The sequence below is a fragment of the Luteimonas sp. TWI382 genome (assembly GCF_039674545.1).
Lineage (GTDB): Bacteria > Pseudomonadota > Gammaproteobacteria > Xanthomonadales > Xanthomonadaceae > Luteimonas.
This window is the reverse complement of record NZ_JBDJNS010000012.1, coordinates 57,283-108,353: the sequence shown is the minus strand read 5'-3', so window position 1 is coordinate 108,353 and position 51,071 is coordinate 57,283. Positions and strand designations below refer to the sequence as shown.

General features: G+C 70.4%; 43 protein-coding genes and 1 tRNA gene (1 of these 44 running past the window's edge). 12 read left to right on the top strand and 32 right to left on the bottom strand.

The genetic code is table 11. The annotated features are described in order from the left end of the window. Positions 1-190: 190 nt before the first annotated feature. From ABE505_RS09970 to cydD, 5 genes are read right to left on the bottom strand one after another with little or no spacing between them, the layout of a single operon-like run. Positions 191-553 (bottom strand): hypothetical protein, encoded by a 363-nt coding sequence (locus ABE505_RS09970; RefSeq protein WP_346442085.1) that lies wholly within the window; start codon positions 551-553, stop codon positions 191-193. Next, positions 550-2,466 carry an aromatic amino acid lyase gene (locus ABE505_RS09965; RefSeq protein ID WP_346442086.1) on the bottom strand — a complete coding sequence of 639 codons (1,917 nt, stop codon included), beginning with the start codon at positions 2,464-2,466 and terminating at the stop codon, positions 550-552. Before ABE505_RS09965 ends, ABE505_RS09970 begins: the two co-directional genes overlap by 4 nt. A gap of 40 nt (positions 2,467-2,506) precedes the next feature. Continuing rightward, positions 2,507-3,892: a histidine--tRNA ligase gene (gene hisS / locus ABE505_RS09960; protein WP_346442087.1), complete on the bottom strand. Its 1,386-nt coding sequence runs from the start codon at positions 3,890-3,892 to the stop codon at positions 2,507-2,509. A 39-nt stretch (positions 3,893-3,931) separates the two neighbouring features. Then, positions 3,932-5,614 carry a thiol reductant ABC exporter subunit CydC gene (gene cydC / locus ABE505_RS09955; protein WP_346442088.1) on the bottom strand — a complete coding sequence of 561 codons (1,683 nt, stop codon included), beginning with the start codon at positions 5,612-5,614 and terminating at the stop codon, positions 3,932-3,934. Further along, positions 5,611-7,329 (bottom strand): thiol reductant ABC exporter subunit CydD, encoded by a 1,719-nt coding sequence (gene cydD, locus ABE505_RS09950; RefSeq protein WP_346442089.1) that lies wholly within the window; start codon positions 7,327-7,329, stop codon positions 5,611-5,613. The genes cydC and cydD overlap by 4 nt, the downstream gene beginning before the upstream one ends. A 185-nt stretch (positions 7,330-7,514) precedes the next feature. On the opposite strand from cydD, the gene ABE505_RS09945 reads away from it, so the two are divergent. After that, positions 7,515-7,591: transfer RNA gene (locus ABE505_RS09945), tRNA-Pro, on the top strand. Positions 7,592-7,675: 84 nt separating this feature from the next. Then, on the top strand, positions 7,676-8,920 hold the full coding sequence (locus ABE505_RS09940) for an MFS transporter (protein ID WP_346442090.1): 1,245 nt from the start codon (positions 7,676-7,678) through the stop codon (positions 8,918-8,920). A gap of 54 nt (positions 8,921-8,974) precedes the next feature. On the opposite strand, the gene ABE505_RS09935 is transcribed toward ABE505_RS09940, so the two are convergent. Beyond that, complete coding sequence (locus ABE505_RS09935; RefSeq protein ID WP_346442091.1) at positions 8,975-9,304, bottom strand: hypothetical protein; 330 nt, start codon at positions 9,302-9,304, stop codon at positions 8,975-8,977. A 167-nt stretch (positions 9,305-9,471) separates the two neighbouring features. Here ABE505_RS09935 and ABE505_RS09930 point away from each other — a divergent pair, with 167 nt between their 5' ends. Next, on the top strand, positions 9,472-11,154 hold the full coding sequence (locus tag ABE505_RS09930; RefSeq protein WP_346442092.1) for an AMP-binding protein: 1,683 nt from the start codon (positions 9,472-9,474) through the stop codon (positions 11,152-11,154). Between the two features lie 34 nt (positions 11,155-11,188). Here ABE505_RS09930 and ABE505_RS09925 read toward each other — a convergent pair whose 3' ends face one another. The 12 genes from ABE505_RS09925 to ABE505_RS09870 all read right to left on the bottom strand — a co-directional run bounded on the left by ABE505_RS09925 (position 11,189) and on the right by ABE505_RS09870 (position 24,319). Further along, positions 11,189-12,439, bottom strand: coding sequence for a glutamate-5-semialdehyde dehydrogenase (locus ABE505_RS09925; RefSeq protein ID WP_346442093.1), 1,251 nt, complete (start codon positions 12,437-12,439; stop codon positions 11,189-11,191). A gap of 71 nt (positions 12,440-12,510) precedes the next feature. After that, entirely contained in the window at positions 12,511-13,329 is an 819-nt protein-coding gene (locus ABE505_RS09920; protein WP_346442094.1) for a hypothetical protein, read from the bottom strand. Then, a complete protein-coding gene (locus tag ABE505_RS09915; RefSeq protein WP_346442095.1) occupies positions 13,326-14,801 on the bottom strand; it encodes a PA2928 family protein in 1,476 nt (491 codons plus the stop codon). Before ABE505_RS09915 ends, ABE505_RS09920 begins: the two co-directional genes overlap by 4 nt. A gap of 91 nt (positions 14,802-14,892) precedes the next feature. Further along, positions 14,893-16,041, bottom strand: coding sequence for a glutamate 5-kinase (gene proB / locus ABE505_RS09910; RefSeq protein WP_346442097.1), 1,149 nt, complete (start codon positions 16,039-16,041; stop codon positions 14,893-14,895). Positions 16,042-16,051: 10 nt separating this feature from the next. After that, positions 16,052-16,318, bottom strand: coding sequence for a YciI family protein (locus ABE505_RS09905; protein WP_346442098.1), 267 nt, complete (start codon positions 16,316-16,318; stop codon positions 16,052-16,054). Then, positions 16,315-17,610 (bottom strand): argininosuccinate lyase, encoded by a 1,296-nt coding sequence (locus ABE505_RS09900; RefSeq protein WP_346442099.1) that lies wholly within the window; start codon positions 17,608-17,610, stop codon positions 16,315-16,317. The genes ABE505_RS09905 and ABE505_RS09900 overlap by 4 nt, the downstream gene beginning before the upstream one ends. Before the next feature lie 73 nt (positions 17,611-17,683). Then, entirely contained in the window at positions 17,684-18,631 is a 948-nt protein-coding gene (argC, locus tag ABE505_RS09895) for an N-acetyl-gamma-glutamyl-phosphate reductase (protein WP_346442100.1), read from the bottom strand. Positions 18,632-18,641: 10 nt separating this feature from the next. After that, complete coding sequence (locus ABE505_RS09890) at positions 18,642-19,958, bottom strand: acetylglutamate kinase (protein ID WP_346442101.1); 1,317 nt, start codon at positions 19,956-19,958, stop codon at positions 18,642-18,644. A gap of 114 nt (positions 19,959-20,072) precedes the next feature. Then, on the bottom strand, positions 20,073-21,185 hold the full coding sequence (locus tag ABE505_RS09885; protein ID WP_346442102.1) for an acetylornithine deacetylase: 1,113 nt from the start codon (positions 21,183-21,185) through the stop codon (positions 20,073-20,075). A gap of 118 nt (positions 21,186-21,303) precedes the next feature. Further along, positions 21,304-22,512, bottom strand: coding sequence for an argininosuccinate synthase (locus tag ABE505_RS09880; protein ID WP_346442103.1), 1,209 nt, complete (start codon positions 22,510-22,512; stop codon positions 21,304-21,306). 54 nt (positions 22,513-22,566) lie between these two features. Further along, the gene (locus ABE505_RS09875; protein WP_346442104.1) at positions 22,567-23,577 is read right to left on the bottom strand and encodes an N-acetylornithine carbamoyltransferase; all 1,011 of its coding nucleotides are present in this window, start codon (positions 23,575-23,577) and stop codon (positions 22,567-22,569) included. 271 nt (positions 23,578-23,848) lie between these two features. Continuing rightward, positions 23,849-24,319, bottom strand: a complete 471-nt coding sequence (locus tag ABE505_RS09870; protein WP_346442105.1) for a hypothetical protein — start codon at positions 24,317-24,319, stop codon at positions 23,849-23,851. 184 nt (positions 24,320-24,503) lie between these two features. Between ABE505_RS09870 and cysS the strand changes: the two genes are divergently transcribed. Beyond that, positions 24,504-25,871: a cysteine--tRNA ligase gene (gene cysS, locus ABE505_RS09865; protein ID WP_346442106.1), complete on the top strand. Its 1,368-nt coding sequence runs from the start codon at positions 24,504-24,506 to the stop codon at positions 25,869-25,871. Positions 25,872-26,232: 361 nt separating this feature from the next. Here cysS and fabF read toward each other — a convergent pair whose 3' ends face one another. The 8 genes from fabF to ABE505_RS09825 all read right to left on the bottom strand — a co-directional run bounded on the left by fabF (position 26,233) and on the right by ABE505_RS09825 (position 32,716). Beyond that, on the bottom strand, positions 26,233-27,471 hold the full coding sequence (gene fabF, locus ABE505_RS09860; protein ID WP_346442107.1) for a beta-ketoacyl-ACP synthase II: 1,239 nt from the start codon (positions 27,469-27,471) through the stop codon (positions 26,233-26,235). A 154-nt stretch (positions 27,472-27,625) separates the two neighbouring features. Beyond that, positions 27,626-27,865 carry an acyl carrier protein gene (gene acpP, locus ABE505_RS09855; RefSeq protein WP_047137282.1) on the bottom strand — a complete coding sequence of 80 codons (240 nt, stop codon included), beginning with the start codon at positions 27,863-27,865 and terminating at the stop codon, positions 27,626-27,628. A gap of 131 nt (positions 27,866-27,996) precedes the next feature. After that, positions 27,997-28,740, bottom strand: coding sequence for a 3-oxoacyl-ACP reductase FabG (gene fabG, locus ABE505_RS09850; RefSeq protein WP_346442108.1), 744 nt, complete (start codon positions 28,738-28,740; stop codon positions 27,997-27,999). 139 nt (positions 28,741-28,879) lie between these two features. Beyond that, positions 28,880-29,827, bottom strand: a complete 948-nt coding sequence (fabD, locus tag ABE505_RS09845; protein WP_346442109.1) for an ACP S-malonyltransferase — start codon at positions 29,825-29,827, stop codon at positions 28,880-28,882. 139 nt (positions 29,828-29,966) lie between these two features. After that, on the bottom strand, positions 29,967-30,761 hold the full coding sequence (locus tag ABE505_RS09840) for a serine/threonine protein phosphatase (RefSeq protein ID WP_346442110.1): 795 nt from the start codon (positions 30,759-30,761) through the stop codon (positions 29,967-29,969). 73 nt (positions 30,762-30,834) lie between these two features. Then, entirely contained in the window at positions 30,835-31,818 is a 984-nt protein-coding gene (locus tag ABE505_RS09835; protein ID WP_346442111.1) for a beta-ketoacyl-ACP synthase III, read from the bottom strand. A gap of 162 nt (positions 31,819-31,980) precedes the next feature. After that, positions 31,981-32,175, bottom strand: coding sequence for a 50S ribosomal protein L32 (rpmF, locus tag ABE505_RS09830; protein ID WP_183425630.1), 195 nt, complete (start codon positions 32,173-32,175; stop codon positions 31,981-31,983). A 22-nt stretch (positions 32,176-32,197) separates the two neighbouring features. Next, a complete protein-coding gene (locus ABE505_RS09825; RefSeq protein WP_346442112.1) occupies positions 32,198-32,716 on the bottom strand; it encodes a YceD family protein in 519 nt (172 codons plus the stop codon). A gap of 260 nt (positions 32,717-32,976) precedes the next feature. Here ABE505_RS09825 and ABE505_RS09820 point away from each other — a divergent pair, with 260 nt between their 5' ends. Then, positions 32,977-33,555 carry a nucleoside triphosphate pyrophosphatase gene (locus tag ABE505_RS09820; protein WP_346442113.1) on the top strand — a complete coding sequence of 193 codons (579 nt, stop codon included), beginning with the start codon at positions 32,977-32,979 and terminating at the stop codon, positions 33,553-33,555. Positions 33,556-33,825: 270 nt separating this feature from the next. On the opposite strand, the gene ABE505_RS09815 is transcribed toward ABE505_RS09820, so the two are convergent. The 4 genes from ABE505_RS09815 to ABE505_RS09800 form a co-directional block, all read right to left on the bottom strand. Next, positions 33,826-35,160: a DUF763 domain-containing protein gene (locus ABE505_RS09815; protein ID WP_346442115.1), complete on the bottom strand. Its 1,335-nt coding sequence runs from the start codon at positions 35,158-35,160 to the stop codon at positions 33,826-33,828. A 74-nt stretch (positions 35,161-35,234) separates the two neighbouring features. Further along, a complete protein-coding gene (locus tag ABE505_RS09810) occupies positions 35,235-37,031 on the bottom strand; it encodes a DUF885 family protein (RefSeq protein ID WP_346442116.1) in 1,797 nt (598 codons plus the stop codon). 23 nt (positions 37,032-37,054) lie between these two features. Next, on the bottom strand, positions 37,055-39,367 hold the full coding sequence (locus ABE505_RS09805) for a prolyl oligopeptidase family serine peptidase (RefSeq protein WP_346442117.1): 2,313 nt from the start codon (positions 39,365-39,367) through the stop codon (positions 37,055-37,057). Between the two features lie 140 nt (positions 39,368-39,507). Beyond that, on the bottom strand, positions 39,508-42,027 hold the full coding sequence (locus tag ABE505_RS09800) for an excinuclease ABC subunit UvrA (RefSeq protein ID WP_346442118.1): 2,520 nt from the start codon (positions 42,025-42,027) through the stop codon (positions 39,508-39,510). Between the two features lie 147 nt (positions 42,028-42,174). Between ABE505_RS09800 and ABE505_RS09795 the strand changes: the two genes are divergently transcribed. Together ABE505_RS09795 and ABE505_RS09790 are read left to right on the top strand one after the other, a co-directional pair. Beyond that, positions 42,175-42,477 (top strand): DUF1778 domain-containing protein, encoded by a 303-nt coding sequence (locus ABE505_RS09795; RefSeq protein ID WP_346442119.1) that lies wholly within the window; start codon positions 42,175-42,177, stop codon positions 42,475-42,477. Next, positions 42,474-42,965 carry a GNAT family N-acetyltransferase gene (locus tag ABE505_RS09790; protein ID WP_346442121.1) on the top strand — a complete coding sequence of 164 codons (492 nt, stop codon included), beginning with the start codon at positions 42,474-42,476 and terminating at the stop codon, positions 42,963-42,965. The genes ABE505_RS09795 and ABE505_RS09790 overlap by 4 nt, the downstream gene beginning before the upstream one ends. Before the next feature lie 22 nt (positions 42,966-42,987). On the opposite strand, the gene ABE505_RS09785 is transcribed toward ABE505_RS09790, so the two are convergent. Beyond that, positions 42,988-44,124 (bottom strand): acyl-CoA desaturase, encoded by a 1,137-nt coding sequence (locus ABE505_RS09785; protein ID WP_346442123.1) that lies wholly within the window; start codon positions 44,122-44,124, stop codon positions 42,988-42,990. Between the two features lie 18 nt (positions 44,125-44,142). Continuing rightward, entirely contained in the window at positions 44,143-45,249 is a 1,107-nt protein-coding gene (locus tag ABE505_RS09780; RefSeq protein WP_346442124.1) for a ferredoxin reductase, read from the bottom strand. A 134-nt stretch (positions 45,250-45,383) separates the two neighbouring features. Here ABE505_RS09780 and fabR point away from each other — a divergent pair, with 134 nt between their 5' ends. The 5 genes from fabR to paoC all read left to right on the top strand — a co-directional run. Beyond that, positions 45,384-46,055: an HTH-type transcriptional repressor FabR gene (fabR, locus tag ABE505_RS09775; protein WP_346442125.1), complete on the top strand. Its 672-nt coding sequence runs from the start codon at positions 45,384-45,386 to the stop codon at positions 46,053-46,055. 378 nt (positions 46,056-46,433) lie between these two features. Then, entirely contained in the window at positions 46,434-47,444 is a 1,011-nt protein-coding gene (locus ABE505_RS09770) for an XdhC family protein (protein WP_346442126.1), read from the top strand. A 342-nt stretch (positions 47,445-47,786) separates the two neighbouring features. Continuing rightward, positions 47,787-48,440, top strand: a complete 654-nt coding sequence (gene paoA / locus ABE505_RS09765) for an aldehyde dehydrogenase iron-sulfur subunit PaoA (RefSeq protein ID WP_346442127.1) — start codon at positions 47,787-47,789, stop codon at positions 48,438-48,440. Then, positions 48,437-49,396, top strand: coding sequence for a xanthine dehydrogenase family protein subunit M (locus ABE505_RS09760; protein ID WP_346442128.1), 960 nt, complete (start codon positions 48,437-48,439; stop codon positions 49,394-49,396). The genes paoA and ABE505_RS09760 overlap by 4 nt, the downstream gene beginning before the upstream one ends. After that, positions 49,393-51,071: the 5' portion of an aldehyde oxidoreductase molybdenum-binding subunit PaoC gene (paoC, locus tag ABE505_RS09755; protein ID WP_346442129.1), read on the top strand. It continues 520 nt past the right edge of the window; the window shows 1,679 of its 2,199 coding nt (coding positions 1-1,679); it begins with the start codon at positions 49,393-49,395; its stop codon lies off the right edge, out of view. Before ABE505_RS09760 ends, paoC begins: the two co-directional genes overlap by 4 nt.

Sequence of the window (51,071 nt, the reverse complement as noted above, 5' to 3'; positions counted from 1 at the left end):
TCATCGAGCCCCCGCCCCCCCCCCCCCCCCCCCCCCCCCCCCCCCCCCCCCCCCCCCAAACCCCCCCCCCCAAAAAGCGATAGCCCCCCCCCCCCCCACCCCCGCCCCCCCCCCCCCGGGCCACGTGGGGACTCCTCCCCCCAACGCCCCCCGCCCCCCGGTTCTTGGACCCCGGTTCTTGAGAGGTGTGTCAGTCGGCGCGCGTGCGGGCCTGCATCCCCAGCCAAGCCAGTGCGACCCCCGAGAACGCGGCGATCGAGGACAGGAACACCCGGGTGGCGAGGAAATTGGGATCGTGGATCTTCTGCAGCGCGATGCGCGCATAGACCGGCGATTCGAGCTTGACCACGCCCATGTAGAACAGGTGCCAGGCATCGATGCCGACCGCGATCGCGAGCGCGCCCAGGCTGCTCCACGCGATCGAATGCCCGTGCGCCCAGCGGTAGCGCGCGCTCAGCCAGTGGAACAGCAGGTAGCACAGCGCACCGACCGCCATCGCGATCAGCGCAGCCTCCAGCACCCCGAGCCAGCCGAAATGCAGCGGCAGGTTCACGCCGCAGGCCCGGTGGCCGGCACCCGCCAGCGCGGCAGCACCCCCAGCAGCGTGCCGTCGGCGACCAGGCGCACCGCGGCGGCCACCTCGCCATCGAGTGCGCGGTCGCGTTCGAGGAACGGGATCGCCTCGCGGATGCGCGCATGCGCCTCGGCGACGATCGCGCCGGGGTGGAACGGTGCGCACGCGGCGAGCTCGACGCGCAGCGCCTCGACCTCGTCGAGGAAGCCGGCGTGCGTCGCGCGATCCTGCGCCGGGCCGCCCTGCACCTTCGTCGCCAGCACCTGGGCATCGCCCCGGCCCGCGAGGTCGCGCGCGGCGTTGATCATGTCCATCCGCAGGTCCAGCGCCTGGGCTGCGGTGTAGAGCTCCAGCGCGAGCACCTTGCCCAGGTCGTCGGCCATCGCCAGCACATGACGCGCCTCGTTGGTGCCCATCGAGACGTGGTCTTCGGCGTTGGCGCTGGTCGGCACCGAGTACACACTGGCCGGGTGCGCGCGCGTGGCCAGGTCGTTGACCAGCGCCGCCGCGGTGTACTGCACGATCATGAAACCCGACTCGGTGGCGTCCTCGTTGCCGATCAAAAACGCCGGCAGCCCGTCGTTGGTCGCCGGGTCGACGAGCTTGGCCAGCCGGCGCTCGGAGATCGACGCCAGCACCGGGATCGCCGCCTTGACGTAGCTCATCGCCAGCGCCAGTGGCATGCCGTGGAAATGGCCGGCCGAGATCACCTGCTGCTCGACGTGCTCGGCCTCGCGGCCCGGGAACACCAACGGGTTGTCGGTGACCGCGTTGAGCTCGACGTCGAACACGCGCTTGGCCTGCTCGACCGCGTCGCGCACCGCGCCGTGCACCTGCGGGATGCAGCGCAGCGAGTAGGCGTCCTGCGGCTGGTGCTTCTTGCCGCCACGGAACGGCCGGAACCGGGTATAGAACTTCTCGCGACCATGGCGCTGATCGCTCGGCACCCAGTCCCAGCCGATGTCGAAGCGCAGCGCCTGGGCCTGCGCGGTGTCCCAGCTCGACGGCAGCCACGGCCGGAACTTCGGCACCAGGTGGTAGGCGATGTCGGCCAGCGTCGAGCCGTCGAGCAGCTCGCGCAGGTGCGCGGCGACCTCGACCTGGCCCGGATGCGGGCGCAGCGCGTGGACATCGGCGTCGAATGCGCCGAGCCGGCCGGCGAAGGCATCGATGGTCATCGCCGCGGCCAGATCGGCGGTGTCGAGCAATGCGTCGAGCCGATGCAGCGCCAGCACGCCAGTGGCGAGCATCTGCGCAGTGCCGTTGTTGAGCGCCAGGCCCTCCTTGTACGACAGCGTGACCGGTGCCAGGCCGGCGCGCCGCAGTGCGTCCGCGCCGGACATGCGCTCGCCCGCGAAGAACGCCTCTCCGCCCCCCAGCAGCACGATCGCCAGGTGCGACAGCGGCGCCAGGTCGCCCGAGGCACCGACCGAGCCCAGCCCCGGCACCACGGGCACGATGCCGGCGTTGAGCAGGTCGGCCAGCGCCTGCAGCGTCGCCACACGGATGCCCGAATGGCCCTTGAGCAACGTGTTGATGCGGATGCACAGCATCGCGCGCACCACCTCCGGCGCCAGCGGCTCGCCGACGCAGACCGCGTGAGTGACGATGAGGTTGTGCTGCAGTTCCTCGTGCAATGCGCGCCCCGAAGGCGTGGCGCCCGGCAGGTCGTCGCGCAGCGGGCGCGCGCCGAGCAGGCGGTCGGCATTGCTGCCAAAGCCGGTGGACACGCCATAGATCGGTTCTTCGCGGCGCACCTGCTCGGCAAGGAAGTCGGCTGCGTTCGCCACTGCGTGCAGCGCCTGGTCGTCGAGCTCGACCGGCGCGCCGTGGGCGACGATCACCAGTTGCGCGCGGGTCAGCGAGCGGCCGTCGAGACGGATGGCTTTCATCAATGTGCTCCTTTGCAGACGACGGCGACGCGCAGGCCGATCACGGCATCGATCTCGCCTGCTCCCGCTCGACCAGCAATGTCCGCGGCAGGTCGTCGTCGGCCACCTCGAACTGCTCGCCGCGGCGCAGATCCTTGACCGCAACCACGCCGCGCGCCGCTTCCTCGTCGCCGCGAATCACCACGAAGCGGATGCCGGCGCGATCGGCGTACTGCATTTGCTTGGCGAGCTTGCGCGGCTCGAGCTGGGTCTCGACGTTGAGCCCGGCACTGCGCAGGCGCTGCGACAGCGCCAGCGCCGACGGCAGGCCGGCATCGTCGAACAGCGTCACCAGCACGTCGACCGAGCTGTCGGCGGTGTGCACCAGGCCCGCCTCGCGCAGCTGCCAGAACAGCCGGGTCAGACCGATCGAGATGCCCACGCCCGGCAGCTTGGACTTGGTGTAGTGGCTGGCGAGGTTGTCGTAGCGTCCGCCCGAACAGATCGAACCGATCTGCGGGTGCGCATCGAGCACAGTCTCGTAGACCATGCCGGTGTAGTAATCCAGGCCACGCGCGATCGACAGGTTCAGCGCGTAGCGCGACTCGGGCACGCCGAGCGCACGCAGCTGGTTGAGCAGATCGCGCAGCTCCTCGCGCCCTTCCTCGAACAGCGCCGTGCCGGCGCCGAGCGCGTCGAGCTTGGCCAGGGCGTCGTCATGGCCGGTCGAGCGCACGCGCGAGAACGCCAGCAGGCGGTCGGCGACCGCGTCCGACAAACCGAACTCGGCGCCGGTCAGCGTCGCGCGCACCGCATCCTCGCCGCGCTTGTCGAGCTTGTCGATCTCGCGCAGCACGGTCATCTGCTGCGCGTCGTCGATGCCCTGCCCTTCGAAGTAGCCGCGCAGCAGCTTGCGGTGGTTGAGCTGGATCGTGAATTCGCCAATGTCGAGCGCAGCGAACACCGCGCTGATCACCGCCGGCACCTCGGCGTCATAGCGCGGCGACAGCGTGTCCTTGCCGATCACGTCGATGTCGCACTGGTAGAACTCGCGGAAGCGTCCGCGCTGGGCGCGCTCGCCGCGGTAGACGCGCTGCATCTGGTAGCGGCGGAACGGGAATGCCAGGTCGTGCTCGTGCTCGGCGACGTAACGCGCCAACGGCACGGTCAGGTCGAAGCGCAGCGCCAGTTCCGGCAGGCCGTCGGCCTGGCCGCTGTCGGCCGATTTGGCGAGCGCACCGGTCGACTGCACGAAATAGACCTGCCGCTCGGTCTCACCGCCCGACTTGGTCAGCAGGGTCTCCGACAGTTCGAACACCGGCGTCTCGATCGGCAGGAACCCGAAACCTTCGAACGTGCGGCGGATCGTGTCCAGCATGCGCTGGAACGCGATCTGGTCACGCGGCAACAGTTCCATGACGCCGGGCGGGGTCCGGGGCTTGATCATGCGGGCAGCTCGTCGGTGATGCGGAGGAAGACCGCCATTCTAGGGCGTGTCGGCATGCAGGTGCCCGTCGCGCAGCCACAGGTGGCGGTCCGCCAGCCCCGGCGGCACCGCGCCGTGGGTGATCAGCAGCAGGCTGCGGCCATCGAGCAGGTCGGGCAGTTCGCGCAGCAGCGCATCGGCCGTGTCGTGGTCCAGGCCCTCGGTCGGTTCGTCGAGCACCACCAGCGCGGCCTCGCGCAGCAGCGCACGGGCCAGCGCCAGCCGCCGCGCCTGCCCCCCGGACATCGTGATGCCGGCCTCGCCGACCCAGGCATCGAGCCCGCCCAGCGCGCGCGCCCAGTCGGCCAGCCGCACCCGCGCCAGCATCGCCCACAGCTGCGCGTCGTCGGCCTGCGGCGCACCGAACACCAGGTTGTCGCGCACACTGCCGGCGAACACCGGAGCGTTCTGCGGCAACCAGGCGATCCGCGCGAACCAGTCGCGCTGGCGCACGTGACGCAGGTCGACGCCGCCGAACGTCAGCGTGCCCGCATCGGGCTCAGCACTGCGCAGCAGCAACGCCGCCAGCGTGGACTTGCCGCCGCCGCTGTCGCCGCCGATCGTCACGCGCTCGCCGGGCGCGACCGAAAGCGTCAGCCCGCGCAGCACCGGCCGGTCCTGGCCCGGCCAGGCGAAGGTCACCTCGTCGAAATGCAGCGCCCCGGCGGCCGGCAAGGCCACCGGCGCCGCGGGATCGACGACCGTCGGCTCGGTGCCGGCCACCGCGTCCAGACGCGCGATCGATGCACGTGCAGCCAGCAGCGCCTGCCAGGCCAGGCCGGCCCCGGCCCAGGCCTCGAACAGCCCGATCGCGAGGAAGAACAGCGCCGCCGCATGCGCGGCCGGCAGCGCCCCGCCCAGCGCCCAGGCGCCGACGATCCACAAGGTGCCGACCAGGCCAACACCGGTCGCCACCCCATGCCACAGGCCGCCGTCCGCCAGCTGCCGCCGGCGCACGCGCTCGGCATCGCCCACCGCTTGTGCGTCGGCATCGACGCGGGCCAACCAGCCATCGGCCACGCCCAGTGCTGCCAGATCGGCCTGCCCGTCGTAGAGCTCATGCAGGCGGGCGCGCAGCTCGGCCCGGCGCCGCGCCCGCTCGGCCTCGGCCGCCGACCGCCCGCGGGCGACCAGCCAGGGCACGCCGAGCCCGGTGGCCAGCGCGACCAGCGCCAGCCAGGCCGCGGTCGGCGGGTGCAGCCAGGCGGCAACGCCCAGGCCCGCCACGCCGAGCGCGAGCAGTGCCAGCAATGGGCCGGTCGCGCGCAACAGCAGACCGTCCACCGCGTCGATGTCGCCCAGCAGCCGCGCCAGCAGATCGCCGGTGCGCAGGCGCCCCAACTGGCCGGGCGTGAGCCGCAGCGCGCGTGCGAAGAACCAGCTGCGCAGGTCGCGGGCGATGCGCAGCATCGCGTCGTGGCCGGCGAGCTTTTCGACATAGCGCGACGCGATGCGCGCGAAGGTCAGCGCCCGGATGCCGGCCGACGGGGTGAAGAAGTTGAAGCTGCCCAGGGTGCCGAAGGTCAGCGCGCTCGCCGCGATGAAGCCACCCGACAGCCCCAGCAGCGCGACGCCGGACACCAGCGTCAGCGCCAGCAGGCCGATCGCCGCGGCCACGCGCCCGCGATGGCGACGCAGCAGCATGCGGGTGCTGGCGATGGCGCGATCGGAGGCCGCGCTCATCGCACCGACTCCACGGGCGACTCGAGCGGCGCCACCAGCGGACCCGGCAAGCGCCAGACCGCGTCGGCCCAGTCCATGACGGCCTGGCTGTGCGTGGCGACGATCACGGTGCAGTCGCGCAGCGAAGCGTCGAGTGCGGCGAGCAGGTCGGCTTCGGTCGCAGGATCCAGAAACGCCGTCGGCTCATCGAGCAGCAGCAACTGCGGCCGCAGCAGCAACGCGCGCGCCAGCGCCACACGACGCGCCTGCCCACCCGACAGCCCGAAGCCATGCTCGCCGATGGGCGTGTCCAAGCCCTCGGGCAGGCGCGCGGCAAACCGCATGACCTGCGCGATCTGCGCCGCCTCGTGCACCGCAGCCTCATCGGCCTGCGGCGCGCCGATGCGCAGGTTGTCGCGCAGGCTGCCCTGGAACAGCCACGGCCGCTGCCCGGCCAAGGCGATCCGGGTGCCGGCCGGCACGTGGATGCGACCGCACTCGGGCGGCAGCCAGCCGGCGAGCGCGTCGAGCAGCGTGCTCTTGCCGCCGCCGCTGGGCGCGACGATCGCCAGGCGCTGCCCGGCCGGGATATCGCGCGAGGCGCCGGCCAGCGCCGGCATTGCAGCGCCGGGATGGCGCAGCGTGATCGCCTCGATCCGCACCGCCGGCGCACCGGTCGCCACCGGTGCGGGATCGATCGCCGGCGCGGCATCGAGCGCAGGCCGGGTGCCGTCGAACGCGGCCTCGACCTCGGCGACTGCGGCCAGTGCGTTCGCACGATCGTGGTAATGCCCGGCCAGACGACGCATCGGCCCGTGGAACTCCGGCGCCAGCAGCAGGCAGAACAGGCCGATCGCCAGGCTCGGGGCCGGGTCGCGCAACGCGATCAGCCCCAGGTAGCTGAAGCCGAAATACAGCGCCACCAGCGCGACACTGACCGAGGCGAAGAACTCGAGCACCGTCGAGGACAGAAACGCGATGCGCAGCACGCGCATGCTGCGCACGCGGATGGTTTCGGTGGCCTCGCCGACCTGCGCCAGCTCCGCTTCACCGCGGCCGTAGACCCGGATCAGGTCGAGCCCACGCAAGCGATCGGTGAAATGCGCCCCGGCCCTGGCGAGCGCCGACAGCTGCGCGCGGCCGGCGGCCTCGGCGCGCATGCCGATCAGCGCCATGAAGAACGGCGCCAGCGGCGCGGCCGCCAACAGCAGCAGACCGACGATCCAATCGGCGGCGAACACCGCCACCAGCAGCACCGGCGGCACCAGCATCACCTCGGCGCGCGCGAGCAGGTAGCCGCCGAAGTACGGCGCGGCGGCATCGACATGGCCGGTGGACAGCGCGACCAGTTCGCCGCTGCGGCGCCCCCGCAGCCACACCGGACCGCGCGCGATCGCTGCACGTGCCAGCCCCACGCGCATGCGCGTCAGCGTGTCCTCGACCGCATCGGCGGCCGCGCGCTGCCCGATCCATCCCAGCAGCGTGCGCGCCAGCAAGGCGACCGCCAGCAGCGCGAGCGGCGCACGCAGCGCATCGAGTCCGCGTCCGTCGATCAGCGCCGCATCCAGCCCCCAGGCGATCGCCGCGGCCTGGGGCACCAGCAGCCAGCCGGCGAGCACTTGGCTGGCCTGGGCCACGCGATGGCGCGACCGGCTCGGCAGCAGTTGCGCATCGAGCCATTGCAGGCGAAGACGACGAGGACCGGTCGGGTCCTTTCCTTGCGGCGGCGAGGTCATGAATCGGAAACATCCAGCAGCGGATGACGGCGACCCCATTGTCGGTATCGCGTCGTGCCCGCTATTATCGCAGCCCGCCGCGCCGACGACGCCACCGCCCTCCTCCAGAGGCCGATCGCCCCCCGTCGAACACGCCCCCCTTGCCCTGGTGACGGGTGCATCGGTAGAATGCGCGGCTCACCTGTCGGGGTGTAGCTCAGTCTGGTAGAGCGCTACGTTCGGGACGTAGAGGTCGCAGGTTCGAATCCTGTCTCCCCGACCAATCTGGTGATCCGAAACCGGCCGTCGTGCCGGTTTTCGTTTATCTAAGGCCGTGCCCGGTTCGCGGCATGCGATGCCGCCCGCCATGACCCCCACGCCCCACACCGTCCGTCCACCGATCGCCTTGCGCACGGTGCGCCTGGTGGTGCTGCTGGGCATCGCGCTGTCAGCCTTCAACCTGCGCACCGCGGTGACCTCGCTGACCCCGCTGCTCGACCTGCTCGGCACCCAATTCGGCTTCGGCTCGGCCACTGCAGGCGTGCTGGGCATGCTGCCCACCGCGGCCTTCGCCGTCTTCGGCGTGACCACGCCGATGCTCGCGCGCCGCGTCGGCATCGAGCGCACGGCATTGCTGGCGATGCTGCTCGCCACTGCCGGTCTGGTGCTGCGCTCGTGCGCCGGTGGCGTGGGCCTGCTGATGGCCGGGTCGATCGTCGCGCTGGCCGGTATGGGCATCGGCAACGTGGTGCTGCCGCCACTGGTCAAACGCTACTTCCCCGATCGGGTCGGCGCGGTCTCCACGCTCTACATCACCGTGTTGCAGTTGGGCACGATGCTGCCCGCACTGCTGGCCGTGCCGCTGGCCGAGGCCGCCGGCTGGCGGGTGGCGCTCGGCGCCTGGACCTTGACCGCGCTGGCCGCGGCGTTGCCGTGGGTCGGCCTGCTGGCGATGGCGCGGCGACGCGGCAGCGGCGTCCGCGTCGATGGCCCGTCGACCGCCGTGGCCAGCGTCCCGTCCGGCGGCGCGCGCGGCCGGGCGTGGCGCTCGCCGGTCGCCTGGGGCATGGCGATGATGTTCGGCACCACCTCGCTAATCACCTACGCGATGTTCACCTGGTTGCCGACCCTGCTCAGCGAAGCCGGCGCCTCGCCTGCCTTCGGCGGCACGATGGTGGCGCTGTTCTCCGCACTCGGCCTGGTCAGTGCACTGGGTATGCCCGCGCTTGCGGTACGTGTACGCAATCCGTTCGCGATCGTGCTGCTGTGCGCCTGTTGCCATATCGCAGCGTTCTCCGGCTTGCTGCTCGCACCGATGGCCGCGCCGGTGCTGTGGGTCGTGCTGTTGGGCCTGGGCCCGTCGACGTTTCCGCTGGCGCTGACGCTGATCAACCTGCGTACGCGCACGCCCGCCGGCTCGGCCGCGCTGTCGGGCTTCATGCAGGGCGTGGGCTACACGCTCAGCTGCGCCGGCCCGCTGCTGTTCGGCGTGCTGCACGGCGCGACCGGCGGTTGGCACTGGCCGTTCGCGATGCTCTACGGCTTCGTCGGCGTGTTGCTGGTCGGTGGCTGGCTGGCCTGCAAGCCGCGCGCGCTCGAGGACAGCTGGTAACGGCGACGCACGCTGGCGCCGGGGCTGCCGTCAGCGGTTCGATCGGGGATCGCTTTACGCCACCCAACGCAGGAATCGCACGTACAGCCAATAGAACACGCCGAGCAACGGGAGCGGCAGCAACACCAGGGTCGCCACGCGTGCCGGTGGCGACAGGCCCGGCGCCGGCACATCGACGCCGACCGCATCGAGCAACAGGAGCGTCGCCAGCAACGACCACAGGTTGCACATCAGCAGCGCCATACCACGATAGAACAGGCGATGCGGACGCGACGGATGGTCGATTGCCGCCTCTGCCGGACGCAGCGCGAAGCTACCTTGCATCAACGCGACCTGGCCGACGATGCCGCCGAACAGTTGGAAGAGAAAGACGAAGGGGATCAACAGACAGCGGTCCATATCCGGCGAGGCCAATCGCAGGGATCGGTGGTCGCGTTCGGTCACAGACGCCTGAATCTGCGCAGCGCGGCGGCTGCACCGCAGTCGCTGCGCCGTGAACTTCCCGGGCGGGCCTCGTATCCTGCGCACTCACGATAGCGCAGCCGATTCCCATGGACCAAACGCCCAGCCACGTCACCGGCCCCAGCGAGACGCCCCTGCTCGAGGAGACCGTCGGCGCGATGCTCGCGCGCGTGGCGGCCCAGCACTCCGATCGCGAGGCGCTGGTCGTCCCGTCGCAATCGGTGCGGCTCAGTTACCGCGCATTCGATGCCGCGGTCACACGGCTGGCCGCGGGCCTGCTCGCGCTGGGACTCGAACCGGGCGATCGCATCGGCATCTGGTCGCTCAACCGCGCCGAATGGGTGCTGATGCAGTTCGCGTCCGCGCGCGCCGGGCTGGTCCTGGTCAACATCAACCCGGCCTACCGTACGCACGAGCTCGAGTACGCGCTGACGCGTGTCGGTTGCGCAGCGCTGGTGCTGGCGCGTGCGTTCAAGACCTCCGACTACCTTGGCTTGCTGCGCGAACTGGCCCCTGAACTCGACAGCGCGACACCCGGCGCACTGCAGGCCGCCCGCCTGCCCGACTTGCGCCAGGTCCTGGTGCTCGGCGACGGTGACGATGTGCCCGGCACGCTGCGCTTCGACACCGTGGCCGCCTGCGACGCCCCCGACGCACACGCCCGGCTGGCGGCCTTGCAGGACCGCCTGTCCCCGGACGATGCGATCAACATCCAGTTCACCTCCGGCACCACGGGCGCGCCGAAGGGCGCGACGCTGAGCCACCGCAACATCGTCAACAACGGCTGGTTCGTCGGCGAGGCCATGCGCCTGACCGAGGCCGACCGGCTGTGCATCCCGGTGCCGTTCTATCACTGCTTCGGCATGGTGCTGGGCAACCTGGCCTGCGTCACCCACGGGGCGTGCATGGTGATTCCCGGCGAAGGCTTCGACCCGCTGACGACCCTGCAGACGGTCGAGCGCGAGCGCTGCACCGGCCTGCATGGCGTGCCGACGATGTTCATCGCCGAGCTCGACCACCCGCGCTTTGGCGACTTCGACCTGTCGTCGCTGCGCACCGGGATCATGGCCGGCTCGCCCTGCCCGATCGAGGTCATGAAGAAGGTCGTCGAGCGCATGCACATGCGCGAGGTCACCATCGCCTACGGCATGACCGAGACCAGTCCGGTGAGCTTCCAGACCACACCCGACGACCCGCTCGACCGGCGCGTCGACTCGGTCGGCCGGGTGCATCCGCACGTCGAGGTGCGCATCGTCGACAAGGACGGCGTGGTCGTGGCGCGCGGCGAGACCGGCGAACTGCAGACCCGCGGTTACTCGGTCATGCGCGGCTACTGGGGCGAACCGGCACGCACCGCCGAAGTGCTCGACGCCGACGGCTGGATGCACACCGGCGACCTGGCCACGCTCGACGCCGATGGCTACTGCCGGATCGTCGGCCGGCTCAAGGACATGCTCATCCGCGGCGGCGAGAACATCTATCCGCGCGAGATCGAGGAATTCCTGCACACCCACCCTGCCGTCGCCGACGTGCAGGTGTTCGGCGTGCCGGACGCGCGCTTCGGCGAGGAAGTCTGCGCCTGGATCCGCCTGGCCGAGGGTGCGACGTGCACCGCCGATGAGATCCGCGCGTTCTGCCGCGGCCGCATCGCCCACTACAAGATTCCGCGCGACATCGAATTCGTCGATGGCTTCCCGATGACGATCACCGGCAAGGTGCAGAAGTATCTGATGCGCGAGATCGCTTCAGGCCGCAGGTCCGCGCCGAACTGACGGCCGGCGCGTCAGGTGCAGAGCGGGCAGCCCGCTACGGGTGCCGCACCTGACCGGTCCCGCAAACGACGAAGCGCTCGACGGTCAGCGCCTCCAGACCCATCGGCCCGTAGGCATGCAGGCGTGTGGTCGAGATGCCGATCTCCGCGCCCAGGCCCAGCTCGCCGCCGTCACTGAAGCGCGACGAGGCGTTGACCATCACCACCGCTGCGCGAAGCGCCGCGACGAAGCGGGTGGCGTTGTCGTCGTCGCGCGTGGCGATGACCTCGGTGTGGTCGGAACCGAAGCGCTGGATGTGCGCAATCGCGTCGTCGAGCGAGTCGACCACGCGCGCGGCGATGATGAGGTCGAGGAACTCGGCGGCGTAGTCGTCCTCGCTCGCCTCGGCGACGTCGCCGGCCAGGGCACGGACGCGCGCATCGCCGCGGACTTCGACGCCGGCCGCCTGCAACGCCTGCACCGCACGCGGCACGAACGTCGCGGCGATGTCGGCATGCACCAGCAGTGTCTCGAGCGCGTTGCAGGCGCTGGGGCGGCTGGTCTTGCCGTCGATCAGCATCCGCAATGCAACCTCGGGATCGGCGCTGGCATCGACGAACAAATGGCACACGCCCTTGTAGTGCTTGATCACCGGCACCCGGGCGTGCTCGGCGACGAAGCGGATCAGGCCTTCGCCGCCGCGCGGGATCGCCAGGTCGACAATCTCGTTGAGCTGCAACAGGGCGAGCATGGTCTCGCGGCGCAGGTCGGTCACCAGGGTCAACGCGTCGGGGCCGACGCCGTGCGCGGCGATCGCCTCGCGCAGCGCGGCGGCGATCGCGGTGCTGGAGTGGATCGCCTCGCTGCCGCCACGCAGGATCACCCCATTGCCGGCCTTGATGCACAGCGCCGCGGCATCGGCGGTCACGTTCGGGCGCGCCTCGTAGATCATCGCGATCACGCCCAGCGGCACGCGCATCTTGCGCACGTGCAGGCCGTTGGGGCGCACATCGTCGCGGGTCACCTGCCCGACCGGATCGGGCAACCCCGCCACCTCGCGCACCGCCGCCGACACGCCCGCCAGCCGCACCGCGTCCAGGCGCAGGCGATCGAGCAACGCGCCGCCGGTGCCGCGCGCCTGCGCCGCCTCGAGGTCGCGCGCGTTGGCGGCCAGAATCGTCTCGGCATGCGCGTCCAGTGCATCGGCCATCGCGCGCAGCAGCGCGTCGCGTGCCGCGGTCCCCAGGCCGGCCAGCGTACAGGCGGCGTCACGGCACGCCAGGGCCTGATCGCGGATGGTCTGCATGTCGGCTCCTGTGCCCAATGAACAGGGCGTCACCCTAGCATCGCCGAGCCGGCGTCGGCGCGCCGGGGCGGCTAATCCAGCGTCGGCAACGCCACACGCGTGGGGCGTGCAGGCAGGTACAGCACCTCGAGCGTGCGCGCCGCCTCCACGCGCGCCAACCGCAACGGCGCGATCGCGCGCTTGGCGACGACCGTATGGGTGACGCCGGCACGATCGACGAAGCGCAGGCGCAGGGCGATGACGGGTGCTTCGTTGATCACCGTACCGGTGTGCTCGGCCGACAGCACCTCGGCCACCGCCGGCGCGCCGGCGTAGCGCAGCTCGACGGAGACAGGTACGACGTGGCGCCGCAGCAACCGCACGACGAAGGCCAGCGCCGCCGCCAGCAGCAGCATCGCGATCGCCAGTCCGAACTCGGCCTGCCCATGACCGAACATCTCCGACCACTCGCCGCCGGCCTGGTAATGGCGCAGCCGCAGGCGCCAGGCGCACAGCGCGGCGATGCCCAGCGGCAGCAGCGGCAAGGCCCCGGCCCAGATGCCCGGGCGCGAACGCGCGCCCTCGATCAACAGTCGCGGCGCGCGACGCGGGTCCGGCGCCAGCCGCACCATCAGGCGCCCACCGGGCACGAATCGGCGCAGTTGCGGCCGGGTGTCGACCAGCGTCACCGCGTCCTGGATCCGATGTCCGCTCAGGTTGTCGAACGCCAAGGTCACCGTGGTCGCCGGGCCCGGCCCTGCGCTCGCCGCGAGCACCTCGGCCTCGCGGCGAACGCCAGCGGCGGCGATCCGGCGCAAGCGCCACCAGTGCCGCAGCGGCCACGCCGCAGCCCACAGCGCCACCAGCACCAGCAGTGCCATCGCCGCAAGCACCACCATCAGTTCGATCATCGGGTCGCCTCCGACGCCGGCGCGCCCGGCGCCAACGGCTGCGTGTCGCGTGTGCGCGCCAGGTAGCGCCAGCCGGTGCCGCTGCCCGGCTCCACCCGCAACAGCACATCCGAGCGCGCATCGTCGCTACGTCCAACGGCCAGCAGCGCGCCGTCGCGTGCGCGCCAGATCGCATCGAGCCGCTCCACCTCCAGCGCCAGCGTCCAGCGCACTTGCCCGTCCTCGCCGACCGCACTGAGCAGTTGCGGCGCACCGCGCGCCGCATGGGTGGCGTGCAGCACCAGGCGATCGCGCGCCGCGCCGACCGTCCACAGGGCGTTGTCGGCCGCGAGCGGCGCATGCCGCAGCAGGCCGCGCATCGCGTTCACGTACGCATTGCGCGCAGCGCGCGTCTGCCGTGCTTGCGCATTGGCCTGCTGCCGTTGCGCACGGTAGGCGGCCATCGCGCGCGTGTACTCCAACTGCTCGGCGCTGAGCTGGCGCAGCGCGGCCGGCAGCTGCGCACGGTAGCGCGCCCGTGCCTGTCGATAGGCGGCCTCGTTGGGAAAGTCGGACGGCTCGCGCCCGAAATGCGGCATGCGCGGCGACTCGGGCTTCGGCACGTCATGTTCCGGTCCGACCTGCGACAGCGCCGTGTCGACGGCCAGCGGTGCGCGCACCGGATCACGCAGGAACACGCCGCGGATGAACACCGCCTCGCCCACCGGCGCGAAGCGATTGGTCTGGGGCGATCGCCAATCCAGTCGTCCACGCAGCATTTGACGGCGCACATCGAGCATGTCGTCGCCGGCGCGCTCGCGCCCGGCGGCCACCGCCTGCGCCTGCGCCGGTGTCGCCAGCAGCGTCCAGCTACCGTCGGCGTCGACCGCCGCCGAGGCCGACGCCAGCGCAGGCGCGGCCATCCCGGGGTCGGCTTTCTCGAACAGCGTCGCCGGATCGATCTCGTCTGCAGCCGTCGCCGCCAGCGTGTCGCCGTCGATACGCCAAGTGCGGCCCTGTACGTCGACGACGGCCAACTGCCCGGCCTGCGCGTCGTAGCGCGCCCGTTCCACCGGTGCGGCCAGGGGGCCGTCCGGCTTTTCACGGTGGCCATCGGCACGGCCGAAGGCATAGACCGCATTGCGCCAGGCAAACAGATAGCGCTGCGATGCACCCAGCAGTGCGCCGCGGCCCCAGTCGCGGCCTTGCGCATCCTCGGCGTCCAAGCGCCGGCTCCACAGCAACCGGCCGTCGCGCATGTCCACGACTTGCGCGTACTGACGCGAGCGACTGCGCACGATGCCGTTCTCGACCGCGTGCGCGCGCGTGTCCTCGAGCACGAACGCCATCTGCGGCGCGCTTGCATCGTCGAGCAGCAGCGGCCCGGACTGGATCCGGCTATCGGCATAGCGCGAGAGCTGCCAGCTCACCAGCAACGGAAGGCCGGCCACCAGCGCCAGGCCCAGGCCCACAACCGCGACGGTCTTGAACATCGAGCCGCGCATCATCGCTCCCCCGTTGCTTCGACGCCCGTGACGCGCGGCCGCGCCGGTCCGGCGCTCTCACCGGTCGCCAACCGCGGATTCACGTCAGCACCAGATCGTCGCGGTGGACGATATTGCCGCCGTAGCTGTAGCCCAGCACCGACTCGATGTCGCGCGTGTGCCGGCGCAACAGGCGGCGGATGTCATCGGCCGAATACTGGCTGACGCCACGCGCGACCGCATCCTGGCCATCGCCATCGCGCCGCACGATCTCGACCAGGTCGCCGCGACGGAACGCCCCCTCGACCGCGACCACGCCGCCGGGCAGCAGCGACGCGCCCTTCTCCACCAGCGCATGGGCGGCACCGGCATCGACGACCAGCGCCCCCGGCTCGGCCGGCGCGTTGCGCAGCCAGTGCTTGCGCGCCGCCAGCCGGGTGCGCAGCGCATGGATGCGGGTGCCGGTCAGCCGGTCATGGGCCAGCGCCTCGAGCACATCGGCGCGACGGCCGTTGAACAGCACGGTCGCGATGCCGGCCGAGGCCGCGCGCTGAGCGGCTTCGAGCTTGGTGCGCATGCCGCCGGTGCCGACGCTGCTGCCCGCACCGCCCGCCACCGCGAGCAACGCCCCGCTCATCTGCGCGACCACCGGCATCGGCCGTGCGAACGGCTCGACCCGCGGGTCGGCGTCGTAGAGGCCATCGATGTCGGTGGCGATGAACAACACCTCGGCATCGACCAGCGCGGCGACGATCGCAGCGAGGTTGTCGTTGTCGCCCAGCTTGAGTTCGTCCACCGACACCGTGTCGTTCTCGTTGACGACCGGCAAGGCGCGGTGGCGCAGCAACGCCTGCAACGTGGCGCGCGCATTGAGATACCGGCGACGGTTGCGCAGGTCGTCGTGGGTCAGCAGCACCTGCGCCACGGGCCGCTCGAAGAAGCCCTGCCAGAACCCGGTCAGCCGGGCCTGGCCGAGCGCGGCCAGCGCCTGGCGCTCGGCCATCGGCGCGCCCGGCTCGCCGCCGGCCTGCAGGATCGCGCGGCCGGCGGCCACCGCCCCCGACGAGACCAGCACGACCTCGCGCCCGGCCGCCTGCCCGGCGCGCACGAAACCGGCCAGCGCGGCGGCGTACTGCGGCGACAGCCCGCCGCCATCGGCGGCCAGCAGACTGCTGCCGACCTTGAGCACCGCGCGCCGCCACGGTGGTAGCGGTTGCTCGGGGAACGCTTGCGTGTCGGAGGCGGTCATCGGCCGGATTTCAGCGGGTATGCCACTCGTGGACGATGAGATCGCTGGTCTGCCGCAGCGCCAGCGGATCGGCTGCGGCGATCGCGCGCGCCGCCTCCAGCGAGGCGACATTGCGCAACAGATACGCACCGCCGCTGCCATCACCGAAACCGCCGGTCATCTCCAGCACGCCGCGCGCGCGCAGATCATCGAGGAAGGCCTTGTGCGGTGCGATGACCGCGTCGTCGAAATCCGATCGCCGCATGGCCAGCACCAGATATCGGGTGACCGTGCTCATGCCAGCGCCTCCCAGCGCGCGCGCAAGGCATCCAGCCGCAGGTCGGCGGCCCCGCCCGGCGAGGTCCGCGCGGCCAGGCTGCCTTCGGGCGTGCGGCCCTGGCCGGCGGTGTCGGCGCTGGCCGCAGCCGCCTGGTAGGCCTCCCGGAACGGCACGCCGGCGATCGCCGCCTCGACCGCGACGTCGGTCGCGTACATGCCCGAATCGACCGCCGCGCGCAGCAGGTCCTCGCGCCATTCCAGGTTCGCCAGCAGCGCCGGCAACAGCTCCAGCGCCGCCAGCCCGCGACCGAAGCCGTGGACGATCGCGCCCTTGGAGCTCTGCAGGTCGCGGTGGTAGCCCGACGGCAGCGACAGCAGCTGCTCGATCTCGGTGCGCGCCGCCGCGACGCTGGCGTGCGTGGCGCGCATCAGCTCGACGACATCGGGATTGCGCTTGTTGGGCATGATCGAGCTGCCGGTGGTGTACTGCGCCGGCAACGCGACAAAGCCGTACTCGGCGCTGGTGAACTGCGACAGGTCCCAGGCCAGGCGACGCAGGTCGAGCGTCGCGCTGCCCAGCGCCTCGAGCGCGGCGAGTTCGAACTTGCCGCGCGAAAGCTGCGCGTAGACCGGCGAGACCTGCAACCGCGCGAACCCCAGCGCGGCCGTCGTGTGGTCGCGATCGAGCGCCAGGTTCACGCCGTAACCGGCCGCCGTGCCCAGCGGATTGCAGTCGATCAGCGCCAGGGTGTCGGCCGCGCGCACCGCATCGTCGATGAAGGCCTCCGCCCAGCCCGACCACCACATGCCGCCCGAGGACAGCACCGCGCGCTGGATGTGGGTGTAGCCGGGAATCGGCAGGTCGCGCTCGGCCTCGGCACGATCCAGCGCGATCTTGGCGATCTCGCGCGACAGCGCGGCCAGACGCGCCAGCTTCTCCTTCAGCCACAGGCGGGTGGCGACCAGCACCTGGTCGTTGCGGCTGCGGCCGGTGTGGATGCGCCGGCCGGCATCGCCCAGGCGCTCGGTCAGGCGCGCCTCGATCGCCGAATGGCCATCCTCGAAACGGTCGTCGAGCACGAACGCGCCGCTGCGGAAGTCCTCGGCCAGCGTCGCCAGCTCGCGCTCCAGGCCGGCGAGTTCGTCAGACGACAGGATGCCCACACGCTGCAGTCCTTGCGCATGCGCGGCGCTCGCGGCGATGTCGTGCAGGAAGAACGCTCGGTCGAGGATCACGTCGTCGCCGGCCAGGAACGCTTGGATCTGGGTGTCGACAGCGACGCCAGGCTTCTGCCAGAGAAGATTGCTCATCGAAATGCGTCTCGGAATGGGCTTGTGTTGGATGCCCGCACAGGGATGTGCGAGCGCTTGCCAGCGACTCGCGTCACTGGATCGAAGTCAGTTCGGCGAACCCCAGCGCGCGGTTGAGATTCTGCATCGCCTGCGTCGCCGCGCCCTTGAGCAGGTTGTCGAGCGTGGCGACCACGACCACACGGCCGTTGCCCTGGGCCATCGTGAAGCCGCCGACCTGGGCGCCGTGATGGCCGGCGATGCGGCTCACCCAAGGTGCCTCGTCGACTACCTCGATCAACGGCTCGTCAGCGTAGCGGGTCTCGAAGCGCGCCTTGACCGCATCGCGCGACAGCGGTGCGCGCAGCCACAGGTTCACGGTCATCGTGATGCCGCGGAAATGCGGCGCCACGTGCGGCATGAACTCGACCGGCACGCCGAGCCGGGCCGAGACCTCGCGCTCGTGCACATGGCCGGTCAGCGCGTAGGGCATCAGATTGTCGGCCAGCAGCGCGACATTGTTCTTGTCCGACGGCGTGGTGCCCGCGCCCGAGTAACCGGACACGCCGAAGCATTGCGGCGGGCCGGCGAGCTGGTCGAGCAGCGGCGCGATCGCCAGCTGCATCGCGGTGGCGTAGCAGCCCGGATTGCTGATGCGTCGCTGGCCGTTGTAGGTATCGCGGGTCAGTTCCGGCAGGCCGTAGTACCAGGCTGGATCGAACCGGTAGTCGGCCGACAGGTCGACGATCACCGTCTCGGGCCGGGACGCGTCGAGCGCCGCAACGAACGGCGCCGCCTTGCCATTGGGCAGCGCCAGGATGACCGCGTCCGCGCCCTTGGCCGCGACTGCGTCGGCATCGAGAGTCTCGAAGCGCAGTGCGCCCTGCCAGGCGTCGTTGTGGTCGGCCACGCGCTGGCCGTCGAGCTCGCGCGAGGACACGAACAACAGGTCCAGCCCCGGGTGCGCGGCGACGAGGCGGATCAGTTCGCTGCCGGTGTGGCCGCGCGCGCCGACGATGCCGATGGTCTTCTTGTCCCTCATGTCGGTGTCCTCAGCCCGCCAGCGTCGCGGCGCGCGTCGCGCAGTGTGCCACGCAACGCTGGATCTGCTCGAAGCCATCGAGGCCGTACCAGAACACCTTCCACTTCTCCTGCTTGATGCAGCCGTCGGATTCGGCGTAGTAGAAGATGTTGACCGGGTTTTGGTGACGCGAGCGCCAGAACAGCTGCGGCGTCTCCTCGCGCATCACCTGCCAGACTGCTCGGCCCAGGCCTTCGCCCTGAGCGTCGTCGAGCACGGCGAACTTGTCGAGGTAGGTGCTGCCCTCGGCCGCGGTCAGCACGACCGCAGCCCGATAGTTCTCGCTGACGTAGGCGCGCAACAGCGGCGTGCGCTCGAAGTAGTCGTCGGCCAGCGTACGTCCGAAGCTCGACTCGATCAGCGTGCGCAGCCGCGGCAGGTCGAGGGCGTGCCACGCGGTCGCGCGCAGCACGCGCTCGCCGCGCCGCACCAGCGTGCCCGAGCCCTTGTGCGTGAACAGTTCCTTGGCCAGGTCCGCGGGCCGGGTGATCGAGACCGACGAGGCCAGCGGCAGCCCTTCGAGCAGGTCCTTGATCTGCTCGATCTTGACCTTCATGCCGCCGTGCAGCCACGGCTGCCGGATCAGGTGATCGTATTCGGTCGACAGGTTGATCGAGTCGATGACCTTGCCGCTTTCATCGAGCAGCCCGCCGGTGCCGGTCAGGAAGATGATCTTGTAGGGCTGCAGCGTGCGCACCAGCTCGTTGGCGGCGAAGTCGGCGTTGACGTTGAGGATCTGGCCCGAGGCGGTCTCGCCCAGGCTGGTGATCACCGGGATCGAGCCGGCCTGCAGGCTGGCCTCGATCGGCGCCAGGTTGACGCGCTCCACCTCGCCCACCAGCCCGTAGGTCTCGCGATCGAGGTAATGCGCCTCGAACACGCCACCGGTGATCGAGGTCGCGCGCGCCCCGTTCTTCTGCAACGCCTCGACCAGGCGCAGGTTGGCGGCCTGGAACACGCGGCGCACGATCGCCAGGGCTTCGGGCGTGGTCACGCGCAGGCCGTAGACGGTCTTCTTCTCGATCCCGGCCGCCGACAGTTCGGCGTCGAGCTGCGGACCGGCGCCGTGCAGCACGATCGGCGTCAGGCCGACTTCCTGCAGGAACGACAGCGACGACGTCAGATCGTCGAGCTCGTCGCGCAGGACCGCGCCACCGACCTTGACCACGGCGAAACGCTTGGCATCGAGCTGCGAGAAGCGCTTGAGGTATTGGCTGATCTCTTTCGCGCTGGCCATGCTCGAAAGCAGGCGCACGATGGTCTGGCGGGTCTGTTGGTGTGCGTGCATGGGTCTGGGCTTGTGATGTGTCGCGCATGGAGGCGCGGACGGATGAGGAAGGACGGGCATCGCCGCGCGATCAGGCCGCGGCAGCGCGACGACGGCGCGCGACGGGCAGTGCGCTCATGGACGCGAGCCGCCGGCGATGATCCGATGCACCGCGGCGGCGTAGCGCTGCAGTTGGTCGAGGGTCACGAACTCGTCGGCGGTATGCGCCTGGGCGATGTCGCCCGGTCCGTACACCAGCGCGGTATGGCCGGCGGCCGAGAACAGCGAGGCCTCGGTCCAGAAATCGACCGCGTTGCCGATCGGCAGATCGAACGCATCGGCGATGTCGCGTGCGGCGAGCCGCCGCTCTTCCGCCCGCGCAGCACTTCCATCAAAAGCCGCGCCCGACGGCAGGCTCGGCCCACGGAACGTCTCTTGGAAATGCGCGGCGGCAGGCTCGGCGAAGCCGGCGAAGGTCGCCAGCAGCCCATCGACATCCATCGACGGCAGCGGCCGGAAGCCGAAGCGCAGTTCGGCCTCGGGCGCGATCATGTTGGCCTTGATTCCACCGTCGATCCGGCCGATGTTGAAGCGCAGCCCGGTCAGACCGCCGAAGCGCTCGGCGTCAAGCGAGGCGACGTGATCGAGCGCACGGTCGCCCCAGCGCACCGCCTGATGCAACGCACTCGCGGCCGGGTCCTGGCGCCCGGAGGCATGCCCGGCGCGGCCGGCGAAGCGCATCAGCACCGAGCTGATGCCGCGATGCGCGAGTACCGCCTCGCACTGCGTCGGCTCGGCGACCAGCACCGCATCGAACGACAGCCCACGCGCCAGGAACGCGGCGATGCAACGCGGATCGTTGGCTTCTTCGTCGGACGAGAACAGGAAGGCCGCGTCGCCGCCGCAGGCATTGGCCGCGGCGATCAACGCCGCGGCTGCGCCCTTGATGTCGCATACGCCCAGCCCGACCACGCGGTCGTCCAGGCGCCGCATCGTATGCGGATCGGCCGACCACGCCGGCGAGTCGGGCACGGTGTCCAGGTGCACGTTGAACAGCGCCTTCGGCGCGCCGCGCACCGCATACAGGCTGACCGCGCCGGCGCCGTGGTCGATCACCTCGACCGCGAAGCCCGGCAACTGCGCACGGATGTAGTCGAAGATTCCGCCCTCGGCGGCGATCGCCCGCGGCGGATTGCGGGTATCGAAGGCCACCAGGTGTTCGAGATGGTCGAGAGTCTGTCCAAGCATGGATTGGCACGCCTTCAGAACTGCTTCTATCCGGCTGGAGGAGAGCCCCCTTCCAGCTGAAGGGGGCGCGCCAACGGCGCGGGGTTTAAGGTGAAATGCCCAGCCAAGCCAACCGCGGTCAGCCGCGGTTGACCTGCGCGTACAGCGTGGAGCTCATGCCAAAGAGCTTGATGAAGCCTTCCGCTTCCTCCACGCCCCAGTCGGCCGACTGCGCATAGGTCGCGCCCTTGGCGTTGAGGATGTGCGGCGAGCGCACCGCCACCGCATCGACGCGTCCGCCGCGGGTCTCGAGCACCACCTCGCCGGTCACGTTGGCCTGCGACGAGGCCAGGAACGCTTCGATGTCGGTCTTGAGCGGGTCGTGGAAGAAGCCCTCGTACACCAGCTCGGTCCACTTGCGCGCGACCTCGGGCTTGAAGCGGTTCTGCTGTTTGGTGAGCACGGTGTCCTCGAGCGCACGGTGCGCGGCGAGCAGCGAGATCAGACCCGGCGCCTCATAGACGATGCGACCCTTGAGCCCGATCACGGTGTCGCCGGTGTAGACGCCGCGGCCCACGCCGTAGGGCGCGAACAGGGCGTTGAGCTTGGCGAGGATCTGCGCGCCCGGCAGCGTTTCGCCATCGAGGGCGACCGCCGTGCCCTGCTCGAAACGCAGCGTGACCTGCAGCGGCGCTTCCGGCCATTGGGCGCGCGGTGCGCACCAACCCCGAGCGCCCTCGCCCGGCGCTTCCCAGCGGTCGATCTCGCCGCCGGACATGGTCACGCCCAGCAGGTTCTCGTTGATCGTGTAGGCCTGCTGCTTGGCGCGCACGCCGAAACCGCGCGCTTCCAGATACGCCTGCTCGTAGGCGCGGGTCTGGGTGTGTTCCTTCTGGATCTCGCGGATCGGCGCCACGATGCGGTAATCGCCCTGCGCCTTCACGGCCAGGTCGAAACGCACCTGATCGTTGCCCATGCCGGTGCAGCCGTGCGCGATCGCATTCGTGCCGAGCTCGGCGGCGCGCGCGAGCGCGGCGTCGACGATCAGGTAACGGTCCGACACCAGCAGCGGGTACTGGCCCTGATAGGCCTCGCCGGCCCAGACGAACGGCTTGACGAAGCCGTCCCAGATCGCCGGCCCTCCATCGATGGTGACATGGCTGGCGACGCCCAGCTCGGCCGCACGCTGCTCGATGAACGCACGCTCCTCGGCATCCACGCCGCCGGTGTCGGCGAACACGGTGTGCACGGTCCAGCCGTGCTCTTGCAGATAAGGCACACAGAAGCTGGTGTCGAGGCCGCCGGAGAAGGCAAGGACGATGTCGCGGGACGTGGTGGCGCTGGTCATGGGCTGTGGTCCGTGGAGATGCGAAAGAGGAAGTCGATATGGATGCAGTGCGCGTCAGCGCATCAGGGTCGCCATGACCGCCTTCTGTACATGCAGGCGGTTCTCGGCTTCGTCGATGGCGATGCACTGCGGCGAATCCATGACAGCGTCGGTCGCCTTGACGTTGCGCCGCAGCGGCAGACAGTGCGAAAACACGCCGTTGTTGGTCAGCGCCATCTTCGCCTCGTCGACGATGAAGTGCTGGTACTGGTCGCGGATCGGCTTCTCCGGGCCCCAGTTGCCGAAGAACGGCAGCGCGCCCCAACTCTTGGCGTAGACCACATCGGCGCCGGCATAGGCACTGTCGATGTCGTGGCTGACCGCCAGCGAGCCGCCGCTCTCGGCGACGTTCTGCCTGGCCCAGTCCATATAGCGTTCGTCGAGCAAGTAGTCCGGCGTCGGGCACAGCAGGGTCACGTCCATCCCCAAGCGCGTGGCGATGGTCAGCGCGGAATTGGCGACCGCGGTGTTGAGCGGCTTGGGGTGATAGGTCCAGGTCAGCACATACTTTTTGCCGCGCAGATCGGAGGTGCCGAAGTGCTCCTGCAAGGCCAGCGCGTGCGCCAGCTCCTGGCAGGGATGGGTGATGGTCTCCATGTTGATGACCGGCACCGGCGAGTACTTGGCGAAGGACTTGAGCACGATGTCCTGGCGGTCGTACTGCCAGTCCACGAACTTCGGGAACGCGCGCACGCCGATCATGTCGACGTAGCGGCCCAGCACCCGCGCGACTTCGGCGATGTGCTCCTCGGTGTCGCCGTCCATCACCGTGCCCAGGTCGAACTCGATCGGCCAGGCATCCTTGCCGGGCTGCAACACAATGGCGTGGCCGCCGAGCTGGAACGCGCCGAGTTCGAAACTGGTGCGCGTGCGCATCGACGGATTGAAGAACACCAGCGCGATCGACTTGCCCTTGAGCGCGTCGCCGAGCTTCTCGCGCTTCAAGCGCGCGGCATCGGCCAGCACGGCGTCGAGGTCGGCGCGGCTCCAGTCCTGGGTGTTGAGGAAATGGCGGATGGCGGTCATCGGCAATGGGCTCGTGGAAGGCGGGAAAGGAAATGGTCGGCGCGGAAACGAAAAAACCCGGCCTGGGCCGGGTTTGGTCGGATACCGCGCAAACGCGCAGGCAGGTTCCGTCTAGCCCGGGAGGATGTGGGCTTGCGGTCGACGCGCGCGCGAGGTCATGCCCGACGCCATGCGGGCGGAGGTCAGGATGTCGGCGTCGGCGCGGCATGCGGTCATGGGCGCGCATCCTCGCACGCGCCGCGCTGCGCTGCAACAGGCGCCCGCAGCGGACTCAACGCGGTTCGACGACAGGAGTCACCGAGACCCGCACCCGCAGCCGGTTGCCGGGGTCGTAGGGCAGCCGGGAGCGGTACTTGACCCCCTTGTGCACGTAGTCGACGTCATAGGCGATCGGCCGGCGGAACTCGCGCTCGACCGGCACCATGCGGCAGTCGCCGCCGGCCGAGCGGTCGACTTCTTCGACCTTCTCGTCGTCCGAACGCAGCACGTCCTTGACCGCTCCCACCACCCGCGCGAAGCCGCGGCGTTGCGACTCGGCCGTCACCGGCGTGGTCGCCTCACAGCGCTCGACCATGCTGGTGGCGCGCAGCGTCTGATACACCGGCTCGGCGCGCAGCACCTGGGCGTACTCGATCCGCGCGTTCTCGATCTGTTGCGGCGTCGGCGATGCGGCAGGCGAGGATTGTGCAAACGCCGCGACGGGCGCAGCGACGGCGAGCAGGGCCAGGACGGGCACTGGCATGGACGAGCGACGGATTCGACGGGCGAGTGTGGGCACCGAAGCAGTGTAGGCGCCCCCCGACGACCGGGGCTGAATCCTCGCTGTCGTGGCCCGGCCCGATCGGCCGACGTCCGGACGCCATCGCGCGGCCTGTCGCCCGCGGCGTCCCGCCGCTAGAATCGGGCGGTTATCCGGCGAGCGCGCAATGTCCCTGCACCTGTACAACAGCCTGAGCCGTCAGGTGGAGCCCTTCGCCCCACTCGACCCTGCCTGCCCGACGATGTACGTCTGCGGGCCCACCGTTTACAACTACGTGCACATCGGCAATGCCCGCGGCCCCGTCGTGTTCGGCGTGCTGGCCGACCTGCTGCGCCGCCGGTACGGGGCGCTGCGCTATGCGCGCAACATCACCGACGTCGACGACAAGATCAACGCCGCCGCAGCCGCCCAGGGCGTGCCGATCTCGGCGATCACCGACCGCTTCGTCGCTGCCTACCGCGAGGACATGGCCGCGCTCGGCGTCGCCCCGCCCGACATCGAGCCGGCCGCGACCGCGCACATCGACGGCATCATCGTGATGATCGAATCGCTGATCGCCGCCGGTCACGCCTACGCGGCCGAAGGTCACGTGCTGTTCGCGGTCGACACCTTCGACGGCTACGGCAAGCTCTCGCGCCGCGACCCCGACGACATGCTCGCCGGGGCCCGCATCGAGGTCGCGCCCTACAAGCGCGGCCCAGGCGACTTCGTGCTGTGGAAGCCCTCGACCGACGCCCTGCCCGGCTGGGACTCGCCCTGGGGCCGCGGCCGCCCGGGCTGGCACATCGAATGCTCGGCAATGGCCGCCGCGCACCTGGGCACCACGATCGACATCCACGCCGGCGGCGTCGACCTGCAGTTCCCGCACCACGAGAACGAGATCGCGCAGAGCGAATGCGCCCACGGCGGCGCGCCGTTCGCGCGTGTGTGGCTGCACAACGGCATGCTGACCTTCGCCGGCAGCAAGATGTCCAAGTCGCTGGGCAATATCGAGCGCGTGCACGATCTGGTTCGCGCCCACCCGCCCGAGGCGCTGCGCTACGCGCTGCTGTCGGCGCACTACCGTCAGCCGCTGGACTGGTCGGACGCCTTGATCGCGCAGTCGGTGCGCACGCTCGACCGGCTCTACGGCACCCTGCGCGACCTGCGGGACGTCGACGCCGCACCGGCGATCCCCGACAGCATCGAGCGGGCCCTGGACGAGGACCTCAACACGCCGGCCGCCTTGGCCGAACTGGCGCGCATCGCCGGCGAGGCCCGGCGCGCCGAGACGCTCGAGGCCCGTGCCACGCACAAGGCCGCGCTGCTCGGCGCAGGCCTGGCCTTGGGCCTGCTGCAGCAGGCGCCGGCCGACTGGTTCGGCCGCGGCGCCAGCGACGACGACGACGCCCGCATCCAGGCCCTGATCGACGAACGCATCGCCGCCAAGGCCGCTCGCGACTTCGCCCGCGCCGACGCCATCCGCGACCAACTGGCGGCCGAACGCATCGTGCTCGAAGACACGCCCCAGGGCGTGCGCTGGAAGCGCGGCTGACGTCCCCCACCTCTCCCGCACGCGGGGGAGGGCTTGGATCGCTCGCCTCGCCGCACGCGGGAAGCCTTGATCGCGCACTTCTCCGCACGCGGGGAAGGCTCTGTCGTTCACCGCCCTCGCCTGCGGGGGCGGTCGGCGCCGCAGGCGCCGGGTGGGGGCTGCTCCTGCGCGCGATGCGGGTGCCCGCTTCACTGACAGCCCCCACCCAACCCTCCCCCGCACGCGGGGGAGGGCTTGGATCGTTTGCCTCGCCCACACGCTGGGAGGGCTGGATCGTGCGCCGCCCCGGCCTAGGGAGGCGAACTTTGATCGCGCGCACGCGGGGTTCTTGAATGCCATCAACGTCTGGACACCAGAGGCGTCAGACCTTACGCAGCACCAACGAGCCGTTGGTGCCGCCGAAGCCGAACGAGTTCGACATCGCGTACTCGACCTGCACCTGCCGCGCGGTGTGCGGCACGTAGTCGAGGTCGCAGCCCTCGCCTGGGTGATCGAGGTTGATCGTCGGCGGAATGATGCCGGCGTGCAGTGCCATCGCCGAGAACACCGCTTCCACACCGCCGGCCGCGCCGAGCAAGTGGCCGGTCATCGACTTCGTCGAGCTGACCATCACCTTGCCGGCCTGGTCGCCGAGCACGCTCTTGATGCCCATCGTCTCGGCCAGATCGCCGGCCGGTGTCGAGGTGCCGTGCGCGTTGATGTAGCCGATCTGCGAAGCGTCGATGCCGGCATCGGCGATCGCCGCGCGCATGCAGCGGGCACCACCCTCGCCATTCTCGCTGGGCGCGGTCATGTGGTACGCATCGCCGCTCATGCCGAAGCCGGCGACCTCGGCGTAGATGCGTGCGCCGCGCGCCTTGGCGCGCTCGTACTCTTCGAGCACCAGGATGCCGGCACCGTCGCCCATGACGAAGCCGTCGCGGTCGCGGTCCCACGGCCGCGAGGCCGCGGTCGGGTCGTCGTTGCGCGTGGACAGCGCCTTCATCGAGCAGAAGCCACCGACCGAGGTGGGCGTGGTCGCGAACTCGGCGCCGCCGGCGATCATCACATCGGCATCGCCGTATTGGATCATGCGCATCGCCAGGCCGATGTTGTGGGTGGCCGTCGTGCACGCGGTCACTGCGGCGATGTTCGGCCCCTTGGCACCGGTCATGATCGAGACCTGGCCGGAAATCATGTTGATGATCGTGCTGGGCACGTAGAACGGCGAGATCTTGCGCGGGCCGCCCTCGTGGTACTTGATCGCGGTCTCTTCGATGCCCTTCAGGCCACCGATGCCCGCGCCGATCGCCACACCGATGCGCTCGGCGTCCGCCTCGCGAATCTCCAGCCCGGCATCGGCGATCGCCATCAGGCCGCCAGCCACGCCGTAGTGCACGAACGGGTCCATCTTCTTGATGTCCTTGGCCCCGATCCACTGTCCGGCATCGAAGCCCTTGACCTCGCCGGCAATGCGCGTGGCGAAGTTGGAAGCGTCGAAATGCGTGATCGGGCCGATGCCCGAACGCCCGTTGACGATGCCGTCCCAACTCGAGGCCAGGTCGTTGCCCAGCGGCGAGAGGATGCCGATGCCCGTGATGACGACGCGGCGCTTGGCCATGGTGAACTCCTGACGTGGATGCGGCGCAGATCGCGGCCGCCGATACGCACGAGGCCGCAGTGCGGCCTCGTGACAGATTCGGATCGGGCAGCCGACCGGCGGACCGGTCGGCACCTGCGCGCGCCGCCGAGCGGCACGACGCAGGACGCGGGCATCAGCCCTTGGCGTGTGCCTTGATGTAGTCGATCGCCTGCTGCACCGAGGTGATCTTCTCGGCTTCTTCGTCCGGGATCTCGCACTCGAACTCTTCTTCCAGCGCCATCACCAGCTCGACGGTATCCAGCGAGTCGGCGCCCAGGTCGTCGACGAACGAGGCGTTGTTGCTGACCTCGTCTTCCTTGACGCCCAACTGTTCGATCACGATTTTCTTGACGCGCTCTTCGATGTTGCTCATAGGTCTTCTGCTCCGGGGAGGCGATTTGCGGTGGATAGTGTAAGGGAAAGCCGGGCAGTGGGCGCACCACCATCAAAGCCCTTGCCATTCAACGACTTGCCCTCGAAATCGGGAGAACGGTGACCGCCGTCTCAGGGCATGTACATGCCGCCGTTGACGTGCAGGGTTTCACCGGTGATATAGGCGGCGGCCGGGCCGGCCAGGAACGCCACCGCCTGTGCGATGTCGTTCGGCTCGCCCAGGCGGCCGAGTGCGATCTGCTCGGTCAGCGCGGCCTTGGAGGCTTCGGGCAGGTCGCGGGTCATGTCGGTGGCGATGAAACCGGGCGCGACCACGTTGACCGTGACCCCGCGTGAGCCGATCTCCTTGGCCAGCGACTTGCTGAAAGCGATGATCCCCGCCTTGGCGGCGGCGTAGTTGGCCTGGCCGGCATTGCCGGTCACGCCGATCACCGAGGCGATGTTGACGATGCGGCCGCGGCGCGCCTTCATCATGCCGCGCATCACGGCCTTGGAGCTGCGGTAGACGCTGGTCAGGTTGGTGTCGAGGATGGCCTGCCAGTCCTCGTCCTTCATCCGCATCAGCAGGTTGTCGCGGGTGATGCCGGCGTTGTTGACGAGGATCGAGATCGCGCCGAACTCGGCGGCGATCGACTCGACCAGCGCCTCGATCGCACCGGCCTGCACCACGTCCAGCACGCGGCCGTGGCCGCCGTGCGCGGCCAGGCGTTCGCCGATCTTCGCAGCGCCGGCCTCGCTGGTCGCGGTGCCGATCACGGTCGCGCCCTGCGCGGCCAGGGTGTCGGCAATGGCGGCGCCGATACCGCGGCTGGCGCCGGTGACGAGGGCGATCTCGCCCGAAAGCGGTGTGCTCATTGAATGCTCCGGAAAAAGGACGTCGGGGTGCGACGGATCGACAGCGGGGTCACGGATCGTTCGGGATCAACGGCGCGCGGTGCGATGGCCGTCCGCCCTGTCCGCGATCGCGCCGGCTGGCCGAGCCGCCACGCGGTGATCAGGCGGCCCAATCGGCCAGCGCGGCGTCGAAATCGGCCGGCAGGCCCAGCGCGCGCGCCTCGATCGACTTGTCGATGCGCTTGACCAGGCCCGCGAGCACCTTGCCCGGCCCGCACTCGGCGATGCGAGTGGTGCCGCGCGCGGCCAACGCCTCGACGCAGCGCGTCCACTGCACCGGCAGGTAAAGCTGGCGCACCAGCGCGTCGCGGATCGCGGCAACGTCCTCGTGCACGGCGGCATCGACGTTCTGGACCACCGGCAGCGCAGGCGCCTGCCAGGCGATCGCGCCCATCGCGTCGGCCAGCCGGTCGGCGGCCTCGCGCATCAGCGGGGTATGCGACGGCACGCTGACCGCCAGCTTCACCACCTTGCGCACGCCACGCTCGCCCAGCAGCGCGATCGCCCGGTCGACGGCCTCGGCATGCCCGCCGATCACGACCTGCCCCGGAGAATTGAAGTTGGCCGGCACCACCACCGCGGTGTCGACCGACGCCTCGCGGCACAGCGTCTCGACCAGCGCGTCCTCGGCGCCGATGACCGCGGCCATCGCACCGGTCCCGGCCGGCGCGGCGTCCTGCATCAGCTGCCCGCGCAGGCGCACCAGACGCGCGCCGTCGGCAAGCGACAGCGCACCGGCCGCGACCAGGGCGGTGTACTCGCCCAGGCTGTGTCCGGCGAGTACCTTGGGACGCGCACCGCCGCGCTGCTCCCATGCACGCCACACCGCGACACCGGCCGCCAGCAACGCCGGCTGGGTGAACTCGGTGCGCCCCAGCTCGGCCTCCGGCCCCTGCTGGGCCAGTGCCCACAGGTCCACGCCGGCGCCATCGGAGGCTTCCGCGAACGTGTCGCCCACGATCGGGTGCTGCGCGGCCAGTTCGCCGAGCATGCCCAGCGACTGCGAGCCCTGCCCGGGAAACACGAATGCGAGTTGCGATGCGGTCACACGATCTTCCAGCGGAAAAAACCGGGGCGATGATAAGGGGCCGGATACGACATTGTCTGTACTGCGGCGTATGCAGGGCGGCACCGCCTGCGCGTCGCCACGCCTTGGGCGGGGCAACACAGCGGTCGGCCCAGCGGGCTCAGAACAGCATCTGCAGCAGATCGATCTCGCCGTCGTCGATCCAGTCCCACAGCACGAACGCAATCACCAACAGCGGCAGCAGCGTCGCGGCATGCACCACGAGGATCGAGTGGGCGATGTGCCGCGCCGAGCGCCCCAGCCATTGCATGCGCCGCGCCAGCCCCTCCAGGCGCCCCACCTGCCCGGCATGGCGTGCGACCTCGCAGCACCCATCGCGCAGCGCCGGCGCGAGCAGATCGGCCAGTGCATCGGTGCGCCCGTCGTAGTACTTGGCGATGCCGAACGCGAACAGCAGCCAGTCGCGCGCCTGCGCCTGCGGCAGCGACATGACCTCGAGCGGATCTTCCTCGAAGTCGATGAAGCCCACCCGGCCGGCATCGTCGATCGTGATGTTGCGCGGGACCATCTGCCCGAAATAGGCGCCACGCGCGTGCGCGTCGGCGATCGCCGCGATCACCTGCCGGGTCAGCGCATCGATCGTGGCTGCATCGCCATCGGCTGCACGCAGGCGCGCGGCGAACGTGGTGCCGATATCGCTGAGCAACAACGTCGACTCCCCCTCTCCGAGCACCCGCGGCACGCGGATGCCCAGCGCCTCGAGTTCGGCCAGGCGGCGCGCCTCGATGGCCTTGGCCTCCTCGCCGCCGGGATGCGGCGGCGGGCGCAGCGCATCGATTTCCAGCTTGCGGACGACGGCGTCGAGCAGACCCAGGGTCAGCTTGCGGCTGTCCCCTGCCTCGTAGGCCTTGAGCCAGGCCTCGCGCCCGGCGATGACGATCGATTGCACGCCCATGGCGGCATCCTCCATGCGATCGCAGACGGTCTGCGCGGGGCCGGACCGGTCACGCGCGCGCCGCGATCGACACTCAGTAGCGCAACAGCGCCGAACCCCATGTGAATCCGCCGCCGAAGGCTTCCAGCAGCAGCAGTTGGCCGCGCTCGACGCGACCCGAACGCACCGCCTCGTCCAGCGCCAGCGGCACCGAGCCCGACGAGGTGTTGCCGTGCCGGTCCACGGTCACGACCACGCGGTCCATCGGCAGGTCCAGCCGCTTGGCGGTGGCCTCGATGATGCGCAGATTGGCCTGGTGCGGAATCAGCCAGTCGATATCGTGACGATCCAGGCCGTTGGCGTGCAGTGTCTCGTCGACCACCGAGTCGAGCGCCTTGACCGCGTACTTGAACACCTCACTGCCGGCCATGCGGATGCGCACACCGGCATTGGGCTCGTCGGGCTTGAAGCCGGCCGATACGCCGACCGGGTTCCACAGCAGTTCCTTCTTCGCGCCGTCGGCGTGCAGATGGGTGCTGAGGATGCCGGTCTCGCGATCAGCCTTGAGCACCACCGCACCGGCACCGTCGCCGAACAGCACGCAGGTCGTGCGCTCGGTCCAGTCGACCATGCGGGTGAGGGTCTCGGCGCCGACCACGAGCACGGTTTTCGCATCACCGGACTTGATGAACTTGTCGGCGACCGACATCGCAAACAGGAAGCCCGAGCAGGCCGCGTTGACGTCGAACGCGCCACACCCGCCCGCGCCCAGCCGCGCCTGCAGCAGGCAGGCGGTGGACGGGAAGATGATGTCGGGCGTGGTGGTGCCGACGATGATCAGGTCGAGTTCGCCGGCCGAAACCCCGGCCGCCTCCATTGCGCGCGTGGCGGCATGGAAGGCCAGATCGCTGGTGGTCTCGCCCTCGGCTGCGATATGACGCTCGCGAATGCCGGTGCGGGACGCGATCCATTCATCGCTGGTGTCGACGATCTTCGACAGGTCGTCGTTGGTCAGCACCTTCTCGGGCAAATAGCTGCCGGTGCCTGCGATGCGGGAATAGATGCGTTCGCTGCTCATCGTGCGGACTGCCCTCGCCTCATGAACGTCTTGGGAAGGACGGCGGCGACCGGCACGTTCGCGAAAACGACCGGCGCTATGCCGCAACGCGGCGCGTCGCCTGGAAAGAAGCGTGATACACGCCGAAAGGTCCGCCGCGACGCGACGGACCCGGGAAAGACCTCAGTCTTCCTCGACGATCCGCGTCTTGGGCTGGATCACCTGCTTGCCGCGGTAGTAGCCATCGGCCGTGACGTGGTGGCGGATATGGGTCTCGCCGGTCGTCGGGTCGGTCGACAGCAGCTTGGCGCTCAGCTTGTCGTGCGCGCGGCGCTGGCCACGGCGGGACGGGGTCACTCGGGATTTCTGCACAGCCATGGGAATTGCTCCAGCAACAGGTTCAGTTGTTTCGTTCTTTCTTGAGATCCGCCAATGCCGCGAACGGATTGACGCGTGTTTCTTCTTCGGTCGACACCGGCCAGTCGCGCTCGACCGTCTCCGACCCCGGGGCCGCTGGAATCAGCGGCACCGCGAGAATCAGCTCGTCCTCGACCAGCGCGGCCGGCGACAGCATGCCGTCCTCGGGGACCAGCAACGCTTCGTACTCCGGCAGCAGCCCGGCCTCGTCCGCCTCGTCGCGGATCAGGCCCAGCCGCTGCACCGTCCCGACCGGCAGCACGAACCGCTGCAGGCTGCGCTGGCACATCAGCGGCAGCATCGCGTCGATCCGCAGCTCCGCGTACGGGATCTGCAGCGCGTCGCGACCGAACTCGATCGAGCAGACGACGTCGTCGGCCTCGGTGTCGGCCAGGACGTCGCGAAGACGCGACATCGACGACAACGGAACCTTGGCTTCCAGACGGCTTGAGGCCGCGACCAGACGCCAAGCATCGACCAACTCGGGCATTTGCGCGGACATAAGCCGCTGAATGTTAAAGACGTGCCGAGAGCCTGTCAAATACGCCATCGCCCCGGAATCGTCTTCGACCGCCCGGCGATGCTGCCGGCATCGTTCGACTCCGCCTGGAGATGCTGCCGACGCCGACCGATGGATTGGTATTGTAACCGCGGGGGCAAGCGTCGCGGCCGTGATGCGACCGCTCATGCATCCGGACAACGCACGATGGACCGCACGCCGCCGGTCCGCTCCCTGATCCTCGCGACGCCACAGGACCCAATATGCCCGCCCCCCTGATCCTCGGCTCCACCTCGCCCTACCGCCGCGAGCTGCTCGCGCGCCTGCGCCTGCCCTTCGAATGCAGGCGCCCGGAGGTGTCCGAGACACCGGCGCCGGGCGAGGATGCGCAGACGCTGGCGATCCGCCTGGCGCTGGCCAAGGCGGTCGACGTAGCGACCCATGCACCCGACAGCTGGGTCATCGGCTCCGACCAGGTCGCCGCGCTCGACGGCGCGCCGCTGGGCAAGCCCGGCGACCGCAACGGCGCCATCGTCCAGCTGTCGGCGATGGCGGGCCGCACCGTGGTGTTCCACACCGCCGTGGCCCTGGTCCGCAACGGCGAGCCGGCACGTCAGGTCCTCGACCGCACGCAGGTGCGCTTTCGCGCCCTCGACCGGGCCACGATCGAGCGCTACGTCGACGCCGAACAGCCCTTCGACTGTGCCGGCAGTTTCAAATGCGAGGGCCTGGGCATCGCCCTGTTCGAGGCGATCACCAGCGACGACCCGACCGCGCTGATCGGCCTGCCGCTGATCGAGACCGCCCGCCTGCTGCGCGAGGCGGGCTACGCGGTGCCTTGAGAATCCTGCCTGGAGCCGCGCCCCACCCGGCGCGCCATGCGCGCCGACCGCCCCCGCGTCGCGGGGGCGGTGACCCTACCGCAAAGCGCCGCCCGCCCCACAAGACAGCGCCCTCCCTACTCGCCGAGTAACGCCCCCTCCCCCACACGCGCGGGGGAGCGTTGGTGTGGGGCGAACGCCCACGACGATGCCTCACCCTGCCCGCGTGCGGCGCATTGCGCCCTTGACGGGTGGAGGGTTGGGGCGGGGGGCAGACGCCTCGCGGATATCTCACCCGGCGCGTGCCGCGCCTGCGTCATCGGCCGGCGGCTCCCAGCCGAACACGCTGCGGCCGCCGTAGGCGTGCGAGGCGGCGCGCTCCTGGGCCAGGAACGCCGCCAGCGACGGGCCGCCCGCGGTCGCTTCCAGCGCGCGCGATTGCGCATCGAGCCGGCGGATCGCCGCCAGCCGGTCGTCGTTGCCGAGCCTGGCGCGCGCCACCGCGGTGCGCATCACGTCGATCGTGCGGTCCAGCACCTGTGTGGGCACCGGATACGGATGCCGGTCCTTGCCACCGTGTGCGAGCGAGAACCGCGCCGGATCGCTGAATCGGCACGGCGTGCCGTGCACGACCTCGGCGACCAGTGCCAGCGCCCGCACCGTGCGGGCCCCGACCCCCGGCACCTGCAGCAGCTCGGTGAAATCGCGCGGCCCGCATTCAGCCGCCGCGGCCAGGGCGCCGTGCAGACGCCGCAGCACGACATCGCCACTGCGGACATCGTGGTGATCGGGCAGGCTCAGATGCGGCTGCAGCGGCGGCGCGCCAACATCGACCGGCGCAAACAGATCGCCGGTCGTGCCCGGCGCCATCGATACCGGTGCCGCGCGCGTGGCGCGTGCGGGTACCGCGCCGACCATCCGTTCCAGTTGCCCGAATTCCCGCACCAACTGCGCAGGCGCCATCTCCTGCAGCAGCGCGACCTGCGATGCGCGCGAGGCGGCCGCGCGCCGATCGGCGAGATTGACGATCCGCCCCTGCCCCGGCCCGTCGATCGCGGCGTGCGGCGCATCGACGAAGCTCTCCAGGCCCTCGGACAGCCAGTGGTAGCGACGCGCCTGCCCTCGCCCGCCGTGCATGCCCTGCTGGATCACGACCCACTGGCCGTCGTCGGCGACGATGAAGCCGTGCAGATAGAGATCGAAGCCGTCCTGCACCGCCGCGCTGTCGACCTTGGCGACCAGCCGACTGGTGCGCGCCAGCGCCGCGCCATCGAGACCGGTGCGCGCGCCGACCGCCAGCAGTTCATCGGGGGTCGCCCGGGAATGCCGCCCGCGCCCGCCGCAGACATGCAGGCCGAGTTCGCCCGACAACGGCGCCAGCCCGCGCTTGAGCGCGCCGACCACGCTGGTGGTGATGCCCGACGAATGCCAGTCCATCCCCATCACCGCGCCGAAGGCCTGGAACCAGAACGGATGCGCCAGCCGGCGCAGCAGCTCGGCGCGCCCGTACTCGAGCACGATGGCCTCGCACAGCACCGCCCCCAGCCGGGTCATGCGCCGCCCCAGCCACGCGGGCACACGCCCGCCATGCAGGGAAAGGTCAGCGCTGCCGGTACGTCGGGACATGCGCACAGGCTGCCGCGGCGACGTCTCAAACCGTGAGATCGCCCGCCAGCGGCACGTCGGCGCCCACGCCGTCGTCAGGTGCGCTCGGCCGGCGTCGCCTTCTGTTCCGCGATGAAGCGCCGCACCTCCGCCTCGAGCACCGGCAACGGCACCGAGCCCAGATTCAGGATCGTGTCGTGGAACGGCCGCTGGTCGAACGCGGGCCCGAGCGCGCGCTCGGCCTCGGCGCGCAGGTCGAGGATGGTCTTGTAGCCGATGTAGTACGACAGCGCCTGGCCCGGCCAGGAGATGTAGCGGTCGACCTCGGTCACGACATCGTGCTTGGCGAGCGCGGTGTGGCTGGCGAGGTAGTCGATCGCCTGCTCGCGGCTCCAGCCATCCTCGTGCAGGCCGGTGTCGATCACCAGCCGCGCCGCGCGCCACATCTCGAACGTCAGCCGGCCAAACTCCTCGTAGGGCGTCTCGTACAGGCCCATGCGCGTGCCCAGCCACTCGGTGTACAGGCCCCAGCCCTCGCCGTAGCCGGAGAAGTAGGTCTGCTGGCGGAAGTCCGGGCGTGCCGGCGCCTCGAGCGCAAGTGCGGCCTGGAAGCTGTGGCCCGGCGCGCACTCGTGCAGCACCAGCGCCGGCAGGTTGTACAACGGCCGCGACGGCAGGTCGTAGGTGTTGAAGAAACACGCCTCCAGCCCGCCGCGGCCGGAGGTGTAGATCGGCGCGATGTCATCGGCCACCGGCAGGATCGTGAAGCGGTAGCGCGGCAGCGTGCCGACCACGTACTGCAACTGGCCGTCGATCTTCTTGGCGATCAACGACGCCTCGGCCAATAGCCCGCGCGGCGTGGTCGCATAGAACTGCGGGTCGGTACGCAGGAACTCGATGAACTGCGCCAAGGCCCCGTTGAAGCCCGCGCGTTGCTTGACCTGCTCCATTTCGGCGGTGATGCGCGCGACCTCGGCCAGGCCCAGGTCGTGGATCTGCCGCGGGTCCATGTCACGGGTCACGTACTCGCGGATCTGCGCGCGATAGAACGCGCGGCCGTCGGGCAGGTCGCTGGCGGCGATCGTGGTGCGCGTGCGCGGCAGGTACTCGCCGCGGATGAAGCCCAGCAGCTTGCTGTACGCCGGGATCGCGCGTTCGAGCACCACACGCCGGCCTTCCTCGCGCAGCTGCGCGCGCACGGGCTCGGGGATGGTGGCGGGAATGCGCTCGAAGGTCGCCAGCAGCGGATTGCCCTCGCCCGTCTGCACGTAGGGGTCGAGCGTGTTGTCGCGACCTGTGAGCGTCGCCCGCGGCACGCTCCAGCCCCGCGCCAGGCCACGTTCCATGTTCGCGATCTGCTCGTCGAAGTACCGAGGCACGTCCGCCAGCCGGCCGATGAACCGGCGCCAGTCGGCCTCGGTCTGGAACGGCTGGCGCGGGTTGATCCCGCCCCAGAAGAAACTGTCGCTGTTGAACGGTGCTTCGTAGGTGCGCCACTGCGCGTTGGCGACATTGGCCTCGAGGGTGGCGCGGAACACCGCGGCATTGATGCGCTCCTCGCCGCCGAGCGCATCGGCGTCGATGGCATCGAGCGCGGCCAGCGTCTGCGTCCAGTAGTCGGCGCGGCGCGCCCAGGCCTCGGGGGTCACCGACGGCAGGCGATCGCCGGATTGCCAGCGCCCGTCGACCTTCTCGCGCACGAACTCGCGCTGCCGCCACGCCCACTCCTGCGTGTAGAGCGCGCGCAGGGCGGCTTCTGCGGCGTTCGCCGGTGCGGCCAGCGGCGCGGGAGGCGCGTCCTGCGCCAACGCAGGCACGACGGCGCCGATCGCGAGCGAGACCGACAGGGCGAGAACGGACAGCGTCGTGCGACGACGCGGTGGCATGGACATCGGGCAACTCCTGGACAACGGTTTCATGGGGCGGCGGCCGCGGCACGGTTCCAGCGCGGCGGCGCGGCGCCGAGCAGATGGCGGACGAAGAAATCGGCCTGGCGACGGTGGGCGTAGTCGATCGGCCCATTGGACCGGCCGACGGCATGGCCGCCGCCGGGGATGGCGAGCAGTTCGAAATCCTTGCCGGCGCGGATCAGCGCATCGGCGACCTGCATCGTCGAGGCCGGGTCGACGTTGTCGTCCTGCTCGCCGAGGATCAGCAGCAGCTCGCCCTGCAGGCGGTGCGCATTGTCCACGCCCGACGCGCGCGCGTAGTGGTCGCCTTCGCCCTCGGGCAGGCCCATCCACTGCTCGTTCCAGCTGATCTTGTCCATGCGGTTGTCGTAGCAGCCGTTCCAGGCCACACCGACCTTGTAGAACGCCGGATGGAACAGCAGCGCACCGAGCGTGCTCTGGCCGCCGGCCGAGGCGCCGTAGATGCCCACGCGCGAGATGTCGTAGGCCGGATCGACCGCGGCCAGCGCACGGTGCCAGGCAATGCGATCCGGGAAGCCCGAGTCGCCCAGGTTGCGCCACGCCACGTCGTGGAAGGCCTTGCCCCGATGCGCCGTGCCCATGCCGTCGATCTGCACGACGATGAAGCCCAGGTCCGCCAGCGCCTGCATGCCGATCGGCTTGTCGCCGCCGCTGTGGTAGCCGAACGGCCAGAACGTCTTGGGCACGAACGCATCGTGCGGGCCGGCGTAGATGTTCTCGATCACCGGGTAGCGCCGCGCCGGATCGTAATCGCGCGGGCGCACCACCAATCCCCAGATGTCGGTGACGCCGTCGCGCCCCTGGGCGACGAACGGCTCGGGTGGCCGCCAGCCAGCCGCACGCAGCGCGGAGACGTCGCCGCGCGCGATCTCCGCGACCAGACGGCCGTCGGCGTGGCGCAGTTCCATCACCGGCGGCAGATCGACGCGCGAGTACACGTCGACGTAGTACGCGCCATCGGGCGAGAGTGCGATGTCGTGGTCGGCATCCACCTCAGTCAAGCGCACCGGATCGCCGCCGTCGAGGCCGACGCGAAACAGCTGCCGGAAATACGGATCGCGCCCCGCATCCATCCCGCTGGCGGTGAACCAGACCTGGCGCGTGGTCTCGTCGACCCGCAGTACCTCGCGCACGACCCAGTCGCCGCGGGTGAGCTGGAGGCCGATCGCGCCACTGCGGCCGTCGAACAGGTACAGGTGACGCCAGCCGTCGCGTTCCGACACCCAGACGATCTCATCACCGAGCCCGCCGACCTCGTGGCGGAACCCGCGCCAGGTATCCACGAAGGTCGCACTGGGTTCGGCGATCGCGACCCGGGCAATCGCCGCGCCATCGCCGGCCGGCACGTCGACCGCGATCACGTCCACACGCTGGTGGCCGCGATGCACGACCTCGAAGGCGAAGCTGCCGCTGTCGCGACGCCACTGGATCGGCGAGAGCCGGTAGGGATCGGCGAACATCGACGCCTCGATCTCCAGTTGCCGGCCCTGCGCGAGATCGAACAGCACCGGCCGCTCGATGTCGACCCGGTCGCCGGGCTTGGGATAGAGCTGGGTGCGCACCCGCGGCTGGCGCTGGTCGTGCGGCGCGGTCTCCACCCGCACGACCTCGCGGCGATCGCCCGGCACGACGCGATAGCCCGCCAGCCAGCGCGAATCGGGCGACCAGGCCAGCGTCTGCGGATCGTCGAACGCCGCTGCACTCCCGCCGCTGCCACGCAGCACCACCTGGCCATCGGCGACCCGGCGCACGACGACGTTGTCGCCTTCGACCTGGGCCTCGTAGCGCCCGTCGGGCGATGGCCGCGGCGTCGTGTCGGCGGCCACCGTGAGGTCGCGCACCACGCCGAATGCGCGCGGACGGCCCGGGCGCGCCGGCTTCGGCGCGCAATGCGCGGGATGCAGCGTGCAGCCCCAGCGCACATCGCCGACCTGGAACGCGATCGCACGACCGCCGGCCTCGTAGTCGAACGCATCGAACGGCAGGTGCAGCGGATCGTGGCGCGTGCCGTCGGCGCGGCCCAATGCGGCCGCGATCGCGCCATGGTCGAACGCGCGGCGCGACCCGCCACCGGCCAGGTCGTAACGCAGGAATGCGAACCCGCCCTCGACCGTCGCGCGATAGTGAAAGCGCCCGTCGTCGGTCCAGCGCGCCGGCCAGGTCACGTTGCGCGTCAACTCACTCCACTGCGCGCGCAGCGCCAGCGAGCGCGCGTAGTCGTCGGCGCTGGGGCCTGCCGCCAGCGCGGCGGCAGGAAGCGCCAGCACTGCCATCGCCCACGCCGCCAGCCGCCTCATGCCCCGCCCGTCCGCTCGTGCCATCGTCCCCGTCGCCGCTGCGGCCCGATCGGCCGACCGAGTCGTATGCCACAGGCACCGGGATCACGGCAACCGCCGTAGGGCACGCCGCCACCGCGGCCACCGCGCGCGCGACGGACTCAGGCCATCGCCTCGCGCAGGAACGGCGCGGTCCGGCTGCTGCGGTGCTTGGCGACGGCCGCCGGCGGCCCGGCCACGACCACATGGCCGCCGGCCGCGCCCGCCCCCGGCCCCATATCGACGACCCAGTCGCTGGCCGCGGCCACGCGCATGTCGTGCTCGACGACGATCACGGTATTGCCCGCGTCCACCAGCCCGTGCAACTGCGTCATCAAGGTGTCGACATCGCTCGGATGCAGACCGGTCGTCGGCTCGTCGAGCACGTAGACCGTGCCGCGCCGCTGCGCCCGCTGCAGTTCGCTGGCCAGCTTGATGCGCTGGGCTTCGCCGCCCGACAGTTCGGTCGCCGGCTGTCCCAGTCGCAGATACCCCAGGCCGACCTCGAGCAGCACCTGCAACGGTCGCGCGATCGCGGTGTCGTCCTCGAAGAACGCCGCCGCCTCGGCGACGGTCATGCCGAGCACGTCGGCGATGGTCTTGCCCCGCAACGTGATCGTCAGCGTCTTCGCGTCGAAACGGCTGCCGTGGCAGGTCGGGCACGGCGCATAGACGCTGGGCATGAACAGCAGTTCCACGCTGACGAAGCCTTCGCCCTCGCAGGTCGCGCAGCGCCCCTTGGCGACGTTGAACGAGAAATGCCCGGCATCGAACCGGCGACGGCGCGCGGCCGGCGTATCGGCGAAGCGCTTGCGCACGTGGTCGAACAGACCGGTATAGGTCGCCAGGTTCGAGCGCGGCGTGCGCCCGATCGGCTTCTGGTCCACCCGCACCAGCCGGCGCACGGCGTCGAGCCCGCCGACGATCCGCCCCTCGACCGGCGTCTCGACGCCGCGCTCGAGCGGGTCGAGCGGCGCCTCGTCGGCATCCCCCACCTGGCCCAGGTGGGCGCCCAGCAATTCCACCAGCGCCTGGCTCACCAGTGACGACTTGCCCGACCCGCTGACGCCGGTGACGGTCGCGAACACGCCCAGCGGCAGGTCGACATCGAGCCCACGTACGTTGTTGCGCACGATGCCACGCAGTTGCAACCAGCCGGTCGGCGCGCGCAGCCAGCTGGCCTCGGGCGCGTGCCCGGCGAACAGATAGCGCCGCGTCGCCGAGGCCTCGATCTGCGCCAAGCCCGCCGGCGGCCCACTGTAGAGCACCCGACCGCCCTGTTCGCCCGCGGCCGGCCCGACATCGACGATCCAGTCCGCGTGCCGGATCACGTCGATCTCGTGCTCGACCACGAACAGCGAATTGCCGGCGCGCTTGAGCTGGTCGAGGGCGCGCAGCAGCGCCTGCGCATCGGCCGGATGCAGGCCGGCCGAGGGCTCGTCCATCACGTAGACCACGCCGAACAGTTGCGAGCGGATCTGGGTACCCAGGCGCAGCCGCTGCAGCTCGCCCGGCGACAGCGTCGGCGTGCTGCGCGCCAGGGTCAGATAGCCCAGACCCAGGTCCTGCAGCACCGCGATGCGCGCCAGCAGGTCCTGCGCGATCCGCTGCGCGGCCAAGGCCTGCTCGGGGTGCGCGCGGGCATGCGTCTTGCCCGCCGCGGCCGGGGCCAGCAGGCCGGCGAGTTCGTCGAGCGGGCGCTGCGAGAACGCGGCGATGTCGAGCCCGGCGAACGTCACCGACAGCGCCTCGCGCCGCAGGCGCTTGCCGTCGCAATCCGGGCAGTCGGCGCCGATCAGGTACTGCGCCGCGCGCTTTTTCTGCTGCGGGCTCTGGGTATGGGCGAAGGTGTGCAGCACGTGGCGCCGCGCACTGGTGAAGGTGCCCATGTAGCTGGGCTCCATTTTCTTTTTCAGCGCACGGCGCACCTCGTCGAGGCTGAAGCCGGCGTAGACCGGCACCACCGGTTGCTCGTCGGTGAACAGAATCCAGTCGCGGGTCTTCTTGGGCAGCTTCGCCCACGGCACGTCGACGTCGATACCGAGCGTGGTCAGGATGTCGCGCTGGTTCTGGCCGTGCCAGGCGCCCGGCCATGCCGCGACCGCGCGCTCGCGGATCGTCAGGCTGCGATCGGGGACCATCGACGCCTCGGTCGCGTCGTAGATGCGGCCCAGCCCGTGACAGGTCGGGCAGGCGCCGGCCGGGGTGTTGGGCGAGAACCCGTCGGCGTAGATGATCGCCTGCCCCGGCGGGTAGTCGCCGGCGCGCGAATACAGCATGCGCAGCGAATTGGAGATCGTCGTCAGGCTGCCCACCGACGAGCGCGCCGTCGGCGTGCCGCGCGCCTGCTGCAGCGCCACTGCCGGTGGCAGGCCCTCGATCGCATCGACCTGCGGCACGCCCGCCTGGTCGATCAACCGACGCGCGTAAGGCGAGATCGAATCGAGATAGCGGCGCTGCGCCTCGGCAAACAGCGTGCCGAAGGCCAGCGAGGACTTGCCCGAGCCCGACACACCGGTGAACACCACCAGCGCATCGCGCGGGATGTCGACATCGACGTCCTTGAGGTTGTGTTCGCGCGCGCCACGCACACGCACGCATTGCGCAGGACCGGAAGGCGTCGACGACGGCGGATTGGGCATGGGGCGGCCTGAAAAGCGGAAGCGGCCGGCATTATCGACCCGCCACCGTATCGGCCGCGTCGGCCGGCGCGCCGCCCCGGCCCGGCGTAACGACATCGTCATTACACCTGTGCGATGATTCCATCAGCCCACGCTAGGCCCGTCGTCATGCCCACCACCAGCCGCCCCCCCATCAAGCGCGAGACCCTGAATCTTCGGATCCGGGTAGAGGACCGGGCGCTGATCGATCGCGCCGCCAAGACCCTCAGCAAAAACCGCACCGACTTCGTGCTGGCAGCCGCCCGCGCCGCTGCCGAGGAAGCACTGCTCGACCAGGCGACCTTCCATGTCGACAGCAAGGCCTACGCTGCCTTCCTCGCGCGGCTGGACCAGCCGCCCGAGCCGAACGTCCAGTTGCGTACGACCATGCAGACCCCGGCCCCCTGGGACACCGCCACGCAGACGCGATGACGATCTCTGCTCCTGAACCGTTGACCGCCCTGCACGATGTCGACGCGTTCGACTCGGGCGAAGACGGGCTGGACCGGTGGTTGCGACGGCGCGCGCTCGCCAACCAGACCAGCGGCGCGTCGCGAACCTTCGTCGCATGCGCCGATGGACGCGTCATGGCGTACTACGCACTGGCCTCGAGCGCAGTCGCCGTCGCCTCGGCGCCGGGCCGCTTCCGACGCAACATGCCCGAGCCGATCCCGGTCGTCGTCCTCGGCCGCCTGGCCGTGGATCGATCGCTGCAGGGGCGCGGCATCGGACGCGCGCTCGTCCGCGATGCCGCGCTGCGCGTCCTGCAGGCGGCCGACACCATCGGCATCCGCGGCCTACTGGTGCACGCGCTGTCGCAAGACGCCGCCCGCTTCTACCGGCAGGTGGGATTCGAGCCTTCGCCGCTCGATCCGATGCTGCTGATGGCGACCCTGACCGACCTGCGCGCGAGTCTTTGACCGCGCGGCGCGTGCCGGCCTGTCAGGCCTGCTGCGGCGCGCCGACCAGCGGCGCCGGCGCGCGGCGCGGCCGGCTCGGGAACGCATGCCGCACGATCCGCCAGGTCACCTGGCCGAACTGCCGCAGCAGCGAACCGGTGTTGTAGGGCTGGCCGTAACGCGCGCAGATCTCGCGCACCTCGACCGCCATCGCGCCGTAGCGATGCGCCGGCACGTCGGGATAGAAGTGATGCTCGATCTGGTGGCTCAGATTGCCGGTCAGCAGATGCATCAGCCGGCCGCCGCCGATGTTCGACGAACCGCGCAGCTGACGCAGGTACCAATGGCCGCGGGTCTCCTGGCGCAGGCAGTCCTTCGGGAACACCTCCGCATCGGCGGTGAAGTGGCCGCAGAAGATCACCACGAACGTCCAGATGTTGCGCAGGCCATTGGCGACCAGGTTGCCCAGCAGCACCGGCAGGAAGAACGGCCCGGCCAGTGCCGGGAACACCACGTAGTCCTTGAGCAGCTGTCGGCCCATCTTGCGCCCGACCGGCGCGAAATCGCGCGCGAGCTTGCCCTTGGGCATCTTGCCGGCGAACCAGCGGCCGACCTTCAGTTCCTGGATCGCCACGCCCCACTGGAAATACAGCGCGAACACCGGCGCGATCAGCGGCTGCAACAGGTAGAACGGCTTCCAGCGCTGCTCGGGGAAGATCCGCAGCAGGCCGTAGCCGATGTCATCGTCCATGCCGCGCACATTCGTATACGTGTGGTGGCGGTAGTTGTGCGAATGCCGCCAGTTGTCGCCGGTCGCGACGATGTCCCACTCGTAGCGCCGGCCCTCGAGTTGCGGATCGCCCATGAAGTCGTACTGGCCGTGCATCACGTTGTGCCCGACCTCCATGTTCTCCAGGATCTTGGCCAGCGCCAGCAACAGCACGCCCGTCGGCCAGGCCGCCCACAGCACCCAGGGCACGAACGCGCCGACGACCGCGCCGAGCATCAGCAGCGCGCGACCGGCCAGGCCCGTCCAGCGCACCGCCGCGACGATCCGACGGATGTAGTCGGCATCGACCTTGCCCACCTGCGCCATCGTGCGCGTGTGCAGCGCGTCGAGTTCGGCGCCGAAGGCTTCGAGTTCCTGCGCGCCCAGGCGGCGGGCGGTGGTCTTGGACATCAGGGAGCTCCGCAATTTCTAAAGATCGAGAACGAGATCGGTGACCGCACTGCTGACGCACAGCTTCAGCGCAGCCGAGGGCTCGCCGTGGACGTGGCCGGTACGCAGGTCGCGCGCGGCGCCGGCGGACTTGCCGCAGGCGCAGGTGTTGCAGATGCCCATGCGGCAGCCCGAGCGTGGCTTGAGTCCTTCGGCTTCGAGCGCTGCCAGCAGGTTGGTGCCACGCGGCAATGTCAGCGCGCGCCCGCTGCGCGCCAGATGCACCGACACCGTGCCGCTGTCGTCGACCGGCGGATTCGGCGGCGGCGTGAACGCCTCGCTGCGCAACAGCGGCACGCGCCCGTCGAGCAGCGCCTGCGCAGTGGCGACGAAGCCGCCGGGCCCGCAGGCATAGACCTGACGCTGCGCAAGATCGGGCACCCATGTGTCCAGCAGCGCGGCATCGAGACGGCCGCCGGCTTCGTCGCCGGCTGCGGGCGCCTCGCCCGTCAGCACGAAGCGCACGTCGAAGCCGGCATGGCGTACGGCCAATGTGCGGAGTTCTTCGACGAAACACGCCTGCGCGCGATGGCGCACCCAGTACAACAGCGTCACCGGCACCGGCATGTCCTGCGCGGCAAGTTGCCGGATCAGCGCCATCATCGGCGTGATCCCGCTGCCAGCGGCCAGCAACAACCAGGCGCCCTGAGGCCTCTCGGGCAGCACCAGCTCGCCAAAGCCCGGACCGATATCGAACACATCGCCGCGACGTGCGTGCTCGAGCAGGTGCCCGCTGACGCGGCCGCCCTCGACCTGCTTGACCGTGATTGTCAGCCGTCCATCGGCGCCGACCGGCGCATCGAGGCTGTAGCTGCGCGTGACGCGCACGCCGTCGATCTCGACACCGAGATTGACGTGCTGGCCCGGTTGCGCCCCCGTCCAGTGACGATTGGGCTGCAAGGTCAGCGTGACCGCACCTTCGGCGGCCGGTACTCGGCCGACGACCCGTGCAAGCGGCCGCTCCCAGGTCCACGTGGGATGCAGCCGGCGGGCCCAGAAGTCGAACACCGGAGGCGCGACGAAAGGCGCGGCAAGCCGACGAAGCGGGCTGCGCGGGCGGGAAGCAAGCGGGGAGACGGCGGACATGGCGCGACTGTACAGGCATCCGCACAGGCGTGTATACAGTTGTGCATTAATTGTTCAGCCGCCCACAGACCGCGGTCAGGCGGGGAGTCCGGAGGCGCTGTTATGCTGGTCGCCCGCTCCATCTGGCTTTCCCTTTGACCGTCACCGCCCCCGCGCCCGCCGGCGATCCCGCCGCTCAGGACGGTCAACCCGGCCGTAAGCCGACCATCGTGCGCGACGACCTGATTGCCGCGACGCTGCGCCTGATCGGTCCGCACCGCAGTGTCTCGACGCTGAGCCTGCGCGAGGTCGCGCGCGAAGCCGGCATCGCCCCCAACAGCTTCTACCGCCAGTTCCACGATATGGACGAGCTGGCCGTCGCGCTGATCGACCAGGCCGGCGAATCGCTGCGCCGCATCGTCGGCGACGCCCGCAAGCGCGCGGTCTCGGGCCGCAGCATCGTGCGCGGGTCGCTGGAGGCGTTCATGGAACGCCTGCGCGCCGACGACAAACTGCTGCATGTGTTGCTGCGCGAAGGCACCGTGGGCTCGGACGCATTCAAGCGCGCGGTGGACCGGCAACTGCATTTCTTCGAGGACGAACTGCGCGCCGATCTGGTGCGCATCGCCGCCGCCCAGGGCGCGGCCTTCCACGAACCCGCGCTGGTGGCCCGCGCGATCACCCGCCTGGTGTTCGCGCTGGGCGGCACTGCACTCGACTCGCCGCCCGAACGCGACGAGGCCCTGGTCGACGACCTCGCGAAGATGATCCGCATGCTGCTGCGCGGCGCCGCCGCGGTCGGCGCCGACCGCGCGCACCGCGGCTGACGGGCGAAGAGCTGCCCCCACCCGTCACGCTGCGCGCGGCGACCTTGGCGCCCTCCCCCGCATCGCGGGGGAGGGTTGGGCTGGGGGCGCTTTCCGGCGACGGCCCCCCCACCCGCCACACTTCGCACGGCGACTTCCCCGCGAGCGGGATAGGTGGATAGCAGCAACGCCTGTGCCCCTTCCCCCGTTTACGGGGGAAGGTTGGGATGGGGGCCCGTGTTCCCCCGGACCTCAAACCTGACGCCCGCGCGCCCTACAACCCACCTTCACACCCACTGATAGAGGCTGGCGCCTCCCTCGCTTGCGTCCGGCATCGCTCCGCTGCCGGCCTTCCCGATCCCGATGGTCGCAGTCGCCCCCCTACTTCGCACGCCGCCGATGCCGACCGCGCCGGCATTGCTGCCGCGTGCGCAGATGCCGCGATCCCGCTTCGCGGACGGCGACCCGGGCACGGTGCTGCAGGCCGCGCGCGATGCGCTGACGGCAGGTCAGCGCCCGGTGCTGGCGGTCGTCGTCGAGACCGAGGGCTCGACCTATGCCGCGCCGGGCACGCTCGCGCTGTTCGGCGAAGCCCGGCCGCACGGCTGGATCAGCGGCGGCTGCCTGGAACCGGAGATCGCGCGGTTGGCGATGGACGCCGCAGCCACCCAACAGGTGGGCTGGCTCGAGATCGACACGAGCGACGATGGTGCCCTGTTCCTCGGCTCGGCCGTCGGCTGTCGGGGCCGCCAACTGATCGCACTGTTGCCGCTCGCCGCGCTACGGGGCATCGACACCGCCTTGCAGGCCTGGCTTGCCGACCACCAGGACCTGACGATCGTGTTCGGTCGCGATGGCGACATCGACTGCCGCATCGGCGCACGCCGATGGCATTGGCGCCTGCCCAGCGAACCGGTGCCGCCCTCCGCCGTGGACCACTGGCCGGTCGTCGTGCGACGCGCGCCCGCCGTGCTCGTGCTCGGCACCGGGCCGGAAACGCCAGTGCTGGCGCCGATGCTGCGCACACTGGGGTGGCGTGTCGTCGTCGCCGATGCGCGCGATGCGTGGCGCGCCCGTGTTGCGCCGGATATCGACGTGATCGAGGCAACCCCCACCGCCGCGATCGCCGCGCATGCCGATGCCGACGTCGCGCTGGTCATGCACCATGGCTTCGAGGCCGATCGCAACGCGCTCGAGGCACTGGCAGATTCGCGCATTCCCTTCATCGGCCTGCTCGGCCCTGAGCGTCGGCGGCGCGACCTGTTCAAGTTGCTGCGCGCTGAAGATCGCGACGCGCTCGCCGACCGCCTGCAATCGCCGGTCGGGATTCCCGGTTGCGGCCGCGGTGCGGCCGCGATTGCGTTGAGCATCGCCACGCAACTGCAGCTGTGGCGCGGCGCGCACGCGTAGGCACGCGCCAGCGCATGTGACGGTCGAGCGCGGCCCCCATTCTCCGAATGAACGCCAACGCGCATGCAGGTCCCTGTGCAGCTGAGATCGGTGGCGGTCGCGACAGGTGGGACCCCACCGCCAGCACGCCGCAAGGCCGCACATCGCATCCGCTTGCGGCGAATGAATAGGCGTACCGCTCACGCCGATCAAAATTCCGCCGTGTTCTTGATCCCCTCGACACGCCACGACCGGCACGCTCGCTGGCATCCCGCTCGCATGCGCTCGCCCCGCGCACGCATTCCGCCCCATCCCGATCCCCGCCAGCCCGTGCCCCCGGTCGCCAGCCAGAAGGATTCCGCCATGTCCCCGCTCTCCCGCCGCGAACTGCTCAAGGCAGGCGCGGCCTCGGCCGGCGCTGTCGCTGCGCCCGGCATCGCCCAGGCCGCCACCGCATCCGTGACTGCTGCGCCGCCCCGCCCACCCGTCATGCAGCGCGTCACGCTCGAGGTCAACGGCCGCCGCATTGAGCGCGAGGTGGACACCCGCACCACGCTGCTGGACCTGCTGCGCGAACACCTGCAGCTCACCGGCACCAAGAAGGGCTGCGACCACGGCCAGTGCGGTGCGTGTACCGCGATCGTCGACGGCCGCCGCATCAATACCTGCCTGACGCTGGCGGTGATGAACACCGGCGCCAAGGTCACCACGATCGAAGGCCTCGGCACGCCAGAGCGCCTGCATCCGATGCAGGCCGCATTCGTCAAGCACGACGGCTATCAGTGCGGCTACTGCACGCCCGGGCAGATCTGCTCGGCGGTGGCGGTGCTCGACGAAGTGCGCGCCGGCATTCCGAGCCATGTCACCGGCGACCTCACCGCGCGTCCTACGCTCAGCCCCGACGAGATCCGAGAGCGCATGAGCGGCAACCTCTGCCGCTGCGGCGCCTACGCCAACATCCTCGACGCGATCGAGGACGTGGCCGGTAGCCGCCGCGCGACGGAGGCTGACGCATGAAGGCCTTCGACTACACGCGTGCCACGTCCCCGGCCGAAGCCGCCGCAGCCGTCGCCCGCGCCCCCAGCGCGAAGTTCATCGCCGGCGGCACCAATCTGCTCGACCTGATGAAGCTCGAGATCGAGACGCCTGCCGAGCTCATCGACGTCAACGGCCTGGCGCTGGATACCATCGACGCGACGCCCGATGGCGGCCTGCGCATCGGCGCCCTGGTGCGCAACACCGATCTTGCCGCCGATGCTCGCGTGCGCCGCGACTATCCGGTGCTGTCGCGCGCCCTGCTCGCCGGCGCCTCCGGCCAGTTGCGCAACCGCGCGACCACTGCCGGCAACCTGCTGCAACGCACGCGCTGCCCCTACTTCTACGACACCGCGCAGCCCTGCAACAAGCGCCTGCCCGGCAGCGGCTGCGGCGCGCTGGACGGCTACAGCCGGCAGCTCGCGGTCATCGGCGGCAGTCGCACCTGCATCGCCACCCATCCCAGCGACATGGCGGTCGCGATGCGCGCACTCGATGCGGTCGTGGAGACCGTCCAGCCCGACGGAAGCGAACGTCACATCGCGCTCGCCGATCTGTATCTCGCGCCGGGCGACACGCCGCAGCGCGAGACCGCGCTCGCTCCCGGCGAGCTGATCACCGCAGTCGCGCTGCCGCCACCGGTGGGCGGTCGCCAGCTCTATCGCAAGATCCGCGACCGGGCCTCGTACGCCTTTGCGCTGGTTTCGGTCGCGGCGATCGTGCACGACGATGGCCGCGGCCGCATCGCCGTGGGCGGCGTCGCGCACACGCCTTGGCGCAGCGAGGCCGCCGATGCCGAACTGCCCAACGGCGCAACCGCCGTCGCGGCGCGCCTGTTCGACGGCGCTACGCCCACCGACGACAACCGCTTCAAGCTCACGCTCGCCCAGCGCACGATCGCGGCCGTGCTCGTCGAGGCACAGGAGACCCGCGCATGAAATTCGACACCCCTGCCGGCCGCAACCCGATCGACCGCCTGCGCGTGGTCGGCCAGCCGCTCGACCGCATCGACGGCCCGCACAAGGTCACCGGCACCGCCCCGTATGCCTACGAATGGCACGACGTCACCGAGCGCGCCGCTTATGGCCAAGTCGTCGGCGCGGGCATCGCCAAGGGCCGCATCGCCGCACTCGACACCTCGGCGGCAGAACGCGCGCCGGGCGTGCTGGCAGTCGTCACCGCGCGCAACGCCGGCGAGCTCGGCAAAGGCAGGATGAACACCGCGACCTTGCTCGGCGGCCCGGCGATCGAGCACTACCACCAGGCCATCGCGCTGGTCGTCGCCGAGACCTTCGAGCAGGCGCGCGCGGCGGCCGCCCTGGTCCGCGTGACCTATGCGCGCGAGCCCGGCCGCTTCTCGCTGCATGCCGAAAAGGACCGCGCCATCAAGCCGGACGGCGACACGCCGGCCGATACCGCGGTCGGCGATTTCGACAGCGCGTTCGCATCGGCCGAAGTCACGCTCGATGCGACCTACACCACGCCCGACCAGTCACACGCGATGATGGAGCCGATGGCCTCGCTCGCCGCCTGGGACGGCGACCATGTAACGATCTGGACCTCCAAGCAGATGATCGCCTGGAGCCGCGGCGACGTCGCCCGCACGCTGGGGCTTGCGCTGGAGAAAGTGCGCCTGGTCTCGCCCTACATCGGCGGCGGCTTCGGCGGCAAGCTGTTCGTGCGCGCCGACGCCATCCTCGCCGCACTCGGCGCACGCGCCGCCAAGCGTCCGGTCAAGGTCGCCCTGCATCGACCGCTGATCGCCAACAACACCACCCACCGCCCCGCCACCGAGCAACGCATTCGCATCGGCGCCGGTCGCGATGGGCGGATCACCGCCATCGGGCACGAAAGCTGGTCGGGCGACTTGCCTGGCGGCGGGCCGGAAGTCGCGGTGCAGCAGACCCGGCTGCTCTACGCCGGCGAACACCGCATGACCAAGATGCGGCTGGCCACGCTCGACCTGCCGGAGGGCAACGCGATGCGTGCGCCGGGCGAGACGCCCGGGCTGATGGCGCTGGAAATCGCCATGGACGAAATGGCTGACAAGCTCGGCATGGACCCGGTGGAGTTCCGCATCCGCAACGACACCCAGGTCGATCCCGAGAAACCCGAGCGGCCGTTCTCGCAGCGCCAACTCGTCGAATGCCTGCGCCAGGGCGCCGAGCGCTTCGGCTGGCATCGCCGTGCCGCGCATGGCAGCGTCCGCGATGGCCGCTGGCTTGTCGGCCTCGGCATGGCCGTCGGCTTCCGCAACGCACCGGTCACCAAGTCCGGCGCCCGTGCGCGGCTGCACCCCGACGGCCGCGTCACGGTCGAAACCGACATGACCGACATCGGCACCGGCAGCTACACGATCATCGCGCAGACCGCGGCCGAGACGCTGGGGCTGCCGATCGACCAGATCGAGGTCAAGCTCGGTGATTCCGACTTCCCGGCGTCCGCAGGCTCCGGCGGCCAGTGGGGCGCCAACAGCGCGACCGCCGGCGTCTATGCCGCCTGCATGAAACTGCGCGAAGTGATCGCAACCCGGCTCGATCTCGACCCTGCAACGGTGGAATTCGTCGACGGCGAAGTGCGCGGCGGCGAACGCGCGGTCAAGCTCGTCGAGGT

Excerpts from the sequence above, each read along its gene's own strand:
- ABE505_RS09905 (WP_346442098.1), bottom strand. The coding sequence starts at position 16,318 with ATGAGCACGGTCACCCGATATCTGGTGCTGGCCATGCGGCGATCGGAT.
- ABE505_RS09780 (WP_346442124.1), bottom strand. The coding sequence starts at position 45,249 with ATGTCCGCCGTCTCCCCGCTTGCTTCCCGCCCGCGCAGCCCGCTTCGT.
- ABE505_RS09790 (WP_346442121.1), top strand. The coding sequence starts at position 42,474 with ATGACGATCTCTGCTCCTGAACCGTTGACCGCCCTGCACGATGTCGAC.
- ABE505_RS09840 (WP_346442110.1), bottom strand. The coding sequence starts at position 30,761 with ATGGGCGTGCAATCGATCGTCATCGCCGGGCGCGAGGCCTGGCTCAAG.
- fabF (WP_346442107.1), bottom strand. The coding sequence starts at position 27,471 with ATGGCCAAGCGCCGCGTCGTCATCACGGGCATCGGCATCCTCTCGCCG.
- ABE505_RS09915 (WP_346442095.1), bottom strand. The coding sequence starts at position 14,801 with ATGTTCAAGACCGTCGCGGTTGTGGGCCTGGGCCTGGCGCTGGTGGCC.
- paoA (WP_346442127.1), top strand. The coding sequence starts at position 47,787 with ATGTCCCCGCTCTCCCGCCGCGAACTGCTCAAGGCAGGCGCGGCCTCG.
- ABE505_RS09815 (WP_346442115.1), bottom strand. The coding sequence starts at position 35,160 with ATGTCCCGACGTACCGGCAGCGCTGACCTTTCCCTGCATGGCGGGCGT.
- fabG (WP_346442108.1), bottom strand. The coding sequence starts at position 28,740 with ATGAGCACACCGCTTTCGGGCGAGATCGCCCTCGTCACCGGCGCCAGC.
- cydC (WP_346442088.1), bottom strand. The coding sequence starts at position 5,614 with ATGAGCGCGGCCTCCGATCGCGCCATCGCCAGCACCCGCATGCTGCTG.
- ABE505_RS09760 (WP_346442128.1), top strand. The coding sequence starts at position 48,437 with ATGAAGGCCTTCGACTACACGCGTGCCACGTCCCCGGCCGAAGCCGCC.
- ABE505_RS09800 (WP_346442118.1), bottom strand. The coding sequence starts at position 42,027 with ATGCCCAATCCGCCGTCGTCGACGCCTTCCGGTCCTGCGCAATGCGTG.
- proB (WP_346442097.1), bottom strand. The coding sequence starts at position 16,041 with ATGACCGCCTCCGACACGCAAGCGTTCCCCGAGCAACCGCTACCACCG.
- ABE505_RS09885 (WP_346442102.1), bottom strand. The coding sequence starts at position 21,185 with ATGCTTGGACAGACTCTCGACCATCTCGAACACCTGGTGGCCTTCGAT.
- ABE505_RS09825 (WP_346442112.1), bottom strand. The coding sequence starts at position 32,716 with ATGTCCGCGCAAATGCCCGAGTTGGTCGATGCTTGGCGTCTGGTCGCG.
- ABE505_RS09940 (WP_346442090.1), top strand. The coding sequence starts at position 7,676 with ATGACCCCCACGCCCCACACCGTCCGTCCACCGATCGCCTTGCGCACG.
- ABE505_RS09820 (WP_346442113.1), top strand. The coding sequence starts at position 32,977 with ATGCCCGCCCCCCTGATCCTCGGCTCCACCTCGCCCTACCGCCGCGAG.
- ABE505_RS09900 (WP_346442099.1), bottom strand. The coding sequence starts at position 17,610 with ATGAGCAATCTTCTCTGGCAGAAGCCTGGCGTCGCTGTCGACACCCAG.
- ABE505_RS09835 (WP_346442111.1), bottom strand. The coding sequence starts at position 31,818 with ATGAGCAGCGAACGCATCTATTCCCGCATCGCAGGCACCGGCAGCTAT.
- ABE505_RS09880 (WP_346442103.1), bottom strand. The coding sequence starts at position 22,512 with ATGACCAGCGCCACCACGTCCCGCGACATCGTCCTTGCCTTCTCCGGC.
- ABE505_RS09875 (WP_346442104.1), bottom strand. The coding sequence starts at position 23,577 with ATGACCGCCATCCGCCATTTCCTCAACACCCAGGACTGGAGCCGCGCC.
- ABE505_RS09890 (WP_346442101.1), bottom strand. The coding sequence starts at position 19,958 with ATGCACGCACACCAACAGACCCGCCAGACCATCGTGCGCCTGCTTTCG.
- cysS (WP_346442106.1), top strand. The coding sequence starts at position 24,504 with ATGTCCCTGCACCTGTACAACAGCCTGAGCCGTCAGGTGGAGCCCTTC.
- hisS (WP_346442087.1), bottom strand. The coding sequence starts at position 3,892 with ATGATCAAGCCCCGGACCCCGCCCGGCGTCATGGAACTGTTGCCGCGT.
- ABE505_RS09805 (WP_346442117.1), bottom strand. The coding sequence starts at position 39,367 with ATGAGGCGGCTGGCGGCGTGGGCGATGGCAGTGCTGGCGCTTCCTGCC.
- ABE505_RS09795 (WP_346442119.1), top strand. The coding sequence starts at position 42,175 with ATGCCCACCACCAGCCGCCCCCCCATCAAGCGCGAGACCCTGAATCTT.
- ABE505_RS09965 (WP_346442086.1), bottom strand. The coding sequence starts at position 2,466 with ATGAAAGCCATCCGTCTCGACGGCCGCTCGCTGACCCGCGCGCAACTG.
- ABE505_RS09925 (WP_346442093.1), bottom strand. The coding sequence starts at position 12,439 with ATGCAGACCATCCGCGATCAGGCCCTGGCGTGCCGTGACGCCGCCTGT.
- ABE505_RS09870 (WP_346442105.1), bottom strand. The coding sequence starts at position 24,319 with ATGCCAGTGCCCGTCCTGGCCCTGCTCGCCGTCGCTGCGCCCGTCGCG.
- ABE505_RS09810 (WP_346442116.1), bottom strand. The coding sequence starts at position 37,031 with ATGTCCATGCCACCGCGTCGTCGCACGACGCTGTCCGTTCTCGCCCTG.
- ABE505_RS09930 (WP_346442092.1), top strand. The coding sequence starts at position 9,472 with ATGGACCAAACGCCCAGCCACGTCACCGGCCCCAGCGAGACGCCCCTG.
- ABE505_RS09920 (WP_346442094.1), bottom strand. The coding sequence starts at position 13,329 with ATGATCGAACTGATGGTGGTGCTTGCGGCGATGGCACTGCTGGTGCTG.
- cydD (WP_346442089.1), bottom strand. The coding sequence starts at position 7,329 with ATGACCTCGCCGCCGCAAGGAAAGGACCCGACCGGTCCTCGTCGTCTT.
- rpmF (WP_183425630.1), bottom strand. The coding sequence starts at position 32,175 with ATGGCTGTGCAGAAATCCCGAGTGACCCCGTCCCGCCGTGGCCAGCGC.
- acpP (WP_047137282.1), bottom strand. The coding sequence starts at position 27,865 with ATGAGCAACATCGAAGAGCGCGTCAAGAAAATCGTGATCGAACAGTTG.
- ABE505_RS09785 (WP_346442123.1), bottom strand. The coding sequence starts at position 44,124 with ATGTCCAAGACCACCGCCCGCCGCCTGGGCGCGCAGGAACTCGAAGCC.
- ABE505_RS09770 (WP_346442126.1), top strand. The coding sequence starts at position 46,434 with ATGCCGACCGCGCCGGCATTGCTGCCGCGTGCGCAGATGCCGCGATCC.
- argC (WP_346442100.1), bottom strand. The coding sequence starts at position 18,631 with ATGAGGGACAAGAAGACCATCGGCATCGTCGGCGCGCGCGGCCACACC.